This is a genomic window from Exiguobacterium antarcticum DSM 14480 (assembly GCF_000685865.1).
Classification (GTDB): Bacteria; Bacillota; Bacilli; order Exiguobacteriales; family Exiguobacteriaceae; genus Exiguobacterium_A; species Exiguobacterium_A antarcticum.
The window spans coordinates 519,043-576,713 of record NZ_JMKS01000005.1; the positions used below are offsets into that span (position 1 = coordinate 519,043).

Sequence of the window (57,671 nt, forward strand, 5' to 3'; positions counted from 1 at the left end):
TGAAACCCTTCAGGACAAAGGATGAATCCCAATCGATATACCAGTTTTCCGAGTCCCTCTGTTTTTCGAACGTCAATGGAACTTGTTTGTCATAGGAAACAGCTCCTGCTAACGTCTCAAACGAAATCTCGACGGGTAAGCTTGCTTTTTTGGAATCCTCATTTTCCGTCGATTTCAACCGTTTTACGGAAAGCTCCTCGATGTCCAATGAAGCGGCTAACTTTTTGGTCCGTTCAATGAATTCTTTTTTACCATAGGTACTTTTAGTCTGTTCGCTGGCATACTCAGCATACATCTTGTCGTAATCTTGTTTTTCCCATAACTTGATATAGGCATCTAATCGTTCCTCCGCTGTCGGTGCATCCTGGCAACCGGTCAGAACAACGAGACCGAGCGTAGTTGAAAGTAGGAGCGGGATTGTCGGCTTCAAGATGTTTCCTCCTTTGAACAACATAGTATTTGTTACCACCGTACCATTCTTTCCCCGGGATTTCATCTCGAACGAAACACGAAAAAAACACGCGAATGAGGACATTCGCGTGAGATCAACAAAACGATTAGTTAAAGTAGTTGAGTGGATTGACACTGTTTGCAGCAGAAGAAGCGCTGTAAACGTAGTTTCCCCGGTGCATTTCAAAATGAAGGTGTGATCCAAAAGAGTTTCCGGTATTGCCGATATTCCCGATTCTTGAACCCTTGGCGATCTTTTGTCCGACGGAAACAGCTCGGCTACTCAAGTGAGCATATACCGTCGTATAAGATAACCCGTTGACTGTATGTTTCATCATGATGTGGTTGCCGTAAGCACCATAATACCGTGATGTGATGACCGTACCGGCAGCAGACGCATAAACAGGGGTACCGGTCGGAGCAGCGATGTCGATTCCATTATGGAATGTGTAACCATACGTGCCGCTAGCGGCACCGTATCCTTGTGCGATTCGTCCGCTAGCAGGGCGGGAAAAGCCGCTTGATGCTTTTGACGCAGTTGTGACACTGTATTTTTTAGCGTATGTAGAAGAGATGTAACGTGATGTACCACCGTAAGAAATTTTTGTCCATGAGCCGGAAACACCTAGATAATTGAAAGTTTGTCCTGAATTGACACTACCGACGACCTTGTAAGCGGTCGAAGGGCCCGTCCGAACGCGTAAGCCATCTGCTGTTACTTTTACTTTGTACGTTGTCGCTGCGTCAACTTTTTGGGTAGTCGTTGTAGCGAAACCTGAAACCATCAGTGCTGTCATTGTCATAGTTGTAATCATGCGTTTCATGTAGAAGTTCCTCCTAGAAGTGTGAAAGGCGACGGACGATTATGTAAGGGAACAAGCCCTTTCAAAGTTGTAAGATACAGAGCATTATGTATTTAATATGTATAAATATTTTCTTGATAGAATGATTATAGCATCGCGAATAACACAGAAATATTTCAGTTTCATTGCAAGATTATAGTTGTATAACATATATTGTAATGGTAAATATTTCATTTATAAACTAAATTTAATTTTAACAAAATAGAATCAATAAGATGTTTTTTGAATAAACATAAAAAAACGTGACGATGCAAAAAAACGCATCCTCACGTATATAGGAAAAAAGACTTAGTTGGAAACAGGTGCAAAAACGGTCAAATGTTGACTTAAGACCTGAACGGTAATCGGAAGATGTCCTGCCGTATCGCCATCCGCGTTGATCGGGAGATGTTCTTTCGAATCGATACGGACTTCTTTTGTCGTAAAATAATCGACTTGATCGGCATCTGCGATACCACCTGTCAATAGTTTCGGTAACGCTTGAAGAGCATCAAAGAAGCCAAGCTGCTTGATGATGAAGACATGTAATAGTCCATCATCGACACGTGCTTCCTTAGCAAACGATTCGAAACCTCCAACTGAATTTGTCAGGGAAATGATTAAAAGCGGTGTTTCACCGTCAAATGATTTTTCGGTTGCCGTCAATTGAATCGGATAGGGACTATGATCTTTAAACGCTTTTAATCCTTCGATGAAATAAGCGACAGAACCGAGTGACGTTTTTTGCTCGACACTGACTTCTTCGACAGCTTCAGCGATCAATCCGACAGCGATGACGTTCATGAAATAATGATCATCATACTTTCCGATGTCCAGCGGACGAGAAGGGGCGTCTTCTAAAATACTGATGGCTTCTTGTGGATCAGTCGGAATGTTCAAGGCACGTGCTAAGTCATTGACCGTGCCGAGTGGAACGATACCGAGCGTCGGGCGGTAGTCTTGTTCCGCGATCCCCGTGATGACTTCATTGACCGTTCCGTCTCCGCCCATGGCGACAACAGCATCGTATCGTTCCTGAGCGGCCTGTTTCGCGAACTGCGTCGCATCCAGTTCTTTTTCTGTAAAGCGGACATCGACTTCCGTAAATCGTTGTGCTAACGTACCTTCAGCAAATTCCGCATGTTTTTTCCCGAGTTCTTTCCCAGATGATGGATTGATGATCAGCATGACTTTTGACAAGTTCAGTTCCTCCTTTGAATCTAACTCTTTCTATTTTCCCAACATGACCTAAACATAATCCTAGACAGAAAAAAACCTTGCACATCACTGGAATCGTGATGTGCAAGGGGGGAGATCACATTATCGACGCGCGATTGGTGGCGGTGAAGCTTCACCTGCTGCAGGACGGACCACTTCTTCTTCGTCCCAACACTCTGTATTTTCAATGCCAAGTGCTTTTGCGGAGAAGACAGGGTCAAGTCCTTGTTTCCGTTGTTCTTGGTAATCATTGATGACTTTAAGAGCGATTCCACCTAGAAGTGAGATGGCTGTCAAGTTGATCAATGTCATACCCGCCATGAAGAGATCGGCAAAGCTCCAAACCATCCCGAGGCTGAGGACGGAACCGATGAAGACAAAGGCCATCGTGGCAATCCGGAAGCCAAAAATCGCAGCCGGACTCTTTTTGATGAATTCGATGTTCGTTTCACCGTAGTAGTAGCTGCCGACGATCGAACTGAAAGCAAACAGGAAAACACAGATGGCGATGAAAGCAGGTGCGATTGCACCAAGTTGTTCACCTAACGCATTTTGTAACATCTCGATGCCTTCGCCGTTACCAGACGCATAACTATCGCTGAGTAAGACGATGGCAGCAGTTGCCGTACAGACGATCAACGTATCGAGGAAAACACCAAGTGTCTGGAGGAATCCTTGTTTCGCAGGGTGTGAGACTTCAGCCGCAGCAGCTGCGTTTGGTGCTGATCCCATACCGGCTTCGTTTGAGAAGAGACCACGCTTGACGCCGAGTGAAATCGCAGCTCCGACCGATCCACCGAAAGCCTGTTCGATTCCGAAGGCACTCTTGAAGATCATCGCGAAGACACCAGGAAGTTCTGTCAGGTTCGTAACGACGACGAAGAGAGCGGCGATGAGATAAAGTGACGCCATGACCGGAACGACGATCGCAGAGAACTTCGCGACACGGTGGACGCCTCCAAAGATGACGAGTCCTGTTAAGACGACGAGTACGCCGCCGACGACGGCTTTGTTGACTCCAAAGGCGTTATCAAATGCTGCTGCAATCGTGTTTGATTGAACCGAGTTGAAGATCAGACCAAATGTGACGGCGATCAAAATCGCAAAGACGATACCGAGCGCCCGGTTTTTCAAACCTTTTTCGATGTAGTAAGCAGGTCCGCCGCGGTAAGCATTTGTTTTTGTATCGCGGACTTTATAGACTTGAGCAAGTGTACTTTCAATCAGTGCTGTTGCTCCACCGAGTAAAGCGACCATCCACATCCAGAACACGGCACCCGGTCCACCGAGCGTGATGGCAATCGTCACACCGGCTAGGTTACCCGTACCGATTCGTGTCGCTGCCCCGATGAAAAACGATTGGAGCGATGTGATGCTTTCTCCTTCGTCATCCGTCGTTTTTTCATTTTTATCGAGTGTCACCCGGAACATTTCTTTTAAGTACCGGAACTGAATGAATTTTGTCCGAATCGTAAAATAGATGCCGACTCCGATCAGTGCCGCGATTAAGATATAAGACCATAATAAGTTGTTCGCGAAATCGACTCCTGATTGTATTGCTTGTTGAAAGGCATCCATGTGAAAAATTCCTCCTAAGATTTTTTTGGTGAAGATAAAAAAGCTATACGTTGAATTATACAAATTTTCAGATAATTAGCAAGCTAAATTTGAAACTTTTTTTTGAAATCTAATTAGATTAATTATTCATTTTATAGAAGAGATGGTCATTTTAAGTGATTAAAAAAGACCTGTCATAATTAATATGACAGGTCGAAAATGGCGCTGCTAGAGGGTTAGAAGCTTACTCTGACAGGAGAAGTTGTTCATACAAAACATCAATCCGTGTCGACAGCTGTTCACGTAACAAAAAGAGTTCTGAAACTTTAATCAAATCTTGGGTGATGTCTAATTGCTGAGCAAGTAGGGCGACTTCCGCTTCTAACCGTTGAATGGCCTCTTCAAGTTGTGGACTCGTCAACGGAGCCTGGATCAGATTTTTCTGCTGACGACCCGTGGACAATGGTTTATGCGTGTTGGTAGTCACAGAACGTGCCTGCCGTTTAGAAGAAGCATATTCATAAGAACCGTGGAACACTTCGATCGTCTGATCGAGCCATAAGGTTTTCGAAAACAGGCGATTTAAAAAATAACGATCGTGGGAAACGGCGATCAACGTTCCGTCAAAGGATTCCAGAGCCTCTTCTAAGGCGTCCCGCGAATCAATATCCAAATGATTCGTCGGTTCATCTAAGACGAGTACGTTCAGATCGGAATGGACTAAAATGGCTAGCATCAGACGCATGCGTTCACCACCACTTAATGCCGTGACGGGCAAGAAGACACGAGGTCCAAAAAAGAGAAACTGGGCGAGGCGTTGGCGAGCAGTTCCTTCATCAACGTGGATCTGTGAGCGGAATACATCAATCAAACGGTCCGTATCAGGAAACGTAATATGCTGGGACAAATAACCGATTTTGACAGAGGGACCACGTAAGATCAGACCTGTCGTCGGCTCGATCTTTCCGAGTAGCAGGTGCAGGAGAGTCGATTTACCGCTTCCGTTTGCGCCGACGATGGCCAATCGATCTTTTGCCATCACTTCAAACGTGACGGACTGGAACAGTGTACGTTCGGAAAAGGAAACCCCGACGTCCTCTAACCGATAGACGGTTTGGCTGGTCTTGCCGTGTGCCGAAAAAACGAGGTCCGGAGTCTCGGCTTCGAGCTGTGGACGTTTGATCCGTTCGATCCGTTCAAGTGCCCGTTCCATTGACTTCGCTTTTCGAAACAGTTTTTCACTCGGCGGAGACGCTTCGTTCGCCCACTGCCGCAGGCGGCGAATAGCATCCTTCATTTGCTTGATTTTTTTTTGTTGTTCCTGATAAGCATGAAATTGTTCGAGCAAAAGACGTTCTTTCTCCGAAACGTAGAACGTATAGTTTCCCCGGTACAAATGAAGGTGTCCGTCCTCCAGTTCAACAACCCGTGTCACGACACGATCAAGGAACACCCGGTCGTGCGAGACAAGGAGGGCAGCGCCTGCATAACTCGTTAAAAAGGATTCAAGCCATTCGACGGCAGCTAAATCAAGATGGTTGGTCGGCTCGTCCAGAATCAGAAGGTCCGGCTCCACAAGTAACATTCGTCCAAGACAAATCTTTGTCTGTTCACCACCACTCAGTTGATGAAACGGACGAGAGAGGAGCGATTGAAGGTGAAGCCCGTTGATCATCCGTTCGACTTTTGAATCAAGTAAATAACCACCTTGACGTTCAAACCTTTCTGTCGCTAGCGTATAACGTTCGAGTAGCTGGTCCAACTGCTCGATTTCCGTCGCCATTTGTTGTTCGAGACGTTGTAGGGAATGGCGTAAATCAACTAATGAGGCAAATGCGGTCCATAAGACATCCAGACCTGTGAGCACGTGATCAAACTGCGGAAGCTGCTCGAGATACCCGATCGTCAAACCACTTTTTTGATACATCGCACCCGCATCGGGTGAATCGAGTGTGGCGATCAACCGTAAAAGTGTCGTTTTTCCACTTCCGTTTCGACCGATCAATCCGATACGGTCGTGTTGTTCGATAAAGAGGGACACATCCGTTAAGATGTCGTCACCTCCGAATTGTTTAGTAAGGTGTTGCAGGTCGCAAATCATCATCTAGAAATTCCTCTCTAGCGCATCAAAAAAGGAGAGCGCAAACAGCACTCTCCTACAGACGGTGGAAGATACGCTTTGCTTTATTTTTCAACTATGGAGTTCCTTTAAAAAGGGCAGACGTGTCCCTTAGAACGCCATTCCATGAAAAATCGCGCGTAACAGATACAGTTGTTCGATCAGCCAATCTTTACACGCAGCAAAACCCATTCCTCCACACCACCTTTTCGTTTTCGATAGGTTCATTTTATCATGGACGCGCGAACAGAAGAAAGAGATATTTTTATTTGAACCAACCGGCAATCGAGTTAAAGAAACTGCTGAGGGCATCAAATAATTTAGCAAAAAAGCCTTTTGTTTCTTCCGAAGTGGCAAATGCCTGAATGTCCTGCCCCGCATCTTTTAGACCACTCTCGATTTGCCCCCAGTTCAGGTCGGCTTGCTCCATTTGATTGAATAATCCGGTCAGGCGATCCATCTGCGCATCTGACAGATTGATGTTATTGTTTTGGATGACTTGGACGATGACGTTTTCAATCTCGACTTTTGTTTCCGGTTTTTGTTTTGCGATTTCGGCTTTGATTTCGTTCATCAAATCGGCCACTTTATCGGTCCCGACCGTCTTTCCGACGTCTGAAGTCACGGAAAGTTCTTGTTGGGCAAGATCTTTTCGCTCATCCGTCAGTTTAATGCCGGTCTCCGCCGATGTCTGATCGTATGCTTTCATGATACCGGTCAACGCGGACGTGCCGGTTACTTTATAAGGAGACGTGATGGTAATGTCGGCATCCGTCACGCCTGCCGTCACGAGGGCGTTCAAGTACATGTCTTTTGTCACCCAGGTGATGTTTTCAGTCGCGACCGACAGTCCGTCTCCCTTTTCAGCCAGTTCAATTTTGGCCGAAGAATACATTCCGCCACCACGTTGCGACTGGGGGATGTTTTTACCAAGGTATTTTTCTTCGTCCGCCGATGTCGCGATGATCGGCGTGATGCCTTCCGGTGCATTCAGGCGCGACAGGACCCATGCTTTGTCTTTGGCACCCAGTGATTCGCCGAGCGTAATAATCGTTTTGTCGACGATTTGCTCAGCCGAGGCAGCCGTCGGAAGCAGTAAAGTCGTAGCAAGCAATGCAGATGCCGTCCATGTCATTGTTTTATTCATCATCATAAATTCCTCCGTAAGTTAAGTATCAGGTACTAAGTTCAGTCTAATCGACCGTCTTCAGAAGAGAATCGGTCTCAAGGACGAGCGGACGTCCACCTTCCGCCATGTTCATTGTACAAAAAAGGGATGGAAATGACGAGAAAGGGTCAATTAAACGTTAAATCATGCTAAAATCAAAACAAATCAAATAGCGACCACTAGGGGAGTCAGTAGGCTGACTGAGACGACGAAGACGTTCGGACCCTTTGAACCTGATTAAGTTTGGACTTACGGAGGGAAGTGGCGTGAACCCTTCTTTATATGAGGTCTTTTCACGTCATACCTGACATCGGGTGTGGCGTTTTTTGATTAAAGAAGGGGGAAACGACATGACATTCAGTGAAGAAATTCGACAAGCAGCAAGACGGTACTGGGACAGTAGTTTTACCCATCCGTTCGTGACGGGCATCGCGGACGGGACTTTACCGGAAGCGAAATTTCGCCATTACGTCTTACAGGACGCGTATTATTTAAAACATTTTGCGAAGATTCAAGCCCGCGCGGCTTCGAAAGCCCACGATTTTGCGACGATTGCTGAACTGGCCGAGCATGCGACATCGACTTACGCGGCAGAACTGAGTCTGCACCAATCGTTTTTTGAACTGCTTGAAATCTCGAACGATACGTTGGCTGAGTTCGAACCGGCACCGACAGCATATGCGTATATTTCGCATATGCACCATGCAAGTGAAGGAACGCTCGGGGAGACCATCGCTGCTATTTTACCGTGTTATTGGCTTTACTATGAGATCGGACAACAATTACAAGCAGCGACACCGGCTTCACCGATTTATCAACAATGGATTGAGACATACAGTTCGGAATGGTTCGAGCGGGTCGTCTTTGAACAAATCGATCGTCTGAATGATTTGGCGGAGCGGGCAAGTGCCGAAGAACGGGAACGGATGAAACAACATTTCGTCAAAAGTTGTTATTACGAATTGATGTTTTGGCAGATGGGCTGGACGGAAGAGACGTTTGAGCAAACGTATCGTCAGACGATCGAGACCCCTTCGTCGACAGGAAAGAATAGGGAGCTAAACTAAAGAAAAACATTAAAAAACTGAACGATCCCACCTTGGAAAAGGAGGATTCGTTCAGTTTTCTTTGTCTTGCCAGTCGGTAAATTATTTTTAGCTGTGGCGTTCGATCAAATCAGCAAGGCGCTGTTTGACGGTAGCAGCGTTACGTAACTCCTGATTCGATAGCGACAGCGTCGTCATCGTTTCGTCAGCTCCCGCCATCTCACTGAACAGTGAGCCTAAGCTATGGGCACGGCGATCGATTTGTAAGACGATCTCAATACCGGACCGGTCTTGCAGCATGATGACTTCGATTTCATCAAGCTTATGCGCATAATGTGTTCCACGCGCTGAATATTCGAGTTCTTGGGCAATCGGCAGATCTTTTCGGAAACGCCCCGGAAGTTTTTCTGTATCGGCTTTTTTTAAACGGAATCCGAGATCTTCCATCGCTTCCAAAATGACCGATTGGAGGTCGTTGGCTTTGACGACGACGGCATCATGGTCGGATGGATCGACGGCTTGTGCGATATCGAGACCTGTCTCGATCCAGGATTTGGACTGACTGACAGACAGAGGGGTATTAAAAGGGACTTGAAGCGTAAACGGAATTTCCCGTTCGACGCCAGCTTCGATCGTAAAGGCCGCTTCGTTTAAAGCGAACCGGTCGAGTGTGAAAGTCGTAAAGGCCGTGTTGTCACCGACTTCTTCTTTATATTGAGTGTTAAAGGCGAGGTAAATCCGGTCGATTTCCTGATCGACGCTACCACCTTTGATGTGAACGACACCTTGAATCGTTCCACCGGGTTCACACTGGTCTTGTTCAAGTCGTGTATCGACCGTCGCGGCACCAATACCGATTTGGGAAAGAATTTTTTTGAACATGTTGTTTTCCTCCTTCAGGAATGAAGTAATCGTTTTTGAAATAAAGCTGACTTGCTTGTCGAACGGGAGTGAATTTGCTACAGTTTCGAAAGAACAAACAAAAAAGGACGGGACGATACGTGGAATTACACCAACTAAAAGATTTGCTTACCGAAAAACTGCAAGCCACATCCCTCATACACGCGACGATTAGCGGACCGCGTCTCAAATCGAATGATCTACGTCGAATCAAGTTAAAACCGATTCTATTAAGAGATACGTATGCGATCCAATTAGAGTTTCAACATGAACGGATCATTAAGCATGAGAATTTAAGTATAGAAGACTTTATTTTACGAATGGACGAATATTTTGATGAATTTCGTCAATTTTTATTTCGATTCGAGACGGAAGAACTGCAATTTCAATTGTCGAAGAAGATGAAAGTATCGCTTAAGACGACGGTCAAAGAACGTCTGCAAGCCGAACTATCGCATAATCGGAAGAAAAGTCATTTGTTAGAAGACGGAATACCGGTCCCCTTTTTGATTCGTTTAGGAGTCATGACGGAAAATGGACAAGTCAAACGACAAAAATACGATAAGTTCAAACAGATCAACCGGTTCCTTGAATTCGTTGAAGACAGCATCACGGCATTACCGACAGGACGAACGATACGGATTTTAGACTTTGGATGCGGAAAATCGTATTTGACGTTTGCTTTGTATCATTATTTGAAGGTCGTCAAAGGATTTGATTTGAACATCACGGGTCTGGATCTCAAAAAAGAAGTCATCGAAGAATGTACAGAAATCGCGGGTGATCTTGGATATGATGATTTGACGTTCCGCGTCGGTGACGTCCACGACTACGATCAAGAAACGGAAGTGGACCTGATGGTGACGCTACACGCATGTGACGTCGCGACGGACGTTGCCTTAGCCCGTGCCGTCGATTGGAATGCCTCCGTCATTCTCAGCGTACCGTGTTGTCAAAAGGAACTGAATCGGCAACTGGAATGTTCACCGCTTGATGTGATGCTTCAACACGGATTAATAAAAGAAAAATTTGCATCGCTTGCGACCGATTCAATTCGAGCGGAATTGTTGACGCTCGTTGGTTATGAGACTCAACTGTTAGAGTTCATCGATCTTGAGCACACACCGAAGAATATCTTGATCCGCGCCTATAAAAATCAGAAACGGCCATCAGAAGAAAAAATCGATCGGTATCTGGCTTTTCGGAACCTGCTTCAAGCACAACCTTACCTCGAACGTGAATTAAGCGACAGACTTGGACAGATTTCATCGAAACTCGTACAATAAAGAAGACAACGAAATAAGGGGGAAATAATACAATGGATTTTCAAATGTATTTTGAAGATGTCGTTCAGACGGCACGTAAAGAAGCAGCAGCTGCAGGTTTTGAAGAACTGACGACTGCTGAAAGCGTCGAGGAGGCAATGAAACGTGAAGGACTGACACTTGTCCTCGTCAATTCGGTTTGTGGATGTGCAGGGGGGATTGCTCGCCCTGCGGCAGCCTACATCAACCGGATGGAAGGTGTGAAACCGGATCATTTCGTGACCGTTTTTGCAGGACAAGACCGGGAAGCAACGGATCGTGCACGTGAATACTTCGAAGGATATCCACCATCATCACCATCATTCGCCTTGATGCAAGATGGAAATATTCTTTCAATGGTCGAACGGTTTGATATTGAATCCTTTACGGCAGAAGAAGTCGTCGAGAAGTTAGAATCATTGATTGAAATTTACGCGTAATCCATTAAAAGCGCTGTTTCTGCATCTGGAAACAGCGCTTTTTTGTATGAAGTCGCTACCCTACTCATTCAAAAAGACACCAAACGAAAATAATTGAAAGCGTTATCAAAAAAATATTTACCGGAAGATAACAAAGAAAATACAAGTTTTATGCATTATTTATATATAATTATGCTTTACAATGAATAAATATTCGTATATTCTAAAAGCAATAAATCAGGTCGAACTTTTTAGTATTGAATTAGAAAAAAACATAAGTCATACTATTGTTAAAGTTCTGACAATTGAGCGTTGGAAGGGGAATTTATTGATGAAAAAATTAGTAGCAACGGCAATGGCAGGCATTCTCGCCGTCACGATGGCAGCATGTGGCGCATCAGAAGAATCAACAGGCGGTACGACAAAGACGAGTGACAAAGTATTGACGATGGGAACGTCGGCAGATTACTTCCCATTTGAATACATCGATACAGCAAAAGGTGATGACATCGTTGGTTTTGATGTCGCAATCGCCAAGGAAGTCACAAAAAATCTCGGGTATGACCTGAAAATCGAAGACATGGAGTTCGGAAGTCTGCTCGGAGCACTCAGTGCCGGTCGTGTCGACTTCGTCATGGCCGGTATGACACCGACGGATGAACGAAAAAAGAATGCGGACTTTACGGATATTTACTTTGAATCGAAAAACCTTATCATGACAAAAGATAAAGCGATCAGTGCAGATGACGAACTAAAAGGGAAAAAAATCGGGGTTCAACTCGGATCGATCCAGGAAGCATTAGCGAAAGATCGTTACAAGGACAGCGAAGCCGTTTCGTTAAACAAAATTCCGGAAATTATTCAAGAATTGAACACAGGACGGATCGATGCCTTGATCATCGAGGATGCGGTTGCCGTCAAATATATGGATCAAGATGATTCGTTGAAAACATACCAAATCAAGGAAGATGGTCCAACGGGTTCTGCTGTTGCCTTCAAAAAAGGGGACAAGATGCGTGACGAGTTCAATACGGAGTTGAAAAAGATGATCGACAACGGGGATATCGATAAACTCGCAGAAGAATGGTTCCAAAAAGAAGCAAAATAAGAGTAGTGCATAGGGGTGGGGGTAACCCCATCCCTTTTGTGCGACGTTAGGAGATTGGTTATGATAGACTTTACAAAGATTCAAGATTCAATCCCATATATTCTGCAAGGAATTCCGGTTCTGTTTCAAGTTGTCGTCGTCGCGGCCATCGCTGGGATGATCATCGGTATCGTCGTCGCGGCTCTCAAAATTACGAAAAGTAAGCTTCTTCGATTCGTCGGTCACGCCTATACGGCCGTGTTTCGTGGGACACCGCTCATCTTACAGCTGGCCATCATTCATTTTGGATTGCCGCAATTGACCGGGTACGTCACGACCGGGTATCAATCGGCGATCATCGCCTTCTCCTTGAACTCAGGCGCCTATATCTCGGAAATCATTCGGGCCGGGATTCAAGCGGTCGACCGCGGACAATGGGAAGCAGCGGATGCCCTTGGTATTCCTTACATGAAACAGTTACGGTCCATCATCCTGCCGCAAGCCTTTAAAAACATCTTGCCGGCCATCATGAATGAATTGATCACATTGACGAAGGAGTCGGCGCTGATCTCGACGGTTGGTGTACTTGACGTCATGCGCCGGGCACAAGTCGTCGGTGGAGAAAAAGCATTATACTTTGAACCGTTGTTATTTGCAGGATTCGTCTATTTCGTGCTTGTCATGGGATTGTCCTTGATTGGTCAACAAGTCGAAAAAGCTATGAGAAAGAGTGGGTAATCAGATGGAACCTATGATTCAAGTTACCGATCTATATAAACAGTTCGGAAAATTAGAAGTATTAAAAGGCATTACGACAACGGTCGGACGGGGAGAAGTCGTTGCCGTCATCGGACCGTCCGGGTCAGGGAAATCAACCTTTTTACGATGCATCAATCTGTTAGAGAAACCAACCGGAGGTACGGTAAACGTCGCTGGTTTTGAACTGACGAAACCAAAGGCAAATATCGCGAAAGCCCGTCAAAATATCGGAATGGTGTTTCAACAGTTTAATCTCTTCCCGCATAAATCGGTGCTCGATAACTTGATTTATGCACCGATCAACGTGTTGGGGTTATCGAAGGAAGATGCCGTCAAACGGGCAGAGGTGTTACTCGAACGCGTCGGCTTGTCAGAAAAACGGGATAATTTTCCGAATCAGCTGTCCGGTGGACAAAAACAACGGGTTGCGATCGCCCGTGCGCTTGCGATGGAGCCCAATGTCATGTTGTTTGATGAACCGACGTCAGCGCTCGATCCGGAGATGGTCAATGAAGTGCTCGACGTCATGAAACAGCTGGCCGAAAGTGGGATGACGATGGTCATCGTCACGCACGAGATGGGTTTCGCAAAAGAAGTTGCCGACCGTGTTTTATTCCTCGATGAAGGGATCTTGATGGAAGAAGGCAGTCCCATCGAATTGTTTGATCATCCGAAGACCGATCGGGCAAAAAAATTCTTAGAAAAAGTATTATGATGCAAAAGGGGCTGACTCAAAAGTCAGCCCCTTTTTAAAAGAGGAGGACGTATGTTGATCAAGGAAACGGAACAGTTTGTCAAAACATTTCATGCGAATGATTTTTCAGGACATGATTATGCCCATATCGAGCGTGTCCGGAAGATGGCGTTACGGATTGCAGCCCGTGAAGGGGGAGACGTCCGAATCATCGAACTCGCGGCACTACTACATGATGTAGCAGACAGCAAGATCGGTGGAACGAGTTCACGGGTCGATTCGTATCTGACACCCCGTGTATCGACGACCGACCGTCACCATATCCTTGACATCATCAACAGCATGTCCTTTAAAGGGGGAGACCGGCCGCCGATGCAAACGCTCGAAGGAAAAATCGTCCAGGACGCGGATCGGTTGGATGCGATTGGGGCGATTGGTATCGCCCGGACGTTTCAGTTCGCTGGACAATTCAAGGAACCGATGTATAGACCTGAATTAACCGCTCGACAAGCGGGAGACCGGACGAGTCCGACAAGTGCCTTGCATCATTTTGAGGAGAAGTTGTTACGGTTAAAAGATTTGATGAACACGCAAACGGCCAAAACGATGGCGGAAGACCGCCACGAATATATGGTGAAGTTTGTGGAACGTTTTAAAGAGGAGTGGAGCGGCGATTGATGGCAACAAAACAGAGCTCCATTCCATTGTTGGAACGGAGCTCTGTTACTTAACTTAAGATGACGGCGGTAATCAAACCGAGTGAAGCGAACAGACCGACGATGGCGCCACCTTCCTCGTGAGCTTCCGGCATCATCGTCGAGGCAAGCATCGCGATGATCCCTCCACTCGCAAAAGCGCCGATCATCGCAAATTGCATGTCAGGCAACTCAGCTAGGATCGAGTAACCGGCAAGCGAAGCAAGAGCGGAAATCAACCAGACGAGTCCCCACATCACAAGTATTTTTTTCTTGGAAAAACCATCTTTTTGTAAGCCGGTCGTACTCGATAGTCCTTCCGGAATATTGCTGACGAAAATCGCGGCGACGAGAGCCGCACTGACGTTTCCGGACAGTAGACTTGCCCCGATCATGATCGATTCCGGAATCGCGTCCAGAATCGTCCCGAAGAAGATCGCCGTTCCGGTGCCTTCATTCCCGCCGGATGACCGTTTTCGTTTACTCGCTCCACGCGAAGAGACGAACATGTCAAACGCCGTAAAGACTAATGAGCCGACGATGAAGGAGATTCCGACGACCATCGTCGTTGACTTATTTAAAGCCTCATCGAGCAATTCAAACGTCGCGGCCCCAATCAGAATGCCTGTTCCAAACGACATGACATAACCGATCAACCGTTGTTTCAGCGGGACGAATAAACCAATCAAGGCCCCAATGACGACGGCGCCACCGGCAATCGCCCCCCACATGAATGCTATTCCCATCCAATCCATCTCCTTGTCCAATCGATTACCTGTATTACTATTTTCCTAAAAAAATGATTGATAAACATAGCTAGTTAAAAAAGAATAAACGAGCCTGGAACCAAAAAAGTCTCCCGTCGACGAGACGAGAGACTGACTGGCTCCTTAAAACGGTTGTTTATTTAACCAATGTCCACCATCGAGGGCGATACATTCCCCATTTAAGTACCGTGCTTGATCGGACAGCATCCACGTCGCCAGGTCGGCAATTTCTTCCGGGGTCCCGAAGCGTCCGAGGGGGACGTTCCGACGGATCCGTTCCGCATGTTCCGGGGACATGGCGAGTTTGTCGGCACCGCCAGTCCGTTCGATCGGTCCCGGGCTGATGGCATTGATGCGCGCTTGATATTTGTATCCCCATTCAACAGCCAAGGTTCGCGTCAGATTCAAGACGCCTGCTTTTGCTGCTGCGCTGGGGGCGACCCCGGGACCTGCCTGCCAGGCGTAGGAAGCGACGATGTTCAGAATCTGTCCACCCGAGACCCCATCTTCTTGCCAGCCTTTGACGAGGGCATGGGAACAGTTAAACGTCCCGTTCAGGACGATATCGATGACCGTTTTCCAGCCGTTTGGCGATAATTCATCCGTCGGGCAGATGAAATTACCCGCAGCGTTGTTGATCAGCGCTTCGAGTCGACCAAATCGATGCCGTGTTTGATTGACGGCTGCCATGCACGCTTCCGGATCACGCACATCCATCTGGATGACGGCATGTTCTCCTTGGATTTCCTGCAACGCGATGTCCATTTGGTGTAATCGGTCTGCATCCCGACCGGTCACGACGACATTCCAACCGGCTTTTTTTAAAGTAAGAGCCATCGCTTTGCCCATTCCGCTCGTGCCACCCGTTACGAGTACTGTTTTTGTCATACATAAAACCCCCTTTATGAACTGAATGAATAGCCATTCAATTTATGTATTCAAAAAAGAAGGAGCAAACTCCTTCTTTTGTCGTGAATTATTCTACTGCTAACGCCGTGTTCGTCAAGACAGGAACCACTTGTTTCTTACGTGAAACGACACCTTCTAGATAGAGAAGGTGATTTGTCGCATCGATTCCGAAGGCACGTTCGACAAGTGAAGCTTCCGGTCCGAGGACAAGAGCAACGGAGTTGTTCGTCAAGATGTCCGTCACGAGTAACATGTACAAATCAAGGTCTTTTTCAGCGATCAATGATTCGATCCGTGCTTCGAGTTCTTCTTGACGCAATAGGACTTCTGCCGTATCGACCGTGTTCGCCTGTGCGATCTCGACTTTGAAAGGTCCCATCGTAAATTCTTTTGCATCAAGCGCAATCAATTCATCGATTGATTTTTTCGACAAGTCCGCACCGGCCTTGAGCATATCGAGACCGTAGACGTTGGCATCGACACCTGCAATCATTGCGAGTTCACGTGCTGCGATGACGTCTTGTTCCGTGCATGTCGGTGATTTAAATAATAAGGAGTCCGAGACGATGGCAGACAACATCAAGCCGGCAATTTCGGGTTTGATGGCGACACCGTGTTCTTTATACATCTTGTTTAAAATCGTTGTCGTACAGCCGACAGGTTCAGCGCGATAATAGAGGGGATCAGACGTCTCGAAATTGGCGATCCGGTGATGATCGATGACTTCTGTCACCGTGACGGCATCGATGTCATCGGCACTTTGTTGACGTTCGTTGTGATCGACGAGAATGACGTGTTGCGCTTCTTTTGATACTTCTGTCACAAGGCGAGGGCGTGCCACTTTGAAGTAGTCGAGTGCAAATTGTGTTTCACCGTTGATGTCACCAAGGCGAATCGCTTCCGCGTGAACACCGAGTTCTTTTTTTAATTCGGCATAGGCGATCGCTGATGCAATCGTATCCGTGTCCGGATTTTTATGACCAAATACTAAAACTTTTTCCATGTGTATTCACTCCTAAATGATTGATGTCTCGCCCATTAGTGTACCATAAGTCCGATTTAGACGGCGTCCATTTTGACGAGGATCCCAGCGATTTTTTCGCTCCAATAGGGATCAGAGGCATAAAAGACGTTCATCCCGCCTGCCTTGTTCCCAAGAAAAGCACCTCGGTAATACTTCCCGTCTTCAGCCAAATAATCCCGGGCGATGAAACGGCCGGTCTTCCGGATTGAATCTTCAAAAGACGTATAGGCAGTCGCATTTTTGCCTGGAGCGATATCGGTCGCATTGACGCCAAACAGATTAAATTTATCCTGCGCAATTTCCGAGCGTCCATAATTGGATTCATGAATCGCATGGGCGAGCAGATAGGCGGCATTGATCTTAAAATCACGTTCCACTTGCTTGAATGTTTTGCCGGTGCCGATCAGCGGGCTGTCCGGTGCATTTTTCCGAATGTACGCATCAAGTTGTTTAGCGGTCAGGTCAGTCGCTTGACGTAAGTCTTTTGTCAGTGTTTTTGATTCCACGTACTTCGTCGTTCGTTCCGGTAACGAGGCAGGTGCTTGACCGGCTGTGATCAGTCCGCCGAGTCCCGCATCCGCGACGATGTAATGTAAGAGACGGTCGCCTTGTTTTTCATAGTAGGACTGATGACTGGATTGTTCAATCGGATAAAGCGTCAAGCGATCCGACGCGACGTAACCGGTCAGACCGGCAATCTCGATTCGACTGACCGAGTCCGTATACGCCAGCAGGGACAACCGGCTACCGGGCGCGACATAGGTTTGACGTTTTTTTAGCGAACGATCGGCATAGATGTTTAACGTTTGACCGGCATCGACAATCCCGATCCCACTTCCGGTCAAGTAGAGGTAACGATCATCGGATGTTCGTTTGACCGCACCACGTCGTTCGTTGAGGAATGTTTTCGCTTCGTCAAAGGAATCAAATTCTTCTTCTTGGATGACCTTTCCGTCACGGTAGAGTTCAGCGATATAAGGGGAGGCCGGAGAAAGAATCGTCTGGGGTTTGTCCCGCAGCAGCACAAATAACAAGATGCCGAGCAAAAAGAAAAAGAGTAGTCCTTTCAGAGAGCCTGTTCGACGGACGGGGCGAGTCGGGCGGATGATACGTTTAGTCAAAAAATCACGTCCTTCAAAAAAATCAATCGACAATCTGGGTAAAGAATAGGTAATCTAACAAAGAATGGAGGGGAATCTGTGGTTATTGGATATCGAACATTAAAGACCGCCGTCGCAGCGGCACTCGCCATGTGGATTGCGGAGAGGATGCAGCTGGATTATCATGTGTTTGCCGCCATCATCGCCATCCTGAGCATTCAAGCGACGCGGAAAAAATCATTCCGTGCCTCGTATGAACGGATCATGGCCTCACTGTTGGCAATCGGGATTGGGTTTGTCATCTTCGAAATCATCGGTTATCGACCGATCGCGCTTGCACTTTATTTCATTTTATTTCTTCCGCTCACCCAACGCCTCCGTCTTCAGGACGGTTTTATTACCAGTGTCGTCATTCTGACCCATCTCTACACGGCCCGTCAACTGAACCTTGCCATCTTCTTGAATGAGATTTATTTGTTACTGATCGGGGTTGGCGTCGGACTACTCGTCAACATGTATATGCCGAGTCTCGACCGGACGATCTCAGACCGCCGTCGCCAAATCGACCAACGGATTGCCGCCTTGTTTTTCGAAGTAGCGGCCGCAATCGAGACGGGACGGATCAATCAACATTCGTTGACGTTACACGAAACGGAACGGTTATTGAAAGAAGGGAAAGAGGCATCCTTAAAACGGATGGGGAATGCAATCGGCAGACGAAATGACGACGAAGACTATTCCTACTTCCGGATGCGGGAACAACAATTTGAACTGTTGAACGGGATTGTCCGGAACGTCGATGACCTTGTCCTTGTCGTCGAAGAAGGAAAAAAAGTCGCCGACCTGTTTCGGACGATTGGTGACAATGTCCGACCAGATGCCGACGCAACGTTATTTTTGACAGAATTAGAACGATTACTCGAAGAATTCCGGGCATCGCCGTTACCGACGACGCGGGACGAGTTCGAAGTCCGATCCGCGCTGCTCCACATGTTGCAGGAAACAGAACAATACTTACAATTGAAACAACGATTTGTCGATCAGAAGAGATAAAACATCGTCGATGCAAAGGTTCCAATCAGGAAAATCGCTAAAATCGTAATCGTCGTCCATTTGATGATCCGTTGTTGTTTTGATGGTTTTGACATACAAAAACCACTCCTTTCGAATGAAATGTGATTATAGCCATTGTACAAACAACGCTTCTGAAGTGCAAATCGACCTTAAAATGGTATACTAACAAAGCGCTAGATGAACTGATAAATCGAGGAGGAATGCAACATGGTCAATGAGCAACGTGTGCTCGACACATTTTTAGAATTGGTCCAGATTGATTCGGAATCAAAAGAAGAGGCCCGCATCTGTGCCCACTTGAAAGACACATTCACGGCACTTGGATGTGACGTGTTTGAGGATGATGCCTCAACGAAAACCGAACATAAAGGAAATAATTTGATCGTCACGCTTCCGGCAACAAAAGAAGGTGTCGATAAAATTTATTTCACTTCCCATATGGATACGGTTTTTCCAGGTCAGGGAATCAAACCAATCATCGAGGATGGATACGTCAAGACGGACGGTTCAACGATTCTTGGAGCCGATGATAAAGCCGGACTGGCTTCATTAATCGAATTGGTTCATGTCTTGAACGAAACGAAACAACCGCACGGCAAGATTCAATTCGTCATCACGGTCGGCGAAGAATCTGGGTTAGTCGGTGCGATGGTCTTGGACCCGTCTAAAATTGATGCCGATTATGGGTTCGCCTTAGATTCAGATGGAAAAGTTGGAGACATCATCACGGCTGCCCCGACACAAGCCAAAGTGAATGCCAAAATCTATGGTAAAACAGCGCATGCCGGTGTTGCTCCAGAAAAAGGGATTTCAGCGATTACGATTGCAGCCAAAGCAATCGCTAGAATGCCGCTTGGTCGAATCGATGAAGAGACGACGGCCAACATCGGACGTTTCAGCGGTGGGGGACCATCAACAAACATCGTCTGTGATTATGTCGAAATCTTTGCGGAGGCCCGTTCGCTTGTCGCTCCGAAAATGGAGGCGCAGACAGCGAAGATGAAAGCGGCGTTTGAAGACGTGGCAGCTGAGTTTGGTGGACGTGCGGAAGTCGAAGTCAAAGTCATGTATCCTGGTTTTAAATTCGAAGCAGGGGATCAAGTGGTCGAAGTCGCGAAGGCGGCAATCACACAACTTGGACGGACTCCACGTCTTTTACAGTCTGGTGGCGGATCAGATGCTAACGTCATCGCAGGATTCGGTATCCCGACGGTTAACCTGGCAGTTGGTTATGAAGATATTCACACGACGAACGAAAAAATGCCGATTGAAGAACTCGTCAAAACGGCAGAACTATGTGTGACATTGGTCGATTACATCACAAATAAATGATGGAACACTAAAAAGAGTGTACCGCGACATTGCGGTACACTCTTTGTTCGTTTACGATTAAGTTAATTGAGGACGTTCGAAATATTCCATTGACTCAAGAATTAGTTCTTCCGTACATAGTAAGACCGTTGCGATTTCTTGAAGTTGAATCGATTTTCCGTATTGTTGCCGATAGTTCTCGTTCAATAAACGAGCAGCCTGTACGACACGTGCATAAGTCCGTTCGATTTTGGTCATGGAAAAACCACCTTTCGAATCAGTATAGGTTCATTTTAACATGCTTTTGTCTGAGAAAGGTGTATTTTGTGTATAAAAAATGCTAATTTTGTGAAAAGGGGAAAAAGATGGAATTTTATTTTTTAGGGACAGGTGCAGGGATGCCGTCAAAACAACGGAATGTCTCATCAATCGCACTCCTGCATCCGAAAATGACATGGTTGTTTGATTGTGGAGAAGCGACACAACATCAGATGTTGCATAGCCCGATCAAGCCGCGGAAGGTCAGTACGATTTTTATCACCCATCTGCATGGGGATCATATTTTTGGACTGCCTGGTTTTATCAGTACACGAGCAGCACTTGAAGGAACGACACGATTGACGATCTATGGTCCAAAAGGGTTGCGAGAATGGTTGGAAGCGACCTTACGCGTGACAGGAACGTACTTACGTTATCCGCTCGACATCATTGAAGTCGAAGCAGGGCAAACGTACCAACAAGAAGGATTTCGAGTGACGGTCGAAGCACTGGAACATCGCTTTTTGGCGTATGGCTACCGTATTGAAGGGGAGGAAGAAAAAGGAGCATTGCTTGTCGAGGCGTTACAAGAGTTAGGGATTCCGTCTGGTCCACTCTATCGACGAATCAAGCAAGATTCGATGTTTGTCTTTGACGGGGTCGAGTATCAGTCAGCTGACTTTTTAGGAACGCCCAAACCGGGTGTGAAATTAGCTATTTTAGGAGATACAATACCTTGTGCCGGAAGTATCCGCTTGGCGCAAGAGGTCGATGTCCTCGTGCATGAGGCGACATTTGCTGATTCGGAAGAGGATCACGCCGGACGGTTCGGCCATTCGACGGCGCGGCAAGCAGCAGAGATTGCAAGGCAGGCACAAGCAAAAAAATTACTGTTGACGCATATTTCTGCTCGATACGTCGATCAGGAACAACGATTGGAAGCGGAGGCACGGGAAGTATTTCAAGAGTCATACCTCATGATGGATCACCAATCTGTCGTGATTAAGGGGTAAACAACATGGACTTTCTCATCCAATGGTCACTCTTTTTGTTGGCAAGCATCATTCTTGGTTTCTTTTTAGAAAAACGAACGGAAAAAGAACAGTATTTGTATTTGAAGTTTGTTTTTTATGCCTGTTTGGGAGCGGTTTCGTTTCCGGTATACGACATCCAGCTTCCGCTTGGCATCATCATATTTTTGATTGTCTTGCACCCGAAGAAAAATTCGCGTTATAAACGGTATATGGCCTTATTCGGATTTCTTTTTTTCCTGCTCCAATTAATTCTAGGACCGTTCGATACGTTTACACTTCGAGAAGAAACCCAGCAAATGGGTCAGGTCACGATCACGGACGAATCGTTTGATACTTTGATGGATCATATCGATCGGCGGATCGGGGATGATTCGTTACGACTGGAGCAAAGTCAATTGTTGTTTGATCAAGGTGGTAATCTGCGAAATGCAACGTTTGAATTGATCGCGAAAAGTCCCAAACGATTCATCCGGTACGAGGTGTCGTATCAAGAAGTCACGGGGACCTTAACGTATCGGCCGCGGGAAGAAGTATTGACACGTTCCTTGGAATCGTATTATCAAAAGTTGATCGATGCGTCGGCCTCGTTTCAGACGTTACAGACGTTGTCGATCAAACAGATTCTACACGAATCAAAAACGCCCTACGTCGAAATGGACCTCGATGGTCTGTACGAAACGTTCAGCTTACAGGATGCGACGGTATTGTTGATCAATGACAAAGGAGAATTGACTCCTTACGTCAACACAGGAGAAGATGTCCTCGCGAACGCTATTCGCCTGACCTATCTACGTTCTGACGGGCAATCGTTACAAGATAAAAAAATTCTTTTATATAATTATAGTTTTGAGACATCCAGACGAAAGGGAGTCGTACGATGAAAAGATGGATCCTTATCAGCGGTATCGTCCTGCTTGCAGGATGTGCGGACCAATCAGCAGATCAAGCAGCTGAACCAAAGACGTGTGAACGGTCGGTCGAAGTATCGGTAATCGATCATGCGCATGATAAGACGCTATATGAAAAAGACATGTGTCTCAAGGCATCCGAGACGGCGCTTGATGCGTTAGAAGAAACGAATCTTCCGGTCGTCAAAACCGGTAAGGGTGAGATGACTTATGTGACGGCAGTCGACGGCATTCGAGAAAAATCTGCCGGAGCGGGTAGTGGCTGGGTATTTGGTGTCAACGAAAAACCGGGACAAGTCGGTGCAGGAGCGTATGAACTAAAAGACGGTGACCGACTGGAATGGCGATTTGAAAAAGATGCAATGGCTTATTTTCAGTAAGGCAGAACGGGAGCGACTTCATCCGCTGAATGTCGCTCTTTTCGTAGTGGCGATGTTATCGGTCCCGTTCTTTCTACACACACATCTTAGTATGTTATTGCTACTAGTAGGACATGTGTTATTTTTCATCTGGCTTCGTCAGTGGGGAATCTTTCGTTATTTGTGGTTGCCGCTGATTTATATCGGGATGATGTACTTCCCACTTCTCGGTGGAGGTGCAGTTGACTCATATGGAATCTGGCTGACCGGTTTGAAGGTTGCCGTGTTCGTGACATCGAGTCAGCTCACCTTTACGTTGGTTCGGTTGGAACAGATGGGTCCTTTGTTTCGGATTTTGCCGCGTCTGACCCGTTTGACCGGGATGGTTTTAGCCATCTTACCGTCGTTACTACGGACTTGGCCGGAAGTGAAGATGAGCCATCCGAATCAGCCGTTAGCAGTCAAGATGGAACGGGTCGCACTCTATCATCTTTTACCGATTGAAGCGGTCCCAAGTGGATTACGACACTTTAATCGGGCTGATTTTTTCATGGGCCTACTAATCGGGATCCTGTTTTTATTGATGAGGACGCCCCTTGCACCCGGAGCCGCTGCTTTTTTGCCCGTACTGCTGATTTTCTCAAAAGGAGGGATGCGTGATGCCTACTATCATTACAAACGAAAGCGGCTCGCTTGAGTTACTTGAACAATTAGCCGGTGCCGCTGGGGCACAGGTCCTGTATCCTGACCGTTTGTTACATGGTCGCGTCCGGGACGTACTGGCGACGAATAGTTTGTTTGTCGCGGGAGAACTGGCGACGTTACTTGGGTTAGAAGCTTTTTTTGATCGGGAGACAAGTGAACTGTCTTCCGGAGAACAGCAACTGGTGTCCCTTGGACATAGCTTGTCTTTTTTGCCCAAGGTGATTTTTTTAGCAGAACCCTTTTTATTTTTGGACCAGGTCCGCAAAGCCCGTTTGATGGCTTTGTTTAAAGACATCGAACAGCGATTTTCGTGTCACATCACCTACTCGGTGACACGGCAACAACCGTTGATCCGGAACCCTGTGCCGGAGCCTGTCATCGGGCCGGTCATCGACGAGATGTTTCGGATTCAACACCGGTATCCGTTACAGACCAAATATGCGTTATCGATCGAACGGTTATCCTTCCACTCAGGCGAGCGGGTCGCCTTGATTGGTGCCAACGGAAGCGGGAAATCAACGCTGCTGCGTCTGCTGCTAGGGGTCGATCGTCCTCTTTACGGTAAAGTGAAGCGGACCGGTGACAAACGCTACCTACCTGCACACCCGGCACTTGCACCTGCCGTGAGCGAACGAACACTTCCGTTCACCGAACAGAAACACCGGTTGTTGGAACAAATCACTTGGACGGAAGCAGCCTATTACTTTGATGAACCGACAGCTGGTTTGACGGATTCACAACGGATGCTCTTTATTCAAAAAATGTCTGAACATCCGCAGGCATTAATCGTCTTGGCGACACATGATCCGGATGTGATCATTCATGCCACTCGAATCGTCTATCTTGTACAAGGTGAGATTGCATTTGACGGTCCGACGTCGGTGTTCACCCAGCAGAGCAGGTTATACGCATGGGATTGATCCTATCCGCAGTCGTCGCCATCAGTGTACTTATCCTTCGTTTTGAGTCCCGTCCGGTTTCTGAACCGATGCTTCGTTTCGTAGCGCTCGTCACGGCGGCCGCAATCGCAGGACGGCTTGTGTTTTCCGGTATCCCGAATGTGCAGCCGGCAACAGCATTAGTCCTCTTAGTAGCGGCTTGTGTCAGTCCGGTGGTCGGAACGATCGTCGGCCTGCTTGTCGTCGTGTTGACGAGTCTGTTTTTAGGGAGCGGTCCGTTTGTATTGTTTCAAATCATGGCTTACGCAGCGATTTGTCTTGCTTGTCTCCTGCCGGGCATGCAACTCAGGTGGATGTTGTCGTTGTATGGTCTAGTCGCCGGCTTTTTGTATGGATGGATCAGTAATTTAGGTTTTTTGATTTTTACGGATTTTTCGCGAGAGGCGTTTTGGACGTTACTGCTGTCAGGGGGTGTGTTTGACCTGATGCATGGCGTCTCGAATCTGATTTTCATCTGGTTGTTACACCCGATTTTTTTACGGATTTTGCATTCGTTTGACGGAAATCAGGGTACATAATAAGTAATCCCATTAGATCGGAGTGAAGCGTGATGATCGGTTCGGCGCTGTCCATAACTTATCTCGTGTTGTTGTTACTTATTGCGGGTTTCGGTCTGTTATTTGGAAGTATTCTGTTGCTGAAACAAACAATTCGGGGACGCTATGCGGGGTTTTACCTGATTGCAGCCGCGATTTTTCCGGCGGCGATGCTCATCACTTCGGTCGAAGGAGGACTGGTCGGGCATCTGTTTTTTGAAACCAACCTCTTTTTATCGATTGTCGCCTGGCTGTTAGTACTCTCGAGCGGTTACATGGTCATGGTGACAGCAGCTGTCACGCTTCGGTATGTCTACCGCTATACGTCGATTCTGAAAATACTTCAAAAATGGTGGACCCATCGTTTTCATCGTCCGAAACCGAACTGATCCAACAGCAAACGGGACTGACTCATAAGTCAGGCCAAAATCAATCCTTGTGACGGACGGTTCGACATCCTCACTTTCCATACTTTCCATGGGCGGAAGGTAAGCCGCGGCAGCCCACATTCCATGCGGTCATGCCGGGTCTTACCTATTCCTGCCGGAAGCGCCAATCACGCTTCCTTTCCCCATAGGAGTCGAGGATGAACGTTTCCGTCCTCTATCAATCAAATGGCCGATGATTCCATCTTTCGCGGAATCATCGGCCATTTCTATGCAAATTCTTATTGTTCACGAAGGAAAAGGGAGGTGGATTTCCGGTGTTTGATCCGGAAATCCACCTCCCTTCATTCATTTTAATCGAGAGACGTCCTTATTTTTGAGTCAGCCCCGTTTTTTGAGTAGGTGTCAGCTCGAAAAAGCGGCTTCTTCTTCCGGCGTTTCTTGTTGTTGTTGATCCGGATTTTGAATTCGTCCGGTCACTTCCGTCAATAGGCGACGGGGGAGGAATTTAGCGAATGTGACCATCGCCCGGTTGCTCGCTCCAGGTACGACGACACGTTTCCCTTTGAGGGTCCCACGGTAGCCGGCGAAGGCAACGAGATGCGACGGCATACTTTTGAACGGTAACGTGATTTGGGCACGATCAAAAAAGTTCGTATCGGTTGGTCCAGGGCAGAGGCATGTGACCGTGACACCAGAACCATCCAGTTCCGAGGCAAGCGCTTCTGAAAACGACAAGACATAGGCTTTTGTCGCGTAGTAGACACTCATGTAAGGACCAGGCATGAAGGCAGCGACAGAAGCGACGTTCAAGATGCGACCAAACCCGCGATCAATCATGCCCGGTACTAAGCGCTTCGTCAGTTCCGTCAAGGCGACGACGTTGACGTGAATCGAATTGATGTCTTCCGATGGATCAATTTCCGCAAAACGGCCTGACGTCGCAAATCCCGCATTGTTGAATAATAAATCAATCGTCAGTTCATGTTCTTCCAGGTAACTGAGGACATGGGAGACACTGTCCGGTTGTGAGAGATCTGCCGCAAACGTATACGCTTTGATTTGATAGCGTTTTTCAAGGACATGTTTTAATTCTGTTAATTTTTTTTCGTTTCGGGCGATCAAGACACAATCAAAACCGTCGCGTGCCGCCAATACCGCCAGATCAAGACCGATTCCACCTGAAGCACCTGTAATCAAAGCTGTTTTTCGTAACATATTAAATCCTCCATTCGATTGATAACTGATTCTCTAATCTGTATCTTTCCCTATTGTTCCCTTGATTCCTGCTCGATAAGCATCTCCTTTTGGAAGTCATGCCATTCGCTGTATGATAAGGTCAGTGAAACAATCACAGAAAGTGAGTGGAGCAGCTTGAGAAAAAATGTCACGATTGCCTTATTGTTAGCTACGTTTTTAGCAGCCATTGAAGGAACGATTGTCGCGACGGCGACACCTGTCATGGCGAGTGAACTAAATGGAGCAAAACTCGTCAGTTGGATTTTTGCCGGATTTTTACTATTCATGGCGGTCTCGACCCCGATTTATGGGAAGATGGCCGACTTATACGGCAGAAAACGTGTCTTGCTGTTTGGAATCGGCGTTTTTACAGTCGCATCGCTCGCGTGTGGTCTGGCCCAGACGATGGAAACCTTGATTCTATTCCGCGCCGCGCAAGGGATCGGAGCCGGTGCTGTCTTGCCGATTGCGATGACGATCATCGGGGATTTGTATACATACGAAGAACGGGGGAAAATTCAAGGGATCTTAAGTGCGGTTTGGGGAATTTCCGGTGTCGCAGGTCCACTGGTCGGTGGGTTTTTAGTCGAGACATTGTCCTGGCGCTACATTTTCTTACTGAACGTGCCGTTCGCCCTGATTTCATTTGTCATGATTGTGGTCTTTTATAAAGAAACGGTCACGGAAACGTCGCGTAAGATCGATTATCGGGGCGCCGTCTTGTTTGCGACCGGCATGAGTGCCCTATTGTATGGATTATTATCCGGTAGTGAATCGGAAAACTTTTTCCGTCCCCTCATATTAATCAGTTTTGCCGTAAGTGCCGGACTTTTATTTTGGTTTTACCGGGTTGAAAAAAAGGCGACGGATCCCTTGTTGCCACCAGCCGTCATTCGCCATCCGGTGATTCTGGTCATCAATTTGGCTGTGTTCTTTTCGGCTTGGGTTCTCGTATCGATGTCAGCGTACATTCCGATTTTTGCTCAAGGTGTGTTAGGGAAAAGTCCAACCGAAGCAGGATTCATGTTGATGCCGTTATCCTTATTTTGGACGATTACGGCCATCATCGGCGGACGGACGATTGGGATTGCCTCACCACGTTACCGGACGATGACCGGAATGGGCCTGTTGGTCATCGGGATGCTGATTCTAATCTCGATCAGTCGAGAGTCGAGTGATGTGTTCATTTATCTGGCGGTTTCCCTGATTGGCATTGGATTTGGTCTGGCACAACCGGTCTTCATGGTCGTCTTGCAGACATCTGTCGATTGGTCACTTCGTGGGTCAGCGACTGCCGTCAACTCCTTTTTGAGTACGACGGGTCAAACCCTTGGCGTTGCCTTGTTTGGTACGTTGTTTAACCTCTCGATCATCCAGGCTTTTTCCGATTCACCACTCTTGACAGGGTACGCGATCGATCCTTTTTTCCAGTCTGGAACAGCAAGTAAGTACGGAACAGATGTTCAGGTGGCAGCAGAACAAGCGTTAGCAAACGGGTTACACCTCGTGTTCATCGGAGGACTCGTCTGTGCGGTTCTTGCCTTTTTGATGACGTTCCGTCTGCCGAAAGTGCGTCCGGAAGATCCGACTAATTAAAAACACCAACGAGATGTCCTTTTTTAAAAGGGCGTCTCGCTAGCGTGAGTCTGTTCATTCAGAAGTCGTGGCAGCCTTTTGGTTGGCAAATTGTTCGCGGATGTCTTGTTCATTTCGACGGAGGAATAACCCGATTCCAATCAGTAATAAAGAAGCACCGGTGATTTGGATCCAGGTCAACGACTCTTGGAACAGGAAATACCCGAAAATCATCCCCCAGACGGCTTCACCGAGAATCGTGATGCTGACGATGCTGGCACTGACCCGTGACAAGGCCCAGTTGAATAGGTTATGGCCAAGTAACGTTGGAAAGACGGCCAGCAAAATATAAATGCGCCAATCGATTTGGAACGCAGCAACTAAGTTGACGGATTGAATGAGCGAAAAAAGTAACAGGACGATGGAAGCGACGGCATAGACACCAAACGAATATGTATTGGTCGAGACACTTGTCCGGACGTGTTGTCCAAGCAACCAGTAACCGGCGACAAGGATTGTCGCAAGTAACGCCAGTCCATCTCCAATCAAGGCCCGAGGACCAACTGCGATATCACCATAGGCGACAAGTCCACCCCCTAGTAGGGCGATACCTACAAAAAATAAGGCCTTCCGCGAAGGATGTTGTTTAAAGAAAATCGCGTTGCCGATTAAAACAAAAATCGGGCTGGCGGTCACGAAGAGCGTCGAGCTGGCAACTGTCGTATAATCAAGGGAAAGAAACCAGAGCCAAAAGTGACCCGCTAAGAGAATACCACTCAAGATCATATGCCGGATCGTCGTTGAGCTGAGGCTCAGCAATTCTTTTAAGTGGATCAACGGCAACAGCAATAATGTTGAAAACAACATCCGGAAAAAAGCGACGGCTTCAATCGGCGTTTCGGCCCACTTGACGAAAATGGCCGATGTTGAGATGAAAAAGAGTGCCATGAATAAAGTGAAATAGGGCATGAGAACCTCCGCGTGTCTGAAGTAAGGGAATGAGGGTGAATCAATGCAATTAATCATTGCGGAAAAACCAAAACAAGCTGAAAAACTTGCAGTACCATATCCATCGGTCAAACGAGACGGATACATTGAGATCAAGCCGTGCGAACGTTTTCCCGCGGGCGCGAAACTTGCGTATGCCGTCGGACATTTGTGCGAATTGCAAGAGCCGGCGCATTATGACGCCAAATGGAAACGATGGAATTATGATCATCTTCCGATCATTCCGGAACGGTTTGATTACCGGTTGTCCCGTGGAAAAAGCAAAGCGTTTCAAGTCATCAAAAAATTACTGAATGAACGAACGACAACTTCCATCATTATAGCATCGGATGCCGAGCGAGAGGGAGAGGCAATTGTCCGATTGATTCTCCGGCTTGCGAATAACGCCAAACCGATCCAACGCCTTTGGATTTCCAGTCTGACACCACAAGCCGTCGATCATGGGTTTGCGAATTTATTAGACGGGAAGGAAACAGAAAACTTATTCCATGAAGCGATGAGCCGTGCCTGTGCTGACTGGTTGATCGGGATGAATGCGTCCCGCGCCTATACGACGCTCCTGAAGAAAAAAGGAATTGCCGATGTTTTTTCATTGGGACGGGTCCAGACGCCGACCTTATCGTTGATCGTCGAGCGGGAAAAACAGATTGAAACGTTCCGACCGGAAACCTTTTTTGAGGTCGAAGCGGATTTCGCGCGTTACAAAGGGAAGTACATCAATGCGAAAAAACAGACAAAGATTACAGACCGCGAGTTGGCAGAGAACATCGTAGCGCGGACGAAGGGAACGGCCGTCGTCGCGACGATTGATAAAACGGAACAAGTGGAAAAACCGCCGTTTTGGTTCAGCTTATCGCTGCTGCAAACGGAAGCCAGCCGGCGTTTTGGCTTAGGAGCAAAAGAGACGCTCGATATCGCCCAAAAACTCTATATCCGGGGCTGGATCAGTTATCCGCGGACCGATTCATCGTTTGTCTCAAAAGACGAAGCGAGTCAATTTCCGGTGATTTTAAAGCGACTGCTCAAGCAACCGGAATATACGGAATTGACGGATATTGTGACACAAAACATCACGAACAATAAACGCTATGTCAATTCAGCAAAGGTCAGTGATCACTACGCGATCATCCCAACGGAAGAGGCGGGCGCAGTTGCCAAGTTATCTGGACGTGATGCACAAGTCTATGACTTGATCGTCCGGCGATTTTTAGCAGCATTTGCACCAGATGCCCGGTCTGAGAAAACGGAGATCATCACGGAACGTGAGCAGGACCGGTTCATCACAAAAGGAAGCCGATCGCTTGAGCTCGGATTCAAACAAGTCTTGAAAATCGAAGCAAAAGAGCTGGATTTACCGGCAGTCGAAATCGGACAACAGATGCCGATCAAAAGTGCCAAACTGTTAGAAAAACAAACGGAACCACCCAAACGGTATACGGAAGGAACGTTGATTCTTGGCATGAAGACGGCCGGGAAAGTTCTCGAAAACGAACTCCAAGCCATCATGAAGGAGATTGAGGGACTCGGAACAGAAGCGACACGAGCCGGCATCATTGACGGGCTGAAGCGCCGCGACTATATTCAGGTCAAGAAAAAAGAAATCCATCCGACGGCAAAAGGACGGATTTTGATCGAAGCCGTCAGCGGAAGTATCCTTGCCTCACCGGAGATGACGGCGAAGTGGGAAAGTCGTCTGGATCAGATTGGCAAAGGGGAAGCATCAGCCGCCCAGTTCGTGGAACAAGCGAAAAAATTATCGCAACACCTGGTCGAAGACGCGAAAACACGTGTCGAGCAGCTGGACGTCGACCCGAGTCAAGTCCCGGCCAAACGGGCACGGGGCGCGACGAACCGTCCGGTCGGTATCTGTCCCGTCTGTCAGGCGGAACTGCTTGATCGTGGAAAATTTTACGGTTGTAGTGCCTATCAGAAAAACAACTGTGGATTTACGTTGCCGAAAACGATTCTTGGCGCCCGTCTGACACAAACAGAATTAAAAAAGGTATTGGCTAATGAGAAAACAAAACCACTTGAGATGAAGAAGAACGGACGGACGTTCCGGGCGATGTTATATCTGGAACAGAATCAGCTGAAGTTCGAGTTCGTGAAGGGAGAATCTTGATGTATTACGATTTGATGGAAAATAAAACGTTTATCCCAACGTTTGAACGCTTTTTGAAGGAAGGGACGAAACTGACCGTCTGGTTTCCGAACGACGTGACGGTCGGACCGGCGGATGAGTTGATCGGAGAAGCCGAAGAGTTATTCGGGGTGACGGCGGAAGTCATCGATGATCCGCAATCTTATGGAAAAACATTGTTGTTGCCGTACTTGACGGAACGCGAGACACGAGATGATGATTTTGTGCGTTATGAAACAGTCATGACGGAAGAAGTCAAAGCGATTTTACGGGAACTGACGTTACCGATGATGACAGACGGTGACTTCGCCGTCCTCTATTCCTATCAGATTGATCTACCGGATGGATTTTTATTCGTCGAGGATTGGTTTAATGCGGAAGTTTCGTTAAAAAACTGATAAAAAATAAACGTGGGGCTGACTCATAAGTCAGGTCAAAATCAATCCTTGTAACGGACGTTTCCACCCTCCATCAATCAAATGGCCGATGATCCTATCTTTTAAGGGGTCATCGGCCATTTCTATGCAAATTCGTATTGTTCACGAAGGAAAAGTGAGGTGGATTTTTCCAAAAAGGAAGCAAATACGCCAGTTTTTTGACATCTGTTTGTAACATACAACCGTTTAGATTAAAGTTGGATGAAAAGTAATGTTTTTTGAGCATATTTAGTGGAATTCAGTTCAAAAGCTTTAAAATGGAGTGTAGAATCGAACACATGTTACATCAGAGAAGGAGGAAAATGAATGAAGTCATGGCTTAATCGAACGATCGGACGGCAAATCATGTCTGCTTTCTATATGATTATCTTGACGCTCGTGTTGACCTCCGGTGGCGTTTATTTTTATACGAAAAACCAAGTCCAGGATTCGCGTCAGGAATTATTGAGCTTAAACGACCACCGGACACGAGCGACGAACCTATATGAATCGTGGCAAAGTCTTCAATACGAAATGCGTGGATTCGTCCTGTTAGGGGATGAGGCGATGCTCGAAGAAATCGAGCGGAAAAAAGACGCGATTAATCAACAAACAACGTGGTTCGAAAAAAATGCGCGTTTTAAAGAAGAAAAGCAATATGCAACGGATGCACGATCGTTATACAGTGCTTACACGCAACGCGTCATGCCTAGCCTGACGAACTATGTCGTGGCTAAAAAAGACGGTGACGTGACAGAGCCGTTTTTGCAGATGGCGACGCTCGGCAAAGTCACACAAGCCAAAACGCTTGATCCGGACCGGAAGTTCAACATCCAAACAAAAAGTGCAGCGGATATGAGCTCGAGCATCGTTGATATGGAAACGGTCTTTACGGAGTATCGCAACTCGCTGAACCAGCAAGAGTTGGCGGCACAAGAAAAGCTGGGGAAACAAGTAAATGCTTCACAAATTCTTGGATTCATCAATTTAGCTGTTCTTGTCCTCATCATTGCGTTACTAGTTCGTCCGTTTGTTGCGAGACTGACCCGTCAATTACGTCAGTTGAATCGAGAGAGCAGCCGCTTGGCACAAGGCGAAGATGCGACGCCGATCGAAGTCTTGAATGCAGAAGATGAGATTGGTGAACTGACGACGACCTTTAATCAAATGGCCGCATCGATTTCCGCTCAAAGGATGCAACTGGTCTCAAATAACGATGAACTGCAAAGCCAGCAAGAAGAACTCGTCGCACAACAAGAAGAATTGCAGACACAACAGGAAGAACTCGAAGAAGCACTTGATCTCACGTTACGTAACGAAACCCATCTTCGTTATCGCAACGAATTGACGGAAACCCTTGCTTCCCGTGAAACCTTGACGGCGTATCCAGCTATCATTGAGAAACTGATTACGATCACCGATGCGGAACTGGGGGCAATCGTCTTCCTCGAAGAAGACGAGTATACGGATATCGTGTCGTACGGAATGACGGTTGATCAGGAACGGAAACTCGTGACGTCCTCAATGTCGTTACTCGAGCGGGCACGGATGCATAAGCGGGCGGTTCGGTCGACGAAACAGGTCACAAGTAATCATCCGCTTCCGTATCCATACAGCATGTACGAAACCGTTGTACCGGTGATGGATCCGTCAACGAATACGATGATCGCGAGCATCTATCTCGTTCGTTATCGTGATCAATTTAATGATGACCAGACCGAAGAAATCTGGTCGTTCTCGCGTCAATTGGCATTATCCTTATTACGGATGCGTGTCTTTGACGAAATCGAACGTGAACGTGAGAAAACCTCGAAGCTGTTGCACTCGATCCGTGAAGCCGTCATCTACATCGAAGGCGGAAAAATCTTTGCCAATAAACCGTTGTTGGCGTTGTTCCACCACCCGGCACATGATCAGTTCAACGACGACGGTTTGATGACGCTTGATGTCAAAATCGAAGAGTTGGCCGTCCAAGTCGACCAACATGAAGCGTTTTTGGATTATATGGATCGTGTGTGCAGTCATGAGATACCGACTGAAGGATTGTCGTTATCACTCAATAAAGAAGAACGGTTCGTCCAGGTCTATGCGGAAGGGATTCATTACGGTGGTCGATTCCGCGGAACGATGCTCGTCTTACGTGATGTGACGATAGAGACGGGAATCGATCGGATGAAGTCAGAATTCGTATCGACGGTCTCCCATGAACTCCGGACACCACTCGCCTCGATCTTTGGCTACACGGAATTGATGCTTGCGAAAGATTTGCCGGAAAATCGACAACAACGCTACTTGACGACGATTCATACCGAGACACAACGTCTGACGAGTCTCGTTAATGATTTCCTCGACGTTCAGCGGATGGAATCGAGCCAACAGCAGTATCATTTCAAGGAGCTTGACCTTGCGAACTTGATTCAGGAAGTGGCAGAATTCCAAGCGGGTTCAGCGACACATCATGAGTTGAGTCTCGAGACGGGGGATGAACCGGTGCGACGGGTCGAAGCGGATGAAGCGAAGATGCGACAACTGTTTGGAAATCTGATCAACAACGCCATCAAGTATTCACCGGATGGCGGACAAGTTGAGTTAAGACTTGAAGAATTAGACGATCGGTTACGCGTCACGATTACGGACGAAGGTATCGGCATTCCGCGTCAAGCGTTACCGGAGTTGTTTGGTAAGTTTTACCGGGTTGATAATTCCGACAGCCGGAAAATCGGCGGGACTGGTCTTGGTTTGGCGATTTGTCAAGAAATCGTCCGGGCACATGAAGGGTTGATTCATGTGGAATCGACGGAAGGGAAAGGTTCGGTCTTTACAGTCGAACTGCCATTCGTTCAAGCAGATGTATTGCTTGAAGAAATCATTGAGGCACCAACATTTTCAAACAGCCAGCTTCGTAAACGATAAGTGGCGTTCCAAGTGTTGATGAGTACAGCAAAGACAGCAAGTTCTTCGGAACAAGCTGTCTTTTGTTTTGGGGAACGAAAGTGGATTGCAACTCAAGCGAAACGGGAAAATGATTTGTAAGAAACTACTCATTCTAATCAGAAAAGGAGTTGTTTTTAGATGAATCCTGTCCGTCCTCCTTGTTAAGTCGTGTTGCGTCGAAATATCCGGATTCTTTACCTGATTCGCTTTGCGACAGCTTGTATTCCGGCCTATGTCATCGAGCGGTTGTTCTGGGAGCAACGCGGGATGACGATTCAAGATGTCATCTATGCGGAAATCGTCTTCGCGTTGACGCTGGTCGTGTTGGAAATTCCGTTTGGTCTGATGGTCGACCGGTTTGGTCGTAAGATGGGTATGATCATCGGTACGTTGTTTGAGTGCCTCTCATTTATTGTTCTGCTTCATGCCTTCAGTCTGTCGTCCTTTTTAATCGCGATGGTACTTGCGGGAATCGGAACAGCTGCCATCAGCGGGACGGAAGACGCGTTGTTGTACGAGTCGATGCAACAGACCGGAGCAGGTGATCGGTTCGAGCAGACGGTCGGGCGAATGAACGCGGTTGGTCTTGGGACGGCAGGCGGGGCCGCTCTGATGGGGGCGTGGCTCGCGCAATCGTTTGATTTGATTACCCATTATTATATGTCCTTCTGTTTTTTAGTCTGTGCGGTGTTGGCGAGTTGTCTTTTGTCGGACACACACAGTGCACCGCAGTCGACCGAACGAACGAATGACAGTGGATGGTATCGTTTGGTGAAAAATCCGTCGTTTCTCCGCATCGTCTCGTTCACCGTCATGTTTGGTACGACGATCACCTTTTTGGATGAGTTTTGGCAACTGTATGTCCGGGATCAGGGGATTGCAGTTTCATGGTTTGGTATCATTCTGATCAGCTTAATGATGGCTCAGGGTATCGGTAATCTGTTGCCGAAACCAACAGGTCCGTGTACGGTTCTTTGTTATCTGTTGCTGCTGTATATGAGTGGAATTCTTCTGCTCGCCGTAATGGACGGCAGCTGGTCGCTGTTGGTGCTAATCGGTATTTTTTTGATCTATGGGTGGTCGGAACCTGTTTTGACGACGTTGTTGCAAGACTGTTTGCCGGACGAACGTCGGGCGACAGGCAGTTCGACGGTCTCGTTCGTCGAGAGTCTCGCGACGATGGCGGTGGGACTCGGTTTCGGACACATCAGCCAGGCGATCGGTTTAAACGGGGCGTACTTTTACCTCGGTCTGACCGGTCTGTTGCTGGGACTCGGAATGATGTTTGTCTTGCGGATAAGGGGAAAATAAGCCAATTCGGATTTTAGAAGGCTTACTTTTTCCTGTAGGAGTTGCGTGAAGAGAGTAATTCTTTTTTTACGAGATGAGGGTGGCAGACTTGTAATCTGCCACCCTCATCTGTGTCGAGATTGACTTTTTAGTCAGCCCCGGATTGTATTCAAAACATGGATCGATTACGAAACGTGGCGTTCCGCGGATGCGGAGACGGACTGTTGAAGCCGCCGTGCCGCAGGAAGCATTAACAGCGCGATGACAGCGGCAATCCAGTACACGATTTCGATGTTCAAGCGGTCCGCAAGCAGACCAAACAGTAAACTGCCAAGACAAAAACTGAGGGTGTAGACGGTTTGCTGCATGCTGTACACATAAGGTAAGCGGGCGATGGGTGTAGCTTCCTGCAACCGGGTGTTCATGTCAATGGCCCGTAATTGACTGGCTGCGCCTTGTACGATACAGGCAACGATGGCAAACACGACATGCGGTGCCGAGGCGAAGAGGACCGTCGCACCAATCGATAATACGACGCTGCTCAGCAACAAGGGCGTCCGCTTCGTGCGACGGAGCATATAGTAACTGCCGCCGATCATGCTGAGCAGGTAAAAGGCATTGAGAATGCCCCACCAGCTGCCGGATAATGCGAGATGCGTATCGATATAAACAAGAAACAACGCTGAGATCCAGGCGGTGCTCGCAAACGCATCGATGCCAAGTAACGTCGTATTGAGACGGGCAGCCGGATGCGTGCGGGTATATCGAAAACTGGATTGAAATGTTGGCGATTCGTCCGAATCTTCGACCGGATCAGCCAGTTGACGCACTTGACGATGAAACAACGTTGTCCAAAGGGTCGCTCCGATAAACAAGCCGAAGGAAATCATCAAAACAAGATGCGGCGAACCAACACTGACGAAAATGGCTCCAAGCGGCCACATCACGAGTTGGACGACTTGATTGGTTCCTTGGACCAAACTGTTTGCTTTTTGTAAATCATCGGTGATCCGAGGCAGGAAGGCACTCTCGATGGGACGTGCAAAACCATCGAGGAACGCAATCCAAACGACGCACACGAGAAGAGAAGCAAGGGGAAGATCGAGAAAAACGATCAGTCCCAGTGTGACGGTTTTAATAAGTTGGCTAAACAACAGCAAGGATGCATGTCGAAAACGTCGTGCAAGAGAAGCAAAGAAAAATCCGCTCATGGTCATGCCTGCTGTCACGGCAATCGGAAACAAGGCAGCTGTACTGGCTTGACCCGTTTGTTGGTAAAGGGTAGCGATGAGCGCGACGATGTAGAGCGCATCTCCCGCATTCGCTACCCACTGGCTGACCAGTAAAGTTGTAAATCGGTTCATCTAAAAAACCTCCACATCGTTCGTATTTAGTTGGTGGATGGATCAATAGATGGATTTACATCGGTCGCCCTCATTTCGTATTTTTTGATTGTATAAGGAAGATAATGGATTGTCAACGTTATCATTGATGTTATCGGGGTTTTAGACCGGTCGTTGTTTTTTCAACGCCCGCATATTGAGCAAAACGAACAAAGTCATGAAACCAGTCAAAACGATTAAATCAATCCAAATATCCGTGAAACCAGCGCCTCGGATCATGATGTTTTGCAAGGCGTCTGCGGCGTAGGTCAACGGCATCAAACGATTGATGACTTCCACCCAAGTCGGAGCATCGGTCAAATCAAAAAGTCCACTGAAAAAAATCTGCGGAACGATGGCGAGCGGGATGAACTGAATCAGTTGAAATTCCGTCCGGGAAAAACTCGACAACAGTAAACCGAGTGATAAGGCAACGCTGGCCGTCAAAAGATTTACGAACAAGAGCAGGAAATAGTTTCCTTCCTGCGTCACGTTCAGAACGTTGACGATAAACAATTGAATGAGGATCGTCTGAATGGTCACGAACAAGAAAAATCCGACGAAATAACCGAAGACGATGCTCGACCGTTTAAGGGGAGTCGCAAGCGTTCGTTCAAGTGTTCCGCTGGAGCGTTCCCGCAAAAAGCTGACACCGGCAATGATAAAGACAAACAAGAAGATGAAGAATCCCATCAAGGCGGGCGCGATTTGATCAAACAATTCCGCATCCGGACTACCGTACAAAAACTGGATGTCCGGTTTAGCGGTCGGAGGCACGACAGGGGACGGAGCGTCGAACGTCTGGTTCGTCAACTCGGTGAGTCGCTGTTGCAACTGCTTGACGGTCTCCGAAAGTTTTGTGTTCGTCGCGGTTGCCTGTTGTCCCTGAATCGTGATCAACGTCTCTTGAATGACTTGGAGTGCCGCGGCATTTTTCGAGACATCGCCACCTTCTATCAAAATCTCCGGTTGACCATTCTGATAGGTGATCAAGGCTTCAATCCGTTGATCATTGATCGCGTCCATGCCTTCGGCTTCCGTTTTAAAAGACTGTGTCTCGGTTTTGGAAGCTAATGTGTCTGCAAAGGCAGACGGTACATCAACCGTTCCGATTGTCACGTCGTCGGAACTCGACCCGAGAATCGTCGACAGTAAAAAGAGGACGAACAACGGAGCAAGGAACATCATCGCAATCGTTCGTTTGTCCCGGAAAATTTGGGAGATGAGACGTTCAGCTACCGTCAGAATTTGCATCATACTCGCTCCTTTTGAATGAAAGCTTCATCGATGGAACCAAAACGTTTAATCAAATCATCGGGGGTACCGGCTTCGATTAGACGACCATGTTGGATCAATAATAACCGATCGCAACGCTCCGCTTCATCCATGACATGTGTCGTGACGAGTACCGTTACACCGGACTGGCGCAGTTGTTCAAACTCATGCCAAAATGTTTTCTTAAGCGCGGGATCAATCCCGACCGTCGGTTCATCGAGCAACAGAAGACTCGGTTCGTGGATCAAGGCGATGGCCAGACTGAGCCGCCGTTTCATTCCACCGGAAAATTGATGGATCGGACGATCGGCATCTTTCTTCAAATCGACGAATTCAAGGACGGTTTCGATGCGCGCTCGAAGACGTGCTTTTTTTAAACCGTATAGTTTTCCGAAATACCGCAGATTTCCGCGCGCCGTTAAGTCTTCGTAAAGCGCATCCGACTGCGCCATGTAGCCGATGTTCTCCGCTTGGGCGAGCGAGGGTTGTTTTGTGCCGAGAACCATGATCGTTCCGGTCGTTGGTTGTTGCAGACCAATTAACGACTTAATTAAAGTCGTTTTTCCGGAACCACTCGGACCAATTAAACCGACAATTTCACCTTGACCAATCGAAAACTGGACATCGCTCAAGACCGTGCGTTTCCCGAACGTTTGGGAGTAATGGGTTACGTCAATCATACGATCACATCCCTTCTACTTCTTTATACCCGCTTCGACACCCGATGATGAATCTTCCGCATGTTTTTTTCCTGAACGTGGACGGTCCCACAGTAAACGCACCGTTACATAAAAATAGACGGCAGAGATGATGTAAAACAGACTGCCGATCGTTAAAAAATCAATCAGATAACCGGCAGCGATGATTCCAAGTGCCGACCATAAGGATGTCTTGAAATGATAGCGTCCGATTGTCCGGCCAATCGTCGTCAAGGCAAGTTCCTGCCGGGCCAGGATTGTTTTTTCCGTGTTCTTTTGCAACGCACCAAGTATCCCCATGATGATTTGAATCAGGTAGACGTGGCTGATGGACGTCACAATCGGTACGCACAATAAAACCAGTGCCATGCCAAACGTGTGGGTGACAAGCAACGACCGGTCGCCGAACCAGTCACTCAGACGACCGATTCCGAGGTAAGCGAACGCTGAAGTCAGCGTGAAGAGACCGTAGGCCAGACCAAACTGAGCATAGGAATCGCCAATTTGCCGGACAAGCAATAAATAAAACGGAAAAATGATACTGCTGCTCATTAAAATCATGCTTTGAATACGAACAAAAAGTGAATAGTTCATCATCGTCTCCTTACTTAAAATAGTCGAGATAAAATTGATTCATGAAAAGTCCATCGGGATCCTGCTGTTGTTTGGCTTCTTTGAAAGAAGCAGCATTCGGATACGCGTCATGGAACTGCTTGCGTGTTGCGAACGGATAGTACGGCAGGTAGTAACTGCCCTGATGTGCGAGTGTCGCATCAATCAACTTTTGGACAATCCGTTTCGTTTCGTTGATCGATACCGGATCCGTTTCCGTATTGATCAGCCAGACGAGGGCAAACATATCCTGTTTCGCATAGGACAAGGCAGCTGTTTCATCCTGCTCGACATACCGGATCGTGATATTCAAGACATTCAGTTCCTCGGCTGTCAAAATCGACCGCAATTGATCGATGTACGAGACAAACGAATCAACCGGCACGAAGTATTCCTGGAGTAATTCGGTTCGACCCGGACTCGTATATTCCATAAACGCACTGTCGGAACGCATGACATTGTTACGGGATTCGAACGTTCCACTCTGCTTCAGGAAATACGATTTCTGAAATGACCAAAGCTGATTTTTTCCGAAGTCGCTGTACCGGGAGATGCCGAGTAATGCTTTCGGCAAAGCGATGATGGTTTCTTGCTTGAGCGGTTCCTCTTCAATCGGAGTTGTCCGCTCTGTTTTACGATAGTTCGTGACATACATGTCTTTGAAAAATCCGTCCGGCGCGACAGAAATACGTCCGATGTGCATACGGACGTCATCGTCACCGAGGACATGTTGCCGGAAATAAGCCGGATAATCCTGATAATTCAAGGCAACAGTTTGCTCGGCGTACCATTCATCGTTTGTCAGTTTCAAAGTAACGTCCAAAATGATACCGAAGAGACCATATCCGCCGGGGACCAGGCGGAATAAATCCGCATGTTCCGTCCGGCTGACGTTGACGACGGAACCGTCCGCTTGCAACAGTCGAAACGAATCGACCGTATCAAGCAGGGAACCGTAACGGATATCCCGGCCGTGGACATTGACGCTGAGTGCGCCGCCGACTGTAAAGATATTCTGCGACTGCATGACTTGAATTGCCAGACCGTCCGGCTGAATCCGGTCTTGAATTTCACCCCAGGTGGCGCCGCTTTGGACGGTAATCCGTTTCGTTCTGGGAGTATAGTCTAGAATCTGATCGTACTTGGTCATATCAAGGACTGTCGTGTCCGGCAGATATGTCTGCCCGCCTTGACTGTGTTGCATACCGGCAATCGACACCGTCTCCTGGCGTTGTTTTGCTTGCTCAATCCAGGACTTCAGGTCATCCGTCGAAGTTGCCGACCGAATCTGTTTGACACGGGTCGGGAGTAATTTCGACTGGTCGGAACTGGTCAGGACCGGATGTTGATAGGCCCAAAGTGAAAAACTAAAAACCGTCATATAAACTACCATGACGGTACCAACAGCTATTCGTTTCATTGTTTATAGGTCGGCGGAGACCTGTGACTTCAGTCATGTGAGGAGCCGACCTCCACCTCCTTCTAGTTGGATGTCGACGAGCCATGTCGTCGCTCTTTCAAGTAGTGTCAGTTTCTTATGGAAGCGGATTTATGAACACGGACTCCTTGTAGCGTCCTAAGATCGAAATAGCCGGTCTTACGTCTTCCGAAAACGAAACACGTCTGTCCCTCGTAGTGTACCTTGTCGAACAGTTGATAACCGTGGACAAAACGCTCCGCTTTGTTCGCCTTTCTCTTACCCTTTTTACCGATGGTCATCTTATGCAGTTGACGGTTGTTCGCGCGTACCTGTCGGAAAAGATACGACACCTTCGGTTCTTCCGGTAATGGATTCCCGCTGATGCAACGTGCGTCGACAGCATGACGCTTCTCGAGTCCATTTTGAATGCGTATGTTCTTCGTGAGGAAGCCATAGGTCAGTTTGACGTAAGGATACGTTTCTTTGACAGCATTGTAGATGAACCAACGCATGACTGTCATCTGCGAGGCATCACGGAAAGAACGTGATTTACGTTGGAAAAGATGCTCCAGTTTTTCCTTGTGAATCTTCTTGTGGCACGTCTCACAGAGTGTGAGGAGATTATCTGGTGCATCCCCACCAGTGCGACGGCTTTCGATATGATGGACGTTCAAGATCTTGTCCTTCGATTTTCCTTTGCAGTGCTGACAGATGTGCTTGTCTCGGAAGAAGACATATTCCCGGACGTTCCAAAAACCGAGTTGGTCTCCCTTCTGATACAGATCACCCGATATGTCAGGACTCTTGATCTTTTGGATGTCGAACTGAGCGACTTCAATCGTTAGATGTTTGATCGGCAACAGACGATGAATCATCCGGATGAGTTTCAGATGGGCATCGACTTTATGCTGAACGGATGGCGCAAGCCACCCTTTGGGTTTCTTACGATTAAGAAAACGCGCTTGACGGTAACGTGTCTTCCGGCTTCTTCTTGCGCTTCGCATGGCACGTCGTGTCGCCAATAGGTCTTGGATGTCGGTACGCAGTTGTACTTCTCCTTCGAGCAATACCTTAGTGGATGTTGTCGCTGAGAAACCGATATGTTTCGTTCCGGCATCAACGCCCAGTGAAATTTCTTGCTTATATCCACTTGATCCGAACAATAGCTGAATGGTGAATGGAGTTTGTTTGACCAACTTCGCTTTGCTATTGTGTAATAATTTTCGTGCTTTACTTGGTTTGCATGGCATCAATGGTTCACCATGATGGTTTAGTACGAAAACGAACATCACGTTTTCCTCCTACGAGTTTATTGTTCTTCGTCAATGTTGGAAGGGCTTTTTCCATCTGCAACACCGTCCCGACCCAACAGGACTTTTAATTACAGACGACAGAGCAAACGGCTAGAACGGGCACCGAGAGGTGTCATGACCCAACCAACGGAGTTCGTGAGAACTGAGACTAGTCATTTTCAGGCTTTCACAAGCCCGTCACTTTAGTGATGGGTAATTGACACATCCTCCTAGGATTTGATTGAAATGTCGACCGGATCAAATGGGTGAGACAAATGGGCTGTCGCGGCTTCCGCTTCAGCGAGGGATGGAGTTGAACTACTTATTTGTTGGCGGCGCAAGCGGTAAGCACGCTCGAGGCGGCTGGTCAGTAAGTTGGCAAAGAACACGAGCAAAGCCAAAGCGATTGCCGGAACTAAAAACAGATGGTTGATCCAGGAGACAGCAGTGAACTGAAAGAAATAATAACCGAACTGGGAAGCCCATTCAAAAATCGTTGGGGCAGCATTGCCTTCAAACAAGACAAGTGTTCCACCGAAAAATAAGCCGAACAACGAGAGGTGGATTAAGACCATCAATGTCTGGACAAACTGTTGCATGAAGACAATCGTCAAGGTCGGCAACAGGTGCGGCCAAATATGTATCCGGAATTGATAGTCCGGACGCCCACCGAGTGTTCGGGCGACAAGCATGAACTCTTGAGCGAGCAGTTGCCGGGTTTCACCGATGAAATACAGAACGAGAGCCGGTAAACCGAGTAACGTCAAGACACTGATTTCAAGGAAGACACGGGAGAGCGTAGACGGAATCTGTGCAGGATCGATGAACTGGAAAGCCGGTAACAGAACAAATAACGCAATCAGCGAAATCGGGATGATCAAGAAACCGTCTAACAGAAGTCGTAATACCGTATACAGCCGTTTCTTCCGAAAAGCGAGCGGAATGCCAATCAGCAGCGCGAGAGCGATTCGGGCAAAGGCGATGCTGACGCAAATACCGATCGTCCACTTGGCACCTTCAATCATCACTTGAAACAAATCATTCCCGGAACGATCCGTCCCGAGCCACCGCTCCGCAGACGGTTCAAGCGGCGAGGTGGCGATAAATGTTCCATCCTTCGAATAGAGGTTCTGAATTTGATCGACCTGTCCATCACGAAATACAGAATTGGCAAAACTGAGTATCAGTAAGGTCCCGAAGAACAGCAGACACATCCAAAAGACGGGGTCACGCAATAAAACACGTCTCATGAAATCTCTCCTTTCCACGAGCGGGGGATACAAAGTTCTGCCACTGTATCCAAAATGAAAAAGGGTACATATATGAGGAGCAACAAGACGAGTAATACCGAAAAATCTTGATTGATCAAGATAAAACGGAACAGTCCCTGAACGTTAAAAGCATATTCGATGACGACCAGGCTCGACATAATCGTAATGGTGTTGGTCCGGAAAAACAGATAAAACCGATAAAACAGATTGGGCATCAATTGTTGCCAAAATAGTCGGGACGAGTGGATGCCTTTAGCACGGGCCAACTCCAGGTAGCTTGCGCTCTGTTCTTCCTGAATCCGACCGGTCAGCCACTTGATGAAGAAAAAGACGGTCGTCAATGATAAGGTCAAAATCGGCAGGAAACGGATCGAGTCTGCGAATCCGCCGGCAATTTCAATTTTATTAAATCCGGTCGTCTTAAATAAAAAAACGATGATGGACTGGGAAACAATGATCCAAAATAAATCGGGAATCATTTCAAGGAGCCGGGCGGATTGTGTCAGGATGGATCGGGTTTTGGACCCGGTCCGGTAAAACAAAAAGGCATAAAGCAACGCCACGACCGATGAACAGATCAGCGCACTGGTGAAGATGACGAGCGTTTCCTGAATGAACGGCTGGAGATCAGGCATCAGCGGTCTTTTTTCGGAAGCGGTGACATTGTAATATGTCAACGGGGCGGAAGTCGTCAACAGACCGAGCTGTTGTTGGACCATTTTGAAATAGCCCGGAAAATCCGGTCGCATCTGAACGATTAAACCCGGCAGAGCACTGATACCGACTAAAACAAGAAAAGCAAATACAAGTTGAATGGTTTTACGAATGATAAACGACGACATGTTGTTCCTCCTACACTAGCAGTTTAACCGATAGCCTGAATGAGATCATTGCCAATTTGAATCAATTGACTGTTGCGGTGTTTCCGGCGTGTGACATACCGCTCGAATTGTCCGGTCGGAATATAGGTATCCCGCGTCGACAGTGTCGAAAGCGTCAACAGGATTTGTTTCAGTTGAGGCTGCCCTTCCTGAAGCTTCAAATGGGACATCCGGTTGTTTACGTCGAGATGGTTTAAAAACAATTCAACTTTACAGCCTTCTTTAATCAGCTCACTTGCGAGAAATGCTGTCTGATCAATGAACGTCTCAAAGTTCGTATGCAGTCCGTAACCGCTTGGTCCGGACAGATTCAAGGCGAGCGTGAACGTATCCTGATTGCTCGTCTCAAAGACCTTGGCCTGCAACCGGCCGGTTTTCGCTGTCGCATACCAATCAATTTCCTTGGATGGTTCTGACGTATACGGTTTAGCGCCCAGTTGAACCAGTTTGTTTTTCAGCGGTGAGTAGCGATCCGCGCGGTCCCCGATCCGCAGACGGTTTAACAGGAGCGGTGTCGCCTGTGCCGTCAACGAAGGAAGGACCGTAAATTGAGGAAAGTCATCAAAGGTAAATAGATAGACTCCCATCCGCCAAGGCAGCCGGATCGTTAAGATCAGTTCGTCAAAATGGGCCGGTCCACGCCGCATCACCTGAATCGGAATCTCGAGTTGTTCGTCCGATTCAATGACCGCGTGATAGGTGTGCGGGTGAAGCGGATCCATTTCGGGAAAGATCAGACCATCTTCCGTATGCAGCCGAAGTGTGGTTTTTAAACCTAGCTTTTGCAGGGCTTCGAGACCAAAGAGTTGTAAGCGTAATGAGGTGGATTCCTGATTAAACATCAACGGTTCGTAATGTTTCCACTCTAAGGCAATGTCCCGCCTTAATTGTTTTTCGGTCTGACCGACGACATAGTGAATGGTCCCAAGGGTGGCAAACAAAAAACCGAGCAACGATAGTCCCGGGATGAATAAGAAGACGAACGTCAAAATGATATAGACGGAAAAGAGCCGGCGCTCGAGCCAAAAGGGAACCGAACGTTCGATGTGCATGACATCACCCCATTTCAACCGGGACCGGGATGTCGTCAAGCAGATGCAGTAACAAATCAGCTTTCGTCGTTTTGATGCCGCCTTCAAGCGTCAGCATCAAACGGTGAGACAAGACATGCTTCGCCAAGTATTTGACGTCTTCCGGAATGATGAAATCGCGTCCGTTGAGGAAGGCATAACTTTGTGATGCCCGAAGTAAAGCAATCGCACCACGGGGACTGACCCCGACTTCGACGAGAGCATGGTGACGGGTTGCCTGGACGATCGACAATAGATAATCGAGTACATCCTGAGACGCATGAACGCGCCGTGCTTCTTCCTGCCATGTAATCAAGTCGCCGCCCGTCGCGATACCAATAGCCTGTTTACGGACATTAGCCAATACTTCGTTCAACAGTTGCCGTTCATGTTCAAGATTCGGATACCCGACTTCGATTGCCACCATAAAGCGGTCAAGCTGGGCGTCTGGAAGTGGGAACGTTCCGGCAGATTCAATCGGATTCTGCGTGGCAATGACAAAAAACGGAGCCGGCATCTGATAGGTCGTCCCGCCAATCGAGACTTGCCGCTCTTCCATCGCTTCAAGCAGAGCGGACTGGGTCCGCGGAACAGCCCGGTTGATTTCATCGATTAACACGACATTCGCAAACAGGGGACCCCGTTTGTTCTCAAATTCCTGTGTTTTCATGTTAAAGAAGTCGGAGCCGATGACGTCAGACGGCAGGAGATCAGCCGTGAACTGAATTCGGGAAAAGGCGCTGTCAAAACTGTTGGCGAGTGCCTTAGCGAGCATCGTCTTCCCGGTCCCCGGCACATCTTCAAGCAGAATATGCCCTTCGGCGATCAAGGCCGTTAAACACAAATCGATGACATCGGATTTCCCAAGATAAATCGTATTGAGCTGGTCTTTTAATTGGTGTAGTTTCACTATGTACACCTCCATATCATGAAATGAAATTCAAACAGCTGTTTTGACAAAGATTTAGGAAGTAAAGGGCTCATCACCATAAGGTGTGGTTGACACATAAAATCCATCGGATTTTAAATCGAACATAGAAAAAAAGCGAAAACCCCGGTATCGTAATTGTTGTCTAGACAAACCACGATTGGAGTTTTCGCCTTGTCCCAACAGTTTATCAAATTAATTCTTCCGCTTCCAGCCCTTTTTCAAATCCAGATGTCGTCCGATGAAGAACCGCACGTATTTCCTGTCATTCCTGATACACATGAAATCCCTTGTCCGCTATGCGAAAAAAAGACCATCCTGCATTCGAAAAAACGTCGTCGTTTTCGACACGGTCATGCGTGGGGAGTCGGTGCCTTGTGGATCGAACTGGATGTCCCACGTCAAAGATGCCTCTCTTGTGATTTGACGTTCGTATATGACTACGGTCTCGGACTCGTCCGTACTTCTACCGAAGTGTTCCGAAAAGGCATCACAGAACGGTGCCATGGCCGGACAATTTCAGATGTTGCGCATGAATATGAACTTCCTTATACGACTGTGGAACGGTGGTTTTATCAGTACGCTTCAGTGGATACAGTGGGACAGGCGACACACATCCTCGTCGATGAGTTCGCCACGAGAAAAGGACACCACTATGCGACGATCGTTCTTGATGCCAAGACTGGACGTCTTCTGTCTATCGTCCCGGGCCGGGACGTATCGGCGATTACGGCTGCGCTTCAAGGTGTACTGGGAGATGTTCGTTCTGTCGTCAGTGATTTTGCACCTGCGATGGCGAAGGCAACTACTCGTGTCTTCCCGAATGCAGCGCATGTGCTGGATCGTTTTCATCTCATCCAGTTCTTTACGGATGCTCTTCGCCGCCGGCGTCGTTTTTTGAACGAGGCAAGACGCCATCATCATGTTCGTGTGATTGATCGTGCTCTCGCTTGTCGTCCGGAAGCATTGGCTCTTGAAGATCGAGAGGTCGCCCATTCTTGTATTCTAGAAGACTCGTTTACCCGGGATCTTTATCAAGGACTCCAACATATTCGATATGTGTTGAAAGCAACGTGCGACGGGCAGGCATGCCGAAGACTGAAAGACTGGCTGGAACGTTATCAATTTCATCCATGCGGACCTCTTGCGAAAATCGCGAAAGCGATTCGTGGCCGTGAAGAAGCGATGCGTCAAACCATTGTATCGACACTATCGAATGGGAAAATGGAAGGGACGAACAATAAGATTAAGCTCATTAAACGTCGTGGTTATGGCTACCGAAACCTCGAACGATTCTTTTTGAGATTGCGCCTTGAGCTTGGTCGTTAAAATAGCAACCACGTGTTATGGTGATGAGCCAAGTAAAGTAACTTAAGGGAAAAATACCCAATAATATTAACTGAATTTTAGCACAAATCGAAAGCGAGAAAAAACTATTTTCTGATTCACGATAAAATGCTGGACGGTTACTGACCGAAAGGGAAGGGTACATAAGTAAAAGAATGAATAAGGGAGGCAGTTTTCATGAAACTGATTATTTTCGGAGCGACCGGACAAACTGGGCAGGAGTTGGTCAAACAGGCAATTGCCCACGGACATACGGTGACGGCATTCGTCCGCAATCCAAGTAAACTTGAGTTGACGGACGAGAAACTGCATGTAATTGAAGGAGACGTACTTAACCAAGACGCAGTGAATCAAGCGATGCAGGGACAAGAGGCAGTATTGACGGCCCTTGGGACCGAGAGTCTGGCATACAGCGGGTTTTTAGAACGGAGTCTCTTGCGAATCGTCAACGCGATGAAGGTGAACGGAGTCGAACGAATCGGCTACGTCGCTTCGGCTGGTGTCGATCAGGAACTGCCAGGAGCTCAAGGGTTACTTGCACAACAGATTCTTAAAAATCCCTTAAAGGATCACCGGCAGGCGATTGAACTGTTGAAGCAGGCGGACATCGCCTATACGGTCGCCCGACCGCTACGTCTCATGAACGGTCCGTTGACGGGTTTGTATCGACAAGCGGATATCGGTGTACCCGAACAAGCAAAACAAATCAATCGGGCCGATGTTGCCCACTTTTTACTCGAAGCAATCGAGCAGGAGGAATATGTGAAAAGCAGCATCGGACTTGCCGAATAATCGATCGAAAGCGAAAAGCCGATTTTCAAGGACACCGTGAAGGTCCTGAGAAATCGGCTTTTGTTGTGCTTATTGTTGGCGATAGACGGAGACCGAACCACCGTTGACGAAGAATTGACCGTAACCATCTTGATTAATCGTCACAGAAGCTGAATTGTTGCCGGTGATGTCCGTCCAGACTTCACCTTTGTTTTGTGTCCCTACATACATCCACTTACTGCCACCAGGTCCATCGGATAAAATCGTTGCAAGACCTGATTTCGCCCGGTCCGTTACACCTTCACGTGTCCAGCCGATGACATCGGCATTGTCGAGATAATCGTTTTGTTTTCCGAAGGCAAAGTCTTTCCGTGCTTTTAAGAGTGGATCGATTTTAGAGCCAAGAGCGGGGATCTCACGATTCGATGTCCCTTTTGTTCCATAATAGTCTCCGTAAAAGACAGACGGATATCCTTGTTCACGCGTTAAGATCATCGCGTAAGCAAGTGGTTTGAACCAAGATTGCACCGTCGACTCAAGTGATTGACCCGGCTGGGAATCATGATTTTCAACCAGCGTGACGGCTTGGACCGGATTACTTTTAACGAGCGTTCCGTCAAAGATCGTCCGCATGTCATAGTAGCCGCCGCCTTTACTCGCTTGTTCGAATTTATAATGCAACGGGGCATCGAAGACCGATTGCTGATAGTTCGTCCGGCTCAAATAGTTTTGTAAAGTACCAAGATCGTTCTGCCAGTATTCAGCGACCGTAAATAACGGTTTTCCGGTCGTCTGACGAACGTTTGCGAGCCAGTCCGCGAGATATCCGTGTTTGATATGTTTGACGGCATCGAGTCGGAATCCATCAAGTCCAAGTTCATTGACGTACCATTTCCCCCAATTTTTCATTTCCTGTTGGACTTCCGGGTGGTCAAAGTCGATATCGGCGTACATCAAGTAATCGTAATTTCCATTTTCGGTCGAAACATCCGTATCCCACGCTTTTCCGGTACCGCGGAATTTATAGATGGCACTTTTCGAACGGGATTGATCCCAGTCCGTTCCGTCAAAGTGATACCATTTCCATTTAAAGTTCGAATACGTATTGTTTCGTGCCGCAAAATCAAAGCCCGTCCAGGCCTGTATCTGGTAATCGCCGGACACTTCCTGATTTCGGTTGCTGCCATTGACCTCGACCGCTGTCACCGCTTCCGTGAAATCCGCTCCGCCTTTATGATTCATGACAACATCCCCGTAGACATCGATGCCGGCTGTATGTAGTTGGCTGATGGCTGTTTTCAGTTGGGCTTTCGTTCCGTATTTCGTCCGGACCGTTCCTTTTTGATTGAACTCTCCTAAATCATACAAATCATAGGCACCATAACCGACATCATTTTGTGTCGTCCCTTTGTAAGCGGGTGGAATCCAGACGGACGTGATTCCTAACTGATCGAGTTTGGTCGTATCCGTGTTCAAGCGATTCCAATGGTTGCCATCATTCGGCAGGTACCATTCAAAGTATTGCATCATCGTCCCGTTATCTGCTGTTGCACCTACTGCAATCGGTTGCACAAGTGGCGCTAAAAAAGTAGCTGTCGCAAGCGTCGCGACAATCAAGCGTTTTTGTTTCATGGAAGATCCTCCTCTAAGTTTATGAAAGCGTTTGCATCTTTAGTATAGCAAGTCAAAACAATTGCTGTATCATCCGCTTCGATTATTTGCGAATGTCTTATTTTCGTGACTTTTGGACCTAGAATATTTTTTGGCAGGAACAATTGTCAGTCTATTGATTGGATATGAAAAAAAAAACAGGACCTTCCGACTCTTGAACAATAAGGTGAATTCTGATTCAGTTTGACACTGTGAATTTTAAGGTCTTTTGTCCAGCTTCTCAGATGCGAAAGGAGGTGTGAAAATGAGGAGGTAAGACCAGCACGTACATATGTAACCAAGGGGGAAACACAGTATGAATTGGAAGTCGAAAATCAGCGGGGCGCTTGTCGCGGCACTTGCACTTGGGTCAATTTCGTTTACACCAGTCATCGCTAAAACAGCACCAACTCAAATCGTTGCCGGACCTCAGCAGGTCACGTCACAATCCACAATCGATGCGTATTATCTAACGGCATCCGGAAAAAGTGGAGCAACGTTAAAAGCAGCATTACACGATATCATCGATAACCATACACAGGTGTCATATGATACGGTCTGGACGGCACTGAAAGAAACCGATCAAGATCCAAATAATGCGAATAACGTCATCGAACTCTATACCGGTAAATCGATTGCCAAGAGCAGTAACGGCGGGAACGTCGGTCAATGGAACCGCGAGCACGTCTGGGCAAAGTCGCACGGTGATTTTGGAACAAGTAACGGACCAGGGACAGACCTGCACCATCTCCGGGCTGAGGATGTCGTCGTCAACAGTGCACGGGGAAATCTTGACTTTGATAACGGTGGAACGAAGTATGCCGGTTGTGACTGTTACCGCGACGGCGATTCATGGGAACCTCCGACACGTGTTAAAGGAGATATCGCACGAATGATCTTCTATATGGCAGTCCGGTATGAGGGTGGCGGTGAAATTGATTTAGAAGCATCAGAAAACGTCAGCAACGGTGCGAACCCGCTTCATGGTAAGTTATCAACGCTAAAAGCGTGGAACAAGTTAGACCCGGTCGATGCGACTGAAATCAGACGGAACGACATCATCTTTGAAAAATGGCAAAAAAACCGGAATCCATTCATTGATCATCCGGAGTACGTGACAGCAATTTGGGGAAATTGATGTGACATAAAGCAGTATGAGGTACATTCCGACTTGCATCGGGTGTGCCTCTTTTGTCGCTGAAAAAGACAGGGACGAGGAGCATGATATGGAAAAACCGGTGAAACCTTTATCTTAAGCAGACGTAATGAAAGAAGTAACAAAACCTACGTTTAAATGGAGAATCACTGAGAGGGACATAATTACTATGAAACCAATAAAACATACTGTACGACGTTTTTATAAGATTGGACTGGGTATGATCACGATGCTTGTCATCTTTTGGTTTAGTATCGGACTGTTCGTCGCAAAGGGCGAACGACCGTTAGCAAACGGAAAGTTTCCCTACGTAATTGTACTGGGAGCCGGTGTCAAAGGAGAAACACCATCCTTGATCTTAAAGTATCGAATTGAGGCAGCAGCCCGGTACGGGAAACAGTTTCCGGAAACGACTTTCATTTTAAGTGGCGGACAAGGAAAAGGGGAGGCGATCACGGAGGCGGAAGCGATGCGTCGAGGTATGAGGGCAGCAGGCATTGCTGCGGATCGATTATTACTTGAAGATCAATCGACATCAACTACTGAAAATCTGGCGTTCTCGAAACGGCTTTTACCGGACAGCGAAAATCAGGTTTCGATTGTTACATCAGACTTTCACCTGTACAGAGCACGAAAAGAGGCGGAGCAGTTGAACCTACGGTCAGACGCGATTCCGGCTGAAACGCCACTTTCCGGTGTATTACGGTACGGGATGCGCGAGCGTGTCGCCATCATCGTAAAATATTTACAATAAAAAACACCTTCACGCATGCATGAAGGTGTCATCTGCTTATTTGTTCTGTTGTGAACCGTTTGATGAATCATTTTTTGGTTGATGTTCAGCAGGTGCTTCTTCATTTCCAAGCGCAACGTCTTTTGCTTCGACAACCTTGTTGGAAATCGAGTTGAGATCACCTTTTGCTTCGTTTACCGTATCTTTTACAGATGAAGCATCGGTTTTTACCGTCTCAAGTTCGGTGTTGACTTTATCGTAGACGTTTTGAACGTCTGATGCGACTTCTTGAATGATACTTGACGCACTTTTGACTTGGTTGATGACTTGTGACGCTTTACCTGACGGATCTTCTTTGATGGTAGAGGCGAGTGTTGAGACAGAATCTTTTGCCCCACGAAGACTTTGTTTCGTATTTTGACGACTAGATGAGCTCAGTAATGTCAGGAGACCGCCTATAGCTGCTCCAAGCAACATTCCTGTAAGTAAGCTGACCTGACGACCAGATGAAGTTTCCTGATCGAACTGGCGATTTGGATGTTCAGCGTGCACGGCATGTGGATCGTTTGGTAAATTTGGTTGCATGAATAGACACTCCCTTAAGATATTATTTGACCATGATATTGATATACCCTTATCTGACAAGTGGAAACATGCATTTTTAATACAACAAAAAGACCATCCGATGATATGATGGTCTGAGACGGTCCAATAGTCTTACGGTCGAGGCTCGTCTTTATGTTTTTCAGTCAGTTTACGGTTGATTTCATCGTAGTCGATTTCGATGTCATCCTTATTGCCTTTATAGCCGTAGCCTTTTGAAATCACGAGAATTGAAGCGACCAAGACGAAAACGATGATTAGAATGGAGATGACATACAGCCACATGATCCATTCCCCCTTTCATTCTTCTTTAGTATGACGGAAAAAGAGCCGTCCGTCTAAACGAAAATGTAAATTATGTGCTAAACTATTTTAAAATGAATATGTTGATGGAACGAGGTGAGACGACATGAGTATATTAGTCGTAGATGACGAATTTACGAATTTGATGATTTTGGAACGGTTGCTTGAAAATGAAGGATATGATGTGGTCAAAGCGATGAGTGGTGAAGAAGCGATGGAGTTAATGGAAGATCCGTTGTTCATCGAAACGCTTGACGTCGTATTACTGGATGTCGAGATGCCGGGAATCAGTGGAATCGATGCGACACGTTTGATTCGTAAGCGGTTTGGGTTAGATGAACTGCCGATTGTCATCGTGTCAGGACGATCGAATGAAGAGGATATTGCCGATGGACTGGACGCTGGGGCATCCGACTATACGACAAAACCGATTCGGAAAACAGAATTGCTTGCACGTGTCCGCAACGCGATGTCGCTCAAACAAGCGATTGATGCGCGGAAACGGTATGAAAAAGTCTTGCAGGAAGACTTTGACTTGGCACAAAAACTACAACAAAGTGTTTTAAGTGCCAATATCGAGGACGAAGACATCCGGATCATGGCAACGTACATTCCCTCTAAGAAATTAGCGGGAGACATGTATGCCTGGTACCGAATCTCACCACAAAAATACGGCATCATCTTGTTTGACGTGATGGGGCATGGTGTGTCGTCTGCCCTAATCACGATGGGAATGAGCTCGATTTTATTTGAACTCGTCCACCGGATTGGTGATCCGGCAAAGGTGCTCGAGGAATTAAATAAACAAATGAGCCGCCTGTTTCCGGGAGATGAAACAGAGATTTATTTTACAGCTGTCTATCTGTATATCGAACTAGACAAGATGAAGCTCAGTTATGCCAATGCCGGACATCCACCAGGATTGTTGCGGATGGGGAATCAAATCATTGCCCTTGAAAATACGGGACTGCCGGTCGGGATGTTTGAAGATTCCGAATACACGAGTCAGACGATTGATCTTGTTTCGCCTGGGTGTGTCTACTTGTATACCGATGGATTCATGGAGTTGTACAGCAAAGGGATTGACGAAGGAATCAATGCGATTCGTGAATTGATTCATGAGCAAGGACCGGGCATTCACCAACTGATTCAACCGGATCAAAGCGATGATGCCGACGACTTATGTCTCGTTACCATTGAAATCAATTGAACAACAAAAAACCACTCACCTTTGCGAGACGTTTAGATTAAAAAAGATGGCACATCTTTTTCCGCTAACGTACGTAAAAGTGAGTGGTTTTTTGTTTTACTGGAGTTTTTCTAGAAAAATCGACGACGCCATAAAATAAAGGCAGCTAGTCCCGAGAAGAAAATCATCATTCCGAAGACAATCCAGAAGCCGATGACTTCCCCTTCCCAGGGGACGTGAACATTCATTCCGAACATCCCGGAAATCATCGTCGGAATCGAGATGACGATCGTGATCGACGCGAGAAACTTCATGACGAAGTTGACATTGTTTGAGATGACAGAACCAAATGTGTCCATCGTCGAACTGATGATATCTTTATAGATTTGGGCCATCTCCATCGCCTGACGGTGTTCGACGAAAACATCCTCGAGCAAGTCTTCATCATCTTCATGTTTTTCGAGACTGGGTGTTTTGATGATGCGGTCGAGAACACCATCGTTCGATTTTAAGGATGTCATGAAATAGACAAGTGATTTTTGTAAGTTCATCAGTTGGAAGATTTCTTGATTTCGCATCGAACGTTGTAATTCTTCTTCGAGTTCATCCATCCGGCGGTCGATTTGCCGCAGGAAACGAAGATAGGACGAACTGACTTTATATAAGATTTGGAAGACGAATCGCGAACGGTAATTCGTCCGGAAAGCGCGGAGCTTTCCGCTTGAGAACAATGTCAATACATCGAGCTGTTGCGAACAGACGGTGATGAAATGTCTCGAAGTTACGATGATACCAAGTGGGATCGTATTGTAACGCCGTCCGGACGATTCTTCTTCAATATAGGGTACATCGACGATCATCAATAACCCTTCATCATCTTTCTCGAAACGAGGTTTTTCCTCGACATCCAGAGGATCATAAATGAAATCCTCAGGAATTTTTGTAGCAGCGATGACTTGGTCAGCTTCGTCTTTTGTCGGATTGACAAGATGAATCCAAGAACCTTTCGTGAATTCTTGAATCTCGTTGACTGCCCCCGTCACATCACTTCGATAAATCGTCAACATTGTCTATCCCTCCTGCTCTTCACTTTTTCATTATAGAAATACTTTAGAGGACGTGTAAATGATTCTCAGATTTTTTTTTGAAACAATTAATGATAAAATACAGATGAGGGAGGGAAGAAGATGCCTTTTTTTAATGAAAAGAAGTTGGATGAACTACGTGTGATTGCCGGTGGCGATGACGTATTTTTACAGAAAATTGGTGAGACGTACATTGCTCAGTTCGACCGGAAGTTTCCGGAACTCAAGGATGCGGTCGAAGCAGAGGATGCGGTACAGACTGAGAAATTAGCTCACTTACTTAAAGGTGCCTCCTATTCCGTAGCGGCGGATGACTTAGCAGATGATTTTGAAATCCTCGAAAAAGAGGCGGAAACGGGTTCGGTCACGAATGCCCCGGAAGTCCTGATTCGGATTGAAGAATGTATGGTCGGTTTCAGAAAAAGTTGGTTAGATGTGTTTCTTGGTAAAAATACGGATTTCGTCTGAGGCGAAAGATTGGATACCGTTGACACGACTTCTGTCGCAATCATGCCTATATTAAAAATATCCGTCTCCTGAAAATCAGGGGACGGATATTTGTGTACGGCAATAACGATTCAGAGCACGTATGTATCGACCGTTTCGATCAATCGACCGATTTCCGGTTTCGTGATTTGAGCGTTGACACCAACGGATTCTCCTTTATGTCGAAGATCGTTAGAGATCAATGAGGAGAAGACGACGATTGGCAAATCGGTATAACGATCATCTTCACGCAGGCGTTTCGTCAAATGCAATCCATCCATTTTCGGCATCTCGATGTCCGTGATCAACAGATCACAATCACTGCCTGCTTCAAAAGCATCAAAGGCATCTTTTCCGTTGATGAACCATTTCAAACTATCGTAACCAGCTTCTTCGAGTGTTTCGATGATAAGTGTCCGTAACATTTCCGAGTCTTCTGCAATCCAAATGGTTTTATTCGACCGGTTCCGTGGCAGGACGCGACGACCTTCTTCCCGGGCGAAGATGTCTTTACGTGAAAGTTCAAGCGCGATTTTTTCATAATCAAGTAAGATGATCATCTTGTCACCGGTCTTGACGACGCCGTTCGTCAAACCTTCGATCCCTCGTGCGAGTTCATTTGGTGTATCGATCTGTTCCCACGAAATACGCCGGATTTCAGTCACGGCATCGACACGTAAGACACTTTTCTCGCCATTGAACTCACAGATGATCAACCGGTCGTCGGTTGTTTCATCGTGGGCAACTCCGATGACAGTCGGTAAATCGATGACGGTCATCACTTCGCCCCGTAGTTCGATTAATCCTTTGACGGCGTCGGGTGTACCGGGTAACGGCGTCATCGGTAAGGGGACGATGATTTCGCGGACTTTCATGACATTGATTCCAAATGTGTAGGGACCACAATGGAAAATGACGATTTCTAATTCGTTTGTTCCAGCTTCTAATAAAATATCGTGTTGATTGTACACGTTATCGAGCTCCTTTCAATCCTACACTGCACTTCTGACTAGTTATCGGCAGAAAGCAGAAAACATTCCATATAAAAAATGATAAAAAAGTTATTGAAATCGCTTTCATTTTATGTTAAGCAAAAAGTTTGGCATTTGTCTGACCAATTGATTACAATAAGCTATGCAGCCACACACTGAAGTGAGAGAGAAAAAATAAATGGAGGTCGAGTGGAATGACTACAGCAACAACATACACATACTTATTAGATGGGCAATGGCATGAAAGCGAATCAAACGAAACGATCGAAATTTCGTCACCTTATAAAGAAGACCTCGTCGGTCGGGTACAAGCGATGACCAAACCGGAAGTCGATCA

Annotated in this window: 57 protein-coding genes and 1 riboswitch (2 of these 58 only partly in view); of the genes, 28 read left to right on the plus strand and 29 right to left on the minus strand. The window is 47.1% G+C overall.

Annotated elements, in window-relative coordinates; all coding sequences use genetic code 11:
* From P404_RS0113945 to P404_RS0113975, 6 genes are all read right to left on the minus strand, one after another.
* Positions 1-430 carry the start of a penicillin-binding transpeptidase domain-containing protein gene (locus tag P404_RS0113945; protein WP_026831073.1) on the minus strand. 1,559 nt of this gene lie to the left of the window's left edge, so the window shows 430 of its 1,989 coding nt (coding positions 1-430); it begins with the start codon at positions 428-430; the stop codon falls past the left edge of the window.
* A gap of 127 nt (positions 431-557) precedes the next feature.
* The gene (locus tag P404_RS0113950; protein ID WP_026831074.1) at positions 558-1,274 is read right to left on the minus strand and encodes a peptidoglycan DD-metalloendopeptidase family protein; all 717 of its coding nucleotides are present in this window, start codon (positions 1,272-1,274) and stop codon (positions 558-560) included.
* 327 nt (positions 1,275-1,601) lie between these two features.
* Complete coding sequence (locus P404_RS0113955) at positions 1,602-2,492, minus strand: diacylglycerol/lipid kinase family protein (protein WP_014969909.1); 891 nt, start codon at positions 2,490-2,492, stop codon at positions 1,602-1,604.
* 120 nt (positions 2,493-2,612) lie between these two features.
* On the minus strand, positions 2,613-4,088 hold the full coding sequence (locus tag P404_RS0113960) for an alanine/glycine:cation symporter family protein (RefSeq protein WP_026831075.1): 1,476 nt from the start codon (positions 4,086-4,088) through the stop codon (positions 2,613-2,615).
* Positions 4,089-4,311: 223 nt separating this feature from the next.
* Positions 4,312-6,171, minus strand: coding sequence for a ribosomal protection-like ABC-F family protein (gene abc-f / locus P404_RS0113965; RefSeq protein WP_051590521.1), 1,860 nt, complete (start codon positions 6,169-6,171; stop codon positions 4,312-4,314).
* A 280-nt stretch (positions 6,172-6,451) separates the two neighbouring features.
* Complete coding sequence (locus P404_RS0113975) at positions 6,452-7,336, minus strand: DUF1002 domain-containing protein (protein ID WP_026831077.1); 885 nt, start codon at positions 7,334-7,336, stop codon at positions 6,452-6,454.
* A 189-nt stretch (positions 7,337-7,525) separates the two neighbouring features.
* Positions 7,526-7,631, plus strand: a riboswitch (TPP riboswitch).
* Between the two features lie 73 nt (positions 7,632-7,704).
* Between P404_RS0113975 and tenA the strand changes: the two genes are divergently transcribed.
* On the plus strand, positions 7,705-8,421 hold the full coding sequence (gene tenA, locus P404_RS17695) for a thiaminase II (RefSeq protein WP_034774552.1): 717 nt from the start codon (positions 7,705-7,707) through the stop codon (positions 8,419-8,421).
* An 87-nt stretch (positions 8,422-8,508) separates the two neighbouring features.
* On the opposite strand, the gene P404_RS0113985 is transcribed toward tenA, so the two are convergent.
* Complete coding sequence (locus tag P404_RS0113985) at positions 8,509-9,282, minus strand: sporulation protein (protein WP_026831078.1); 774 nt, start codon at positions 9,280-9,282, stop codon at positions 8,509-8,511.
* Positions 9,283-9,401: 119 nt separating this feature from the next.
* On the opposite strand from P404_RS0113985, the gene P404_RS0113990 reads away from it, so the two are divergent.
* From P404_RS0113990 to P404_RS0114015, 6 genes are all read left to right on the plus strand, one after another.
* Positions 9,402-10,586: a class I SAM-dependent methyltransferase gene (locus P404_RS0113990; protein WP_014969916.1), complete on the plus strand. Its 1,185-nt coding sequence runs from the start codon at positions 9,402-9,404 to the stop codon at positions 10,584-10,586.
* A gap of 32 nt (positions 10,587-10,618) precedes the next feature.
* Positions 10,619-11,044: a BrxA/BrxB family bacilliredoxin gene (locus P404_RS0113995; protein ID WP_014969917.1), complete on the plus strand. Its 426-nt coding sequence runs from the start codon at positions 10,619-10,621 to the stop codon at positions 11,042-11,044.
* 310 nt (positions 11,045-11,354) lie between these two features.
* Positions 11,355-12,131, plus strand: a complete 777-nt coding sequence (locus P404_RS0114000) for a transporter substrate-binding domain-containing protein (RefSeq protein WP_014969918.1) — start codon at positions 11,355-11,357, stop codon at positions 12,129-12,131.
* A 60-nt stretch (positions 12,132-12,191) separates the two neighbouring features.
* Positions 12,192-12,848, plus strand: a complete 657-nt coding sequence (locus tag P404_RS0114005; RefSeq protein WP_026831079.1) for an amino acid ABC transporter permease — start codon at positions 12,192-12,194, stop codon at positions 12,846-12,848.
* A 13-nt stretch (positions 12,849-12,861) separates the two neighbouring features.
* Entirely contained in the window at positions 12,862-13,584 is a 723-nt protein-coding gene (locus tag P404_RS0114010) for an amino acid ABC transporter ATP-binding protein (RefSeq protein WP_014969920.1), read from the plus strand.
* Positions 13,585-13,635: 51 nt separating this feature from the next.
* Positions 13,636-14,241, plus strand: a complete 606-nt coding sequence (locus P404_RS0114015) for an HD domain-containing protein (protein WP_014969921.1) — start codon at positions 13,636-13,638, stop codon at positions 14,239-14,241.
* 49 nt (positions 14,242-14,290) lie between these two features.
* Here the strand turns inward: P404_RS0114015 and P404_RS0114020 are convergent, their stop codons facing one another.
* The 4 genes from P404_RS0114020 to P404_RS0114035 form a co-directional block, all read right to left on the minus strand.
* Positions 14,291-15,004 (minus strand): ZIP family metal transporter, encoded by a 714-nt coding sequence (locus tag P404_RS0114020; RefSeq protein WP_026831080.1) that lies wholly within the window; start codon positions 15,002-15,004, stop codon positions 14,291-14,293.
* Between the two features lie 144 nt (positions 15,005-15,148).
* Positions 15,149-15,913: a 2,4-dienoyl-CoA reductase gene (gene fadH / locus P404_RS0114025; protein WP_014969923.1), complete on the minus strand. Its 765-nt coding sequence runs from the start codon at positions 15,911-15,913 to the stop codon at positions 15,149-15,151.
* Between the two features lie 88 nt (positions 15,914-16,001).
* Positions 16,002-16,937, minus strand: a complete 936-nt coding sequence (locus P404_RS0114030; RefSeq protein WP_014969924.1) for a manganese-dependent inorganic pyrophosphatase — start codon at positions 16,935-16,937, stop codon at positions 16,002-16,004.
* A gap of 56 nt (positions 16,938-16,993) precedes the next feature.
* Positions 16,994-18,079, minus strand: coding sequence for an N-acetylglucosaminidase (locus tag P404_RS0114035; protein ID WP_026831081.1), 1,086 nt, complete (start codon positions 18,077-18,079; stop codon positions 16,994-16,996).
* Between the two features lie 78 nt (positions 18,080-18,157).
* On the opposite strand from P404_RS0114035, the gene P404_RS0114040 reads away from it, so the two are divergent.
* Together P404_RS0114040 and P404_RS0114050 are read left to right on the plus strand one after the other, a co-directional pair.
* Positions 18,158-19,111: an aromatic acid exporter family protein gene (locus P404_RS0114040; RefSeq protein ID WP_014969926.1), complete on the plus strand. Its 954-nt coding sequence runs from the start codon at positions 18,158-18,160 to the stop codon at positions 19,109-19,111.
* A 228-nt stretch (positions 19,112-19,339) separates the two neighbouring features.
* Complete coding sequence (locus P404_RS0114050) at positions 19,340-20,464, plus strand: M20/M25/M40 family metallo-hydrolase (RefSeq protein ID WP_026831082.1); 1,125 nt, start codon at positions 19,340-19,342, stop codon at positions 20,462-20,464.
* A 57-nt stretch (positions 20,465-20,521) separates the two neighbouring features.
* Here the strand turns inward: P404_RS0114050 and P404_RS0114055 are convergent, their stop codons facing one another.
* Positions 20,522-20,701 (minus strand): hypothetical protein, encoded by a 180-nt coding sequence (locus P404_RS0114055; RefSeq protein ID WP_014969929.1) that lies wholly within the window; start codon positions 20,699-20,701, stop codon positions 20,522-20,524.
* 107 nt (positions 20,702-20,808) lie between these two features.
* Between P404_RS0114055 and rnz the strand changes: the two genes are divergently transcribed.
* From rnz to P404_RS0114090, 7 genes are read left to right on the plus strand one after another with little or no spacing between them, the layout of a single operon-like run.
* Positions 20,809-21,714 carry a ribonuclease Z gene (rnz, locus tag P404_RS0114060; protein WP_026831083.1) on the plus strand — a complete coding sequence of 302 codons (906 nt, stop codon included), beginning with the start codon at positions 20,809-20,811 and terminating at the stop codon, positions 21,712-21,714.
* A 5-nt stretch (positions 21,715-21,719) separates the two neighbouring features.
* Positions 21,720-22,616, plus strand: coding sequence for a hypothetical protein (locus tag P404_RS0114065; RefSeq protein ID WP_014969931.1), 897 nt, complete (start codon positions 21,720-21,722; stop codon positions 22,614-22,616).
* Positions 22,613-23,023 carry a DUF4430 domain-containing protein gene (locus P404_RS0114070; RefSeq protein WP_026831084.1) on the plus strand — a complete coding sequence of 137 codons (411 nt, stop codon included), beginning with the start codon at positions 22,613-22,615 and terminating at the stop codon, positions 23,021-23,023. The genes P404_RS0114065 and P404_RS0114070 overlap by 4 nt, the downstream gene beginning before the upstream one ends.
* Positions 23,001-23,699: a hypothetical protein gene (locus tag P404_RS0114075; protein ID WP_014969932.1), complete on the plus strand. Its 699-nt coding sequence runs from the start codon at positions 23,001-23,003 to the stop codon at positions 23,697-23,699. Before P404_RS0114070 ends, P404_RS0114075 begins: the two co-directional genes overlap by 23 nt.
* The gene (locus tag P404_RS0114080) at positions 23,662-24,627 is read left to right on the plus strand and encodes an ATP-binding cassette domain-containing protein (protein ID WP_081578943.1); all 966 of its coding nucleotides are present in this window, start codon (positions 23,662-23,664) and stop codon (positions 24,625-24,627) included. Before P404_RS0114075 ends, P404_RS0114080 begins: the two co-directional genes overlap by 38 nt.
* Entirely contained in the window at positions 24,618-25,184 is a 567-nt protein-coding gene (locus P404_RS0114085) for an ECF transporter S component (RefSeq protein WP_014969934.1), read from the plus strand. Before P404_RS0114080 ends, P404_RS0114085 begins: the two co-directional genes overlap by 10 nt.
* Positions 25,185-25,216: 32 nt before the next feature.
* A complete protein-coding gene (locus tag P404_RS0114090) occupies positions 25,217-25,591 on the plus strand; it encodes a hypothetical protein (RefSeq protein WP_026831085.1) in 375 nt (124 codons plus the stop codon).
* A 402-nt stretch (positions 25,592-25,993) separates the two neighbouring features.
* Here P404_RS0114090 and P404_RS0114095 read toward each other — a convergent pair whose 3' ends face one another.
* Positions 25,994-26,806, minus strand: a complete 813-nt coding sequence (locus P404_RS0114095) for an SDR family NAD(P)-dependent oxidoreductase (RefSeq protein ID WP_014969936.1) — start codon at positions 26,804-26,806, stop codon at positions 25,994-25,996.
* Between the two features lie 156 nt (positions 26,807-26,962).
* Here P404_RS0114095 and P404_RS0114100 point away from each other — a divergent pair, with 156 nt between their 5' ends.
* The gene (locus P404_RS0114100; RefSeq protein WP_014969937.1) at positions 26,963-28,423 is read left to right on the plus strand and encodes an MDR family MFS transporter; all 1,461 of its coding nucleotides are present in this window, start codon (positions 26,963-26,965) and stop codon (positions 28,421-28,423) included.
* A gap of 54 nt (positions 28,424-28,477) precedes the next feature.
* Here the strand turns inward: P404_RS0114100 and P404_RS0114105 are convergent, their stop codons facing one another.
* The gene (locus P404_RS0114105) at positions 28,478-29,371 is read right to left on the minus strand and encodes a DMT family transporter (RefSeq protein WP_014969938.1); all 894 of its coding nucleotides are present in this window, start codon (positions 29,369-29,371) and stop codon (positions 28,478-28,480) included.
* 43 nt (positions 29,372-29,414) lie between these two features.
* On the opposite strand from P404_RS0114105, the gene P404_RS0114110 reads away from it, so the two are divergent.
* The 4 genes from P404_RS0114110 (at position 29,415) to P404_RS17705 (ending at position 36,211) form a co-directional block, all read left to right on the plus strand.
* Entirely contained in the window at positions 29,415-31,532 is a 2,118-nt protein-coding gene (locus P404_RS0114110) for a DNA topoisomerase III (protein ID WP_026831086.1), read from the plus strand.
* Positions 31,532-31,948, plus strand: coding sequence for a hypothetical protein (locus tag P404_RS0114115; protein WP_014969940.1), 417 nt, complete (start codon positions 31,532-31,534; stop codon positions 31,946-31,948). Before P404_RS0114110 ends, P404_RS0114115 begins: the two co-directional genes overlap by 1 nt.
* 345 nt (positions 31,949-32,293) lie before the next feature.
* Positions 32,294-34,879, plus strand: coding sequence for a HAMP domain-containing sensor histidine kinase (locus P404_RS17700; protein WP_081809604.1), 2,586 nt, complete (start codon positions 32,294-32,296; stop codon positions 34,877-34,879).
* Between the two features lie 189 nt (positions 34,880-35,068).
* On the plus strand, positions 35,069-36,211 hold the full coding sequence (locus tag P404_RS17705) for an MFS transporter (protein ID WP_236624415.1): 1,143 nt from the start codon (positions 35,069-35,071) through the stop codon (positions 36,209-36,211).
* A 164-nt stretch (positions 36,212-36,375) separates the two neighbouring features.
* Here P404_RS17705 and P404_RS0114135 read toward each other — a convergent pair whose 3' ends face one another.
* The 10 genes from P404_RS0114135 to P404_RS0114180 all read right to left on the minus strand — a co-directional run bounded on the left by P404_RS0114135 (position 36,376) and on the right by P404_RS0114180 (position 47,001).
* Positions 36,376-37,554, minus strand: a complete 1,179-nt coding sequence (locus P404_RS0114135) for an MFS transporter (protein WP_026831087.1) — start codon at positions 37,552-37,554, stop codon at positions 36,376-36,378.
* A gap of 141 nt (positions 37,555-37,695) precedes the next feature.
* Positions 37,696-38,826: an ABC transporter permease gene (locus P404_RS0114140; RefSeq protein ID WP_026831088.1), complete on the minus strand. Its 1,131-nt coding sequence runs from the start codon at positions 38,824-38,826 to the stop codon at positions 37,696-37,698.
* On the minus strand, positions 38,826-39,527 hold the full coding sequence (locus P404_RS0114145) for an ABC transporter ATP-binding protein (RefSeq protein ID WP_014969945.1): 702 nt from the start codon (positions 39,525-39,527) through the stop codon (positions 38,826-38,828). Before P404_RS0114145 ends, P404_RS0114140 begins: the two co-directional genes overlap by 1 nt.
* 15 nt (positions 39,528-39,542) lie before the next feature.
* Complete coding sequence (locus P404_RS0114150; protein WP_014969946.1) at positions 39,543-40,139, minus strand: MFS transporter; 597 nt, start codon at positions 40,137-40,139, stop codon at positions 39,543-39,545.
* Positions 40,140-40,149: 10 nt separating this feature from the next.
* Positions 40,150-41,577, minus strand: a complete 1,428-nt coding sequence (locus P404_RS0114155; RefSeq protein WP_026831089.1) for an FAD-binding oxidoreductase — start codon at positions 41,575-41,577, stop codon at positions 40,150-40,152.
* Positions 41,578-41,684: 107 nt separating this feature from the next.
* Positions 41,685-42,866 (minus strand): RNA-guided endonuclease IscB, encoded by a 1,182-nt coding sequence (iscB, locus tag P404_RS17710; RefSeq protein ID WP_236624416.1) that lies wholly within the window; start codon positions 42,864-42,866, stop codon positions 41,685-41,687.
* Between the two features lie 233 nt (positions 42,867-43,099).
* Entirely contained in the window at positions 43,100-44,119 is a 1,020-nt protein-coding gene (locus P404_RS0114165) for an ABC transporter permease (RefSeq protein ID WP_026831090.1), read from the minus strand.
* Positions 44,116-44,982: an ABC transporter permease subunit gene (locus tag P404_RS0114170; RefSeq protein ID WP_026831091.1), complete on the minus strand. Its 867-nt coding sequence runs from the start codon at positions 44,980-44,982 to the stop codon at positions 44,116-44,118. The genes P404_RS0114165 and P404_RS0114170 overlap by 4 nt, the downstream gene beginning before the upstream one ends.
* 23 nt (positions 44,983-45,005) lie before the next feature.
* Positions 45,006-46,112 (minus strand): DUF58 domain-containing protein, encoded by a 1,107-nt coding sequence (locus P404_RS0114175; protein WP_236624417.1) that lies wholly within the window; start codon positions 46,110-46,112, stop codon positions 45,006-45,008.
* Positions 46,078-47,001, minus strand: a complete 924-nt coding sequence (locus P404_RS0114180) for an AAA family ATPase (RefSeq protein WP_034774555.1) — start codon at positions 46,999-47,001, stop codon at positions 46,078-46,080. Before P404_RS0114180 ends, P404_RS0114175 begins: the two co-directional genes overlap by 35 nt.
* Positions 47,002-47,193: 192 nt before the next feature.
* On the opposite strand from P404_RS0114180, the gene P404_RS0114185 reads away from it, so the two are divergent.
* Together P404_RS0114185 and P404_RS0114190 are read left to right on the plus strand one after the other, a co-directional pair.
* Complete coding sequence (locus tag P404_RS0114185; protein ID WP_034774026.1) at positions 47,194-48,348, plus strand: ISL3 family transposase; 1,155 nt, start codon at positions 47,194-47,196, stop codon at positions 48,346-48,348.
* Between the two features lie 195 nt (positions 48,349-48,543).
* Complete coding sequence (locus P404_RS0114190; protein ID WP_026831094.1) at positions 48,544-49,158, plus strand: NAD(P)-dependent oxidoreductase; 615 nt, start codon at positions 48,544-48,546, stop codon at positions 49,156-49,158.
* Positions 49,159-49,227: 69 nt separating this feature from the next.
* On the opposite strand, the gene amyS is transcribed toward P404_RS0114190, so the two are convergent.
* Positions 49,228-50,769: an alpha-amylase gene (gene amyS, locus P404_RS0114195; RefSeq protein ID WP_026831095.1), complete on the minus strand. Its 1,542-nt coding sequence runs from the start codon at positions 50,767-50,769 to the stop codon at positions 49,228-49,230.
* Between the two features lie 334 nt (positions 50,770-51,103).
* Here amyS and P404_RS0114200 point away from each other — a divergent pair, with 334 nt between their 5' ends.
* On the plus strand, positions 51,104-51,925 hold the full coding sequence (locus P404_RS0114200) for an endonuclease I family protein (protein WP_026831096.1): 822 nt from the start codon (positions 51,104-51,106) through the stop codon (positions 51,923-51,925).
* 187 nt (positions 51,926-52,112) lie between these two features.
* Positions 52,113-52,697 (plus strand): YdcF family protein, encoded by a 585-nt coding sequence (locus P404_RS17715; protein ID WP_034774557.1) that lies wholly within the window; start codon positions 52,113-52,115, stop codon positions 52,695-52,697.
* A 36-nt stretch (positions 52,698-52,733) separates the two neighbouring features.
* Here the strand turns inward: P404_RS17715 and P404_RS0114210 are convergent, their stop codons facing one another.
* Both P404_RS0114210 and ytzI read right to left on the minus strand, forming a co-directional pair.
* Positions 52,734-53,261 carry a hypothetical protein gene (locus tag P404_RS0114210; protein WP_026831098.1) on the minus strand — a complete coding sequence of 176 codons (528 nt, stop codon included), beginning with the start codon at positions 53,259-53,261 and terminating at the stop codon, positions 52,734-52,736.
* 132 nt (positions 53,262-53,393) lie between these two features.
* On the minus strand, positions 53,394-53,564 hold the full coding sequence (gene ytzI, locus P404_RS18415; protein ID WP_150111987.1) for a YtzI protein: 171 nt from the start codon (positions 53,562-53,564) through the stop codon (positions 53,394-53,396).
* Between the two features lie 124 nt (positions 53,565-53,688).
* Between ytzI and P404_RS0114220 the strand changes: the two genes are divergently transcribed.
* A complete protein-coding gene (locus tag P404_RS0114220) occupies positions 53,689-54,792 on the plus strand; it encodes a PP2C family protein-serine/threonine phosphatase (protein WP_014969958.1) in 1,104 nt (367 codons plus the stop codon).
* A 110-nt stretch (positions 54,793-54,902) separates the two neighbouring features.
* Here P404_RS0114220 and P404_RS0114225 read toward each other — a convergent pair whose 3' ends face one another.
* A complete protein-coding gene (locus P404_RS0114225; RefSeq protein WP_026828838.1) occupies positions 54,903-55,838 on the minus strand; it encodes a magnesium transporter CorA family protein in 936 nt (311 codons plus the stop codon).
* Positions 55,839-55,958: 120 nt separating this feature from the next.
* Between P404_RS0114225 and P404_RS0114230 the strand changes: the two genes are divergently transcribed.
* Positions 55,959-56,324 carry an Hpt domain-containing protein gene (locus P404_RS0114230; protein WP_014969961.1) on the plus strand — a complete coding sequence of 122 codons (366 nt, stop codon included), beginning with the start codon at positions 55,959-55,961 and terminating at the stop codon, positions 56,322-56,324.
* Between the two features lie 110 nt (positions 56,325-56,434).
* Here P404_RS0114230 and P404_RS0114235 read toward each other — a convergent pair whose 3' ends face one another.
* On the minus strand, positions 56,435-57,313 hold the full coding sequence (locus P404_RS0114235; RefSeq protein ID WP_026831099.1) for a chemotaxis protein CheV: 879 nt from the start codon (positions 57,311-57,313) through the stop codon (positions 56,435-56,437).
* A 215-nt stretch (positions 57,314-57,528) separates the two neighbouring features.
* On the opposite strand from P404_RS0114235, the gene P404_RS0114240 reads away from it, so the two are divergent.
* On the plus strand, positions 57,529-57,671 hold the start of the coding sequence (locus tag P404_RS0114240; protein ID WP_026831100.1) for an NADP-dependent glyceraldehyde-3-phosphate dehydrogenase. 1,297 nt of this gene lie beyond the right edge of the window; the window shows 143 of its 1,440 coding nt (coding positions 1-143); its start codon is at positions 57,529-57,531; its stop codon lies off the right edge, out of view.

Excerpts from the sequence above, each read along its gene's own strand:
- P404_RS0114135 (WP_026831087.1), bottom strand. The coding sequence starts at position 37,554 with ATGAACCGATTTACAACTTTACTGGTCAGCCAGTGGGTAGCGAATGCG.
- P404_RS0114210 (WP_026831098.1), bottom strand. The coding sequence starts at position 53,261 with ATGCAACCAAATTTACCAAACGATCCACATGCCGTGCACGCTGAACAT.
- P404_RS0114155 (WP_026831089.1), bottom strand. The coding sequence starts at position 41,577 with ATGAAACGAATAGCTGTTGGTACCGTCATGGTAGTTTATATGACGGTT.
- tenA (WP_034774552.1), top strand. The coding sequence starts at position 7,705 with ATGACATTCAGTGAAGAAATTCGACAAGCAGCAAGACGGTACTGGGAC.
- rnz (WP_026831083.1), top strand. The coding sequence starts at position 20,809 with ATGGAATTTTATTTTTTAGGGACAGGTGCAGGGATGCCGTCAAAACAA.
- P404_RS0114145 (WP_014969945.1), bottom strand. The coding sequence starts at position 39,527 with ATGATTGACGTAACCCATTACTCCCAAACGTTCGGGAAACGCACGGTC.
- P404_RS0113995 (WP_014969917.1), top strand. The coding sequence starts at position 10,619 with ATGGATTTTCAAATGTATTTTGAAGATGTCGTTCAGACGGCACGTAAA.
- P404_RS17715 (WP_034774557.1), top strand. The coding sequence starts at position 52,113 with ATGAAACCAATAAAACATACTGTACGACGTTTTTATAAGATTGGACTG.
- P404_RS0114085 (WP_014969934.1), top strand. The coding sequence starts at position 24,618 with ATGGGATTGATCCTATCCGCAGTCGTCGCCATCAGTGTACTTATCCTT.
- P404_RS0114075 (WP_014969932.1), top strand. The coding sequence starts at position 23,001 with ATGCAATGGCTTATTTTCAGTAAGGCAGAACGGGAGCGACTTCATCCG.
- P404_RS0113960 (WP_026831075.1), bottom strand. The coding sequence starts at position 4,088 with ATGGATGCCTTTCAACAAGCAATACAATCAGGAGTCGATTTCGCGAAC.
- P404_RS0114065 (WP_014969931.1), top strand. The coding sequence starts at position 21,720 with ATGGACTTTCTCATCCAATGGTCACTCTTTTTGTTGGCAAGCATCATT.
- P404_RS0114020 (WP_026831080.1), bottom strand. The coding sequence starts at position 15,004 with ATGGGAATAGCATTCATGTGGGGGGCGATTGCCGGTGGCGCCGTCGTC.
- P404_RS0114115 (WP_014969940.1), top strand. The coding sequence starts at position 31,532 with ATGTATTACGATTTGATGGAAAATAAAACGTTTATCCCAACGTTTGAA.
- P404_RS0114150 (WP_014969946.1), bottom strand. The coding sequence starts at position 40,139 with ATGAACTATTCACTTTTTGTTCGTATTCAAAGCATGATTTTAATGAGC.
- ytzI (WP_150111987.1), bottom strand. The coding sequence starts at position 53,564 with ATGTGGCTGTATGTCATCTCCATTCTAATCATCGTTTTCGTCTTGGTC.
- P404_RS0114200 (WP_026831096.1), top strand. The coding sequence starts at position 51,104 with ATGAATTGGAAGTCGAAAATCAGCGGGGCGCTTGTCGCGGCACTTGCA.
- P404_RS0114055 (WP_014969929.1), bottom strand. The coding sequence starts at position 20,701 with ATGACCAAAATCGAACGGACTTATGCACGTGTCGTACAGGCTGCTCGT.
- P404_RS0114050 (WP_026831082.1), top strand. The coding sequence starts at position 19,340 with ATGGTCAATGAGCAACGTGTGCTCGACACATTTTTAGAATTGGTCCAG.
- P404_RS0113985 (WP_026831078.1), bottom strand. The coding sequence starts at position 9,282 with ATGTTCAAAAAAATTCTTTCCCAAATCGGTATTGGTGCCGCGACGGTC.
- abc-f (WP_051590521.1), bottom strand. The coding sequence starts at position 6,171 with ATGATGATTTGCGACCTGCAACACCTTACTAAACAATTCGGAGGTGAC.
- P404_RS0114090 (WP_026831085.1), top strand. The coding sequence starts at position 25,217 with ATGATCGGTTCGGCGCTGTCCATAACTTATCTCGTGTTGTTGTTACTT.
- P404_RS0114070 (WP_026831084.1), top strand. The coding sequence starts at position 22,613 with ATGAAAAGATGGATCCTTATCAGCGGTATCGTCCTGCTTGCAGGATGT.
- P404_RS0114110 (WP_026831086.1), top strand. The coding sequence starts at position 29,415 with ATGCAATTAATCATTGCGGAAAAACCAAAACAAGCTGAAAAACTTGCA.
- P404_RS0114015 (WP_014969921.1), top strand. The coding sequence starts at position 13,636 with ATGTTGATCAAGGAAACGGAACAGTTTGTCAAAACATTTCATGCGAAT.
- P404_RS0114190 (WP_026831094.1), top strand. The coding sequence starts at position 48,544 with ATGAAACTGATTATTTTCGGAGCGACCGGACAAACTGGGCAGGAGTTG.
- P404_RS0114225 (WP_026828838.1), bottom strand. The coding sequence starts at position 55,838 with ATGTTGACGATTTATCGAAGTGATGTGACGGGGGCAGTCAACGAGATT.
- P404_RS0114010 (WP_014969920.1), top strand. The coding sequence starts at position 12,862 with ATGATTCAAGTTACCGATCTATATAAACAGTTCGGAAAATTAGAAGTA.
- P404_RS0114095 (WP_014969936.1), bottom strand. The coding sequence starts at position 26,806 with ATGTTACGAAAAACAGCTTTGATTACAGGTGCTTCAGGTGGAATCGGT.
- P404_RS0114170 (WP_026831091.1), bottom strand. The coding sequence starts at position 44,982 with ATGTCGTCGTTTATCATTCGTAAAACCATTCAACTTGTATTTGCTTTT.
- P404_RS0114230 (WP_014969961.1), top strand. The coding sequence starts at position 55,959 with ATGCCTTTTTTTAATGAAAAGAAGTTGGATGAACTACGTGTGATTGCC.
- P404_RS0114030 (WP_014969924.1), bottom strand. The coding sequence starts at position 16,937 with ATGGAAAAAGTTTTAGTATTTGGTCATAAAAATCCGGACACGGATACG.
- P404_RS0113975 (WP_026831077.1), bottom strand. The coding sequence starts at position 7,336 with ATGATGAATAAAACAATGACATGGACGGCATCTGCATTGCTTGCTACG.
- amyS (WP_026831095.1), bottom strand. The coding sequence starts at position 50,769 with ATGAAACAAAAACGCTTGATTGTCGCGACGCTTGCGACAGCTACTTTT.
- P404_RS0114080 (WP_081578943.1), top strand. The coding sequence starts at position 23,662 with ATGCCTACTATCATTACAAACGAAAGCGGCTCGCTTGAGTTACTTGAA.
- iscB (WP_236624416.1), bottom strand. The coding sequence starts at position 42,866 with ATGTTCGTTTTCGTACTAAACCATCATGGTGAACCATTGATGCCATGC.
- P404_RS0114005 (WP_026831079.1), top strand. The coding sequence starts at position 12,192 with ATGATAGACTTTACAAAGATTCAAGATTCAATCCCATATATTCTGCAA.
- P404_RS0114000 (WP_014969918.1), top strand. The coding sequence starts at position 11,355 with ATGAAAAAATTAGTAGCAACGGCAATGGCAGGCATTCTCGCCGTCACG.
- fadH (WP_014969923.1), bottom strand. The coding sequence starts at position 15,913 with ATGACAAAAACAGTACTCGTAACGGGTGGCACGAGCGGAATGGGCAAA.
- P404_RS0114105 (WP_014969938.1), bottom strand. The coding sequence starts at position 29,371 with ATGCCCTATTTCACTTTATTCATGGCACTCTTTTTCATCTCAACATCG.
- P404_RS17700 (WP_081809604.1), top strand. The coding sequence starts at position 32,294 with ATGAAGTCATGGCTTAATCGAACGATCGGACGGCAAATCATGTCTGCT.
- P404_RS0114140 (WP_026831088.1), bottom strand. The coding sequence starts at position 38,826 with ATGCAAATTCTGACGGTAGCTGAACGTCTCATCTCCCAAATTTTCCGG.
- P404_RS0114220 (WP_014969958.1), top strand. The coding sequence starts at position 53,689 with ATGAGTATATTAGTCGTAGATGACGAATTTACGAATTTGATGATTTTG.
- P404_RS0114165 (WP_026831090.1), bottom strand. The coding sequence starts at position 44,119 with ATGAGACGTGTTTTATTGCGTGACCCCGTCTTTTGGATGTGTCTGCTG.
- P404_RS0113950 (WP_026831074.1), bottom strand. The coding sequence starts at position 1,274 with ATGAAACGCATGATTACAACTATGACAATGACAGCACTGATGGTTTCA.